The 57,671-nt window shown below is 43.5% G+C and carries 53 protein-coding genes and 1 riboswitch (1 of these 54 running past the window's edge); of the genes, 37 read left to right on the top strand and 16 right to left on the bottom strand.

Annotated elements, in window-relative coordinates:
- Together CAG57_RS11985 and pdxH are read left to right on the top strand one after the other, a co-directional pair.
- On the top strand, positions 1–1,205 hold the 3' portion of the coding sequence (locus CAG57_RS11985) for a DUF342 domain-containing protein (protein ID WP_161433719.1). The gene continues 469 nt to the left of window position 1, outside the view; only the last 1,205 of its 1,674 coding nucleotides appear in the window; its start codon lies beyond the left edge, outside the window; the stop codon is at positions 1,203–1,205.
- Between the two features lie 117 nt (positions 1,206–1,322).
- On the top strand, positions 1,323–1,958 hold the full coding sequence (gene pdxH / locus CAG57_RS11980) for a pyridoxamine 5'-phosphate oxidase (RefSeq protein WP_099610973.1): 636 nt from the start codon (positions 1,323–1,325) through the stop codon (positions 1,956–1,958).
- A gap of 58 nt (positions 1,959–2,016) precedes the next feature.
- On the opposite strand, the gene CAG57_RS11975 is transcribed toward pdxH, so the two are convergent.
- Both CAG57_RS11975 and CAG57_RS11970 read right to left on the bottom strand, forming a co-directional pair.
- A complete protein-coding gene (locus CAG57_RS11975; RefSeq protein WP_161433717.1) occupies positions 2,017–3,834 on the bottom strand; it encodes an SUMF1/EgtB/PvdO family nonheme iron enzyme in 1,818 nt (605 codons plus the stop codon).
- A gap of 156 nt (positions 3,835–3,990) precedes the next feature.
- A complete protein-coding gene (locus CAG57_RS11970) occupies positions 3,991–5,097 on the bottom strand; it encodes a PEGA domain-containing protein (protein WP_099610974.1) in 1,107 nt (368 codons plus the stop codon).
- Positions 5,098–5,517: 420 nt separating this feature from the next.
- Here CAG57_RS11970 and CAG57_RS11965 point away from each other — a divergent pair, with 420 nt between their 5' ends.
- The 6 genes from CAG57_RS11965 to CAG57_RS11940 all read left to right on the top strand — a co-directional run bounded on the left by CAG57_RS11965 (position 5,518) and on the right by CAG57_RS11940 (position 14,829).
- On the top strand, positions 5,518–6,342 hold the full coding sequence (locus CAG57_RS11965) for an AraC family transcriptional regulator (RefSeq protein WP_161427015.1): 825 nt from the start codon (positions 5,518–5,520) through the stop codon (positions 6,340–6,342).
- A gap of 262 nt (positions 6,343–6,604) precedes the next feature.
- On the top strand, positions 6,605–9,721 hold the full coding sequence (gene putA / locus CAG57_RS11960; protein ID WP_161427014.1) for a bifunctional proline dehydrogenase/L-glutamate gamma-semialdehyde dehydrogenase PutA: 3,117 nt from the start codon (positions 6,605–6,607) through the stop codon (positions 9,719–9,721).
- A 21-nt stretch (positions 9,722–9,742) separates the two neighbouring features.
- Positions 9,743–10,441, top strand: a complete 699-nt coding sequence (locus CAG57_RS11955) for a 1-pyrroline-5-carboxylate dehydrogenase (RefSeq protein WP_161427013.1) — start codon at positions 9,743–9,745, stop codon at positions 10,439–10,441.
- 71 nt (positions 10,442–10,512) lie between these two features.
- Complete coding sequence (putP, locus tag CAG57_RS11950) at positions 10,513–12,003, top strand: sodium/proline symporter PutP (protein WP_099610977.1); 1,491 nt, start codon at positions 10,513–10,515, stop codon at positions 12,001–12,003.
- Between the two features lie 494 nt (positions 12,004–12,497).
- A riboswitch (FMN riboswitch) is annotated at positions 12,498–12,638 on the top strand.
- A gap of 198 nt (positions 12,639–12,836) precedes the next feature.
- Positions 12,837–13,493: a 3,4-dihydroxy-2-butanone-4-phosphate synthase gene (ribB, locus tag CAG57_RS11945; protein ID WP_099610980.1), complete on the top strand. Its 657-nt coding sequence runs from the start codon at positions 12,837–12,839 to the stop codon at positions 13,491–13,493.
- Positions 13,494–13,641: 148 nt separating this feature from the next.
- Positions 13,642–14,829 carry a DEAD/DEAH box helicase gene (locus CAG57_RS11940; RefSeq protein ID WP_161427012.1) on the top strand — a complete coding sequence of 396 codons (1,188 nt, stop codon included), beginning with the start codon at positions 13,642–13,644 and terminating at the stop codon, positions 14,827–14,829.
- A 60-nt stretch (positions 14,830–14,889) separates the two neighbouring features.
- Here CAG57_RS11940 and CAG57_RS11935 read toward each other — a convergent pair whose 3' ends face one another.
- On the bottom strand, positions 14,890–15,786 hold the full coding sequence (locus CAG57_RS11935; RefSeq protein ID WP_161427011.1) for a LysR family transcriptional regulator: 897 nt from the start codon (positions 15,784–15,786) through the stop codon (positions 14,890–14,892).
- A gap of 119 nt (positions 15,787–15,905) precedes the next feature.
- Here CAG57_RS11935 and CAG57_RS11930 point away from each other — a divergent pair, with 119 nt between their 5' ends.
- Positions 15,906–16,541, top strand: a complete 636-nt coding sequence (locus tag CAG57_RS11930; RefSeq protein ID WP_099610981.1) for an NAD(P)-dependent oxidoreductase — start codon at positions 15,906–15,908, stop codon at positions 16,539–16,541.
- A gap of 329 nt (positions 16,542–16,870) precedes the next feature.
- Complete coding sequence (locus tag CAG57_RS11925; RefSeq protein WP_161427010.1) at positions 16,871–17,785, top strand: VirK/YbjX family protein; 915 nt, start codon at positions 16,871–16,873, stop codon at positions 17,783–17,785.
- 128 nt (positions 17,786–17,913) lie between these two features.
- Here the strand turns inward: CAG57_RS11925 and CAG57_RS11920 are convergent, their stop codons facing one another.
- Positions 17,914–18,144, bottom strand: a complete 231-nt coding sequence (locus tag CAG57_RS11920) for a VF530 family DNA-binding protein (protein WP_099610982.1) — start codon at positions 18,142–18,144, stop codon at positions 17,914–17,916.
- Positions 18,145–18,367: 223 nt separating this feature from the next.
- Between CAG57_RS11920 and CAG57_RS11915 the strand changes: the two genes are divergently transcribed.
- The gene (locus tag CAG57_RS11915) at positions 18,368–19,384 is read left to right on the top strand and encodes a lipoate--protein ligase (RefSeq protein ID WP_161427009.1); all 1,017 of its coding nucleotides are present in this window, start codon (positions 18,368–18,370) and stop codon (positions 19,382–19,384) included.
- 46 nt (positions 19,385–19,430) lie between these two features.
- Here CAG57_RS11915 and CAG57_RS11910 read toward each other — a convergent pair whose 3' ends face one another.
- The 4 genes from CAG57_RS11910 to CAG57_RS11895 all read right to left on the bottom strand — a co-directional run bounded on the left by CAG57_RS11910 (position 19,431) and on the right by CAG57_RS11895 (position 24,195).
- Positions 19,431–20,177 carry a potassium channel family protein gene (locus CAG57_RS11910; RefSeq protein WP_161427008.1) on the bottom strand — a complete coding sequence of 249 codons (747 nt, stop codon included), beginning with the start codon at positions 20,175–20,177 and terminating at the stop codon, positions 19,431–19,433.
- Between the two features lie 230 nt (positions 20,178–20,407).
- A complete protein-coding gene (locus tag CAG57_RS11905; protein WP_161427007.1) occupies positions 20,408–20,938 on the bottom strand; it encodes an MltR family transcriptional regulator in 531 nt (176 codons plus the stop codon).
- A gap of 60 nt (positions 20,939–20,998) precedes the next feature.
- Positions 20,999–22,147 (bottom strand): mannitol-1-phosphate 5-dehydrogenase, encoded by a 1,149-nt coding sequence (locus tag CAG57_RS11900; RefSeq protein WP_161427006.1) that lies wholly within the window; start codon positions 22,145–22,147, stop codon positions 20,999–21,001.
- A gap of 98 nt (positions 22,148–22,245) precedes the next feature.
- On the bottom strand, positions 22,246–24,195 hold the full coding sequence (locus CAG57_RS11895; RefSeq protein WP_161427005.1) for a PTS mannitol transporter subunit IICBA: 1,950 nt from the start codon (positions 24,193–24,195) through the stop codon (positions 22,246–22,248).
- Between the two features lie 565 nt (positions 24,196–24,760).
- On the opposite strand from CAG57_RS11895, the gene CAG57_RS11890 reads away from it, so the two are divergent.
- Both CAG57_RS11890 and CAG57_RS11885 read left to right on the top strand, forming a co-directional pair.
- A complete protein-coding gene (locus tag CAG57_RS11890; protein WP_161433721.1) occupies positions 24,761–25,708 on the top strand; it encodes a M23 family metallopeptidase in 948 nt (315 codons plus the stop codon).
- A gap of 8 nt (positions 25,709–25,716) precedes the next feature.
- Positions 25,717–26,040, top strand: a complete 324-nt coding sequence (locus CAG57_RS11885; protein WP_237665823.1) for a bactofilin family protein — start codon at positions 25,717–25,719, stop codon at positions 26,038–26,040.
- 12 nt (positions 26,041–26,052) lie between these two features.
- Here the strand turns inward: CAG57_RS11885 and CAG57_RS11880 are convergent, their stop codons facing one another.
- Both CAG57_RS11880 and CAG57_RS11875 read right to left on the bottom strand, forming a co-directional pair.
- Positions 26,053–27,732 carry an RluA family pseudouridine synthase gene (locus CAG57_RS11880; protein ID WP_161427051.1) on the bottom strand — a complete coding sequence of 560 codons (1,680 nt, stop codon included), beginning with the start codon at positions 27,730–27,732 and terminating at the stop codon, positions 26,053–26,055.
- Between the two features lie 113 nt (positions 27,733–27,845).
- Positions 27,846–28,430 (bottom strand): LysE family translocator, encoded by a 585-nt coding sequence (locus CAG57_RS11875; RefSeq protein ID WP_161427050.1) that lies wholly within the window; start codon positions 28,428–28,430, stop codon positions 27,846–27,848.
- 109 nt (positions 28,431–28,539) lie between these two features.
- Between CAG57_RS11875 and CAG57_RS11870 the strand changes: the two genes are divergently transcribed.
- Positions 28,540–28,983, top strand: a complete 444-nt coding sequence (locus CAG57_RS11870; protein WP_161427049.1) for an Lrp/AsnC family transcriptional regulator — start codon at positions 28,540–28,542, stop codon at positions 28,981–28,983.
- Positions 28,984–29,020: 37 nt separating this feature from the next.
- Here the strand turns inward: CAG57_RS11870 and CAG57_RS11865 are convergent, their stop codons facing one another.
- On the bottom strand, positions 29,021–29,284 hold the full coding sequence (locus CAG57_RS11865; RefSeq protein ID WP_099610988.1) for a DUF3012 domain-containing protein: 264 nt from the start codon (positions 29,282–29,284) through the stop codon (positions 29,021–29,023).
- Positions 29,285–29,660: 376 nt separating this feature from the next.
- Here CAG57_RS11865 and rbsD point away from each other — a divergent pair, with 376 nt between their 5' ends.
- The 6 genes from rbsD to CAG57_RS11835 all read left to right on the top strand — a co-directional run bounded on the left by rbsD (position 29,661) and on the right by CAG57_RS11835 (position 35,613).
- Positions 29,661–30,080: a D-ribose pyranase gene (gene rbsD, locus CAG57_RS11860; protein ID WP_161427048.1), complete on the top strand. Its 420-nt coding sequence runs from the start codon at positions 29,661–29,663 to the stop codon at positions 30,078–30,080.
- Between the two features lie 34 nt (positions 30,081–30,114).
- A complete protein-coding gene (gene rbsA / locus CAG57_RS11855; RefSeq protein WP_161427047.1) occupies positions 30,115–31,623 on the top strand; it encodes a ribose ABC transporter ATP-binding protein RbsA in 1,509 nt (502 codons plus the stop codon).
- Positions 31,620–32,603 (top strand): ribose ABC transporter permease, encoded by a 984-nt coding sequence (gene rbsC, locus CAG57_RS11850; RefSeq protein WP_099610991.1) that lies wholly within the window; start codon positions 31,620–31,622, stop codon positions 32,601–32,603. The genes rbsA and rbsC overlap by 4 nt, the downstream gene beginning before the upstream one ends.
- A 62-nt stretch (positions 32,604–32,665) precedes the next feature.
- Positions 32,666–33,544: a ribose ABC transporter substrate-binding protein RbsB gene (rbsB, locus tag CAG57_RS11845; protein WP_161427046.1), complete on the top strand. Its 879-nt coding sequence runs from the start codon at positions 32,666–32,668 to the stop codon at positions 33,542–33,544.
- A 122-nt stretch (positions 33,545–33,666) separates the two neighbouring features.
- The gene (gene rbsK, locus CAG57_RS11840; RefSeq protein ID WP_099610993.1) at positions 33,667–34,587 is read left to right on the top strand and encodes a ribokinase; all 921 of its coding nucleotides are present in this window, start codon (positions 33,667–33,669) and stop codon (positions 34,585–34,587) included.
- Between the two features lie 12 nt (positions 34,588–34,599).
- Positions 34,600–35,613, top strand: coding sequence for a substrate-binding domain-containing protein (locus CAG57_RS11835; RefSeq protein ID WP_099610994.1), 1,014 nt, complete (start codon positions 34,600–34,602; stop codon positions 35,611–35,613).
- Between the two features lie 43 nt (positions 35,614–35,656).
- On the opposite strand, the gene CAG57_RS11830 is transcribed toward CAG57_RS11835, so the two are convergent.
- Positions 35,657–36,625: a KpsF/GutQ family sugar-phosphate isomerase gene (locus CAG57_RS11830; RefSeq protein ID WP_161430519.1), complete on the bottom strand. Its 969-nt coding sequence runs from the start codon at positions 36,623–36,625 to the stop codon at positions 35,657–35,659.
- A gap of 265 nt (positions 36,626–36,890) precedes the next feature.
- On the opposite strand from CAG57_RS11830, the gene srlA (CAG57_RS11825) reads away from it, so the two are divergent.
- The 9 genes from srlA (CAG57_RS11825) to CAG57_RS11785 all read left to right on the top strand — a co-directional run bounded on the left by srlA (CAG57_RS11825) (position 36,891) and on the right by CAG57_RS11785 (position 43,021).
- Complete coding sequence (gene srlA, locus CAG57_RS11825) at positions 36,891–37,439, top strand: PTS glucitol/sorbitol transporter subunit IIC (protein WP_099610996.1); 549 nt, start codon at positions 36,891–36,893, stop codon at positions 37,437–37,439.
- A 12-nt stretch (positions 37,440–37,451) separates the two neighbouring features.
- Positions 37,452–38,438, top strand: coding sequence for a PTS glucitol/sorbitol transporter subunit IIB (srlE, locus tag CAG57_RS11820; RefSeq protein WP_161427045.1), 987 nt, complete (start codon positions 37,452–37,454; stop codon positions 38,436–38,438).
- A gap of 12 nt (positions 38,439–38,450) precedes the next feature.
- Positions 38,451–38,816, top strand: coding sequence for a PTS glucitol/sorbitol transporter subunit IIA (locus CAG57_RS11815; RefSeq protein ID WP_161427044.1), 366 nt, complete (start codon positions 38,451–38,453; stop codon positions 38,814–38,816).
- 62 nt (positions 38,817–38,878) lie between these two features.
- Positions 38,879–39,658 (top strand): sorbitol-6-phosphate dehydrogenase, encoded by a 780-nt coding sequence (gene srlD, locus CAG57_RS11810; RefSeq protein WP_099610999.1) that lies wholly within the window; start codon positions 38,879–38,881, stop codon positions 39,656–39,658.
- Positions 39,659–39,746: 88 nt separating this feature from the next.
- A complete protein-coding gene (locus CAG57_RS11805) occupies positions 39,747–40,100 on the top strand; it encodes a transcriptional regulator GutM (protein ID WP_161427043.1) in 354 nt (117 codons plus the stop codon).
- Between the two features lie 81 nt (positions 40,101–40,181).
- Positions 40,182–40,958 (top strand): glucitol operon DNA-binding transcriptional repressor SrlR, encoded by a 777-nt coding sequence (srlR, locus tag CAG57_RS11800; protein ID WP_099611001.1) that lies wholly within the window; start codon positions 40,182–40,184, stop codon positions 40,956–40,958.
- A gap of 158 nt (positions 40,959–41,116) precedes the next feature.
- Entirely contained in the window at positions 41,117–41,677 is a 561-nt protein-coding gene (srlA, locus tag CAG57_RS11795) for a PTS glucitol/sorbitol transporter subunit IIC (protein WP_099611002.1), read from the top strand.
- Complete coding sequence (srlE, locus tag CAG57_RS11790; protein WP_099611003.1) at positions 41,674–42,654, top strand: PTS glucitol/sorbitol transporter subunit IIB; 981 nt, start codon at positions 41,674–41,676, stop codon at positions 42,652–42,654. The genes srlA (CAG57_RS11795) and srlE (CAG57_RS11790) overlap by 4 nt, the downstream gene beginning before the upstream one ends.
- 7 nt (positions 42,655–42,661) lie before the next feature.
- Positions 42,662–43,021, top strand: a complete 360-nt coding sequence (locus CAG57_RS11785; RefSeq protein ID WP_161431108.1) for a PTS glucitol/sorbitol transporter subunit IIA — start codon at positions 42,662–42,664, stop codon at positions 43,019–43,021.
- Positions 43,022–43,107: 86 nt separating this feature from the next.
- On the opposite strand, the gene glpT is transcribed toward CAG57_RS11785, so the two are convergent.
- Positions 43,108–44,478 carry a glycerol-3-phosphate transporter gene (gene glpT / locus CAG57_RS11780; protein ID WP_161431106.1) on the bottom strand — a complete coding sequence of 457 codons (1,371 nt, stop codon included), beginning with the start codon at positions 44,476–44,478 and terminating at the stop codon, positions 43,108–43,110.
- Between the two features lie 389 nt (positions 44,479–44,867).
- A complete protein-coding gene (locus tag CAG57_RS11775) occupies positions 44,868–45,791 on the bottom strand; it encodes a LysR family transcriptional regulator (protein ID WP_161427828.1) in 924 nt (307 codons plus the stop codon).
- 130 nt (positions 45,792–45,921) lie between these two features.
- Here CAG57_RS11775 and CAG57_RS11770 point away from each other — a divergent pair, with 130 nt between their 5' ends.
- The 3 genes from CAG57_RS11770 to hemB all read left to right on the top strand — a co-directional run bounded on the left by CAG57_RS11770 (position 45,922) and on the right by hemB (position 48,973).
- Positions 45,922–47,181 carry an adenylosuccinate synthetase gene (locus CAG57_RS11770; RefSeq protein WP_099611005.1) on the top strand — a complete coding sequence of 420 codons (1,260 nt, stop codon included), beginning with the start codon at positions 45,922–45,924 and terminating at the stop codon, positions 47,179–47,181.
- Between the two features lie 100 nt (positions 47,182–47,281).
- Complete coding sequence (locus tag CAG57_RS11765; protein ID WP_099611006.1) at positions 47,282–47,497, top strand: DUF3820 family protein; 216 nt, start codon at positions 47,282–47,284, stop codon at positions 47,495–47,497.
- A 495-nt stretch (positions 47,498–47,992) separates the two neighbouring features.
- Positions 47,993–48,973 (top strand): porphobilinogen synthase, encoded by a 981-nt coding sequence (hemB, locus tag CAG57_RS11760; protein WP_202597884.1) that lies wholly within the window; start codon positions 47,993–47,995, stop codon positions 48,971–48,973.
- A gap of 306 nt (positions 48,974–49,279) precedes the next feature.
- Here hemB and CAG57_RS11755 read toward each other — a convergent pair whose 3' ends face one another.
- On the bottom strand, positions 49,280–50,215 hold the full coding sequence (locus CAG57_RS11755) for a LysR family transcriptional regulator (protein WP_161427827.1): 936 nt from the start codon (positions 50,213–50,215) through the stop codon (positions 49,280–49,282).
- A gap of 108 nt (positions 50,216–50,323) precedes the next feature.
- Between CAG57_RS11755 and budA the strand changes: the two genes are divergently transcribed.
- Genes budA through CAG57_RS11740 form a run of 3 tightly spaced genes read left to right on the top strand, consistent with a single transcriptional unit; the run spans position 50,324 to position 53,603 of the window.
- Positions 50,324–51,109: an acetolactate decarboxylase gene (gene budA / locus CAG57_RS11750; protein ID WP_161427829.1), complete on the top strand. Its 786-nt coding sequence runs from the start codon at positions 50,324–50,326 to the stop codon at positions 51,107–51,109.
- Between the two features lie 32 nt (positions 51,110–51,141).
- Positions 51,142–52,848 (top strand): acetolactate synthase AlsS, encoded by a 1,707-nt coding sequence (alsS, locus tag CAG57_RS11745; RefSeq protein ID WP_161427826.1) that lies wholly within the window; start codon positions 51,142–51,144, stop codon positions 52,846–52,848.
- Positions 52,845–53,603 carry an SDR family NAD(P)-dependent oxidoreductase gene (locus CAG57_RS11740; protein ID WP_161427825.1) on the top strand — a complete coding sequence of 253 codons (759 nt, stop codon included), beginning with the start codon at positions 52,845–52,847 and terminating at the stop codon, positions 53,601–53,603. The genes alsS and CAG57_RS11740 overlap by 4 nt, the downstream gene beginning before the upstream one ends.
- Positions 53,604–53,881: 278 nt before the next feature.
- Here CAG57_RS11740 and CAG57_RS11735 read toward each other — a convergent pair whose 3' ends face one another.
- Positions 53,882–55,861 (bottom strand): TonB-dependent siderophore receptor, encoded by a 1,980-nt coding sequence (locus CAG57_RS11735; RefSeq protein ID WP_161427824.1) that lies wholly within the window; start codon positions 55,859–55,861, stop codon positions 53,882–53,884.
- 26 nt (positions 55,862–55,887) lie between these two features.
- On the opposite strand from CAG57_RS11735, the gene CAG57_RS11730 reads away from it, so the two are divergent.
- Together CAG57_RS11730 and cspE are read left to right on the top strand one after the other, a co-directional pair.
- Positions 55,888–56,964 carry a helix-turn-helix transcriptional regulator gene (locus CAG57_RS11730; protein WP_099611011.1) on the top strand — a complete coding sequence of 359 codons (1,077 nt, stop codon included), beginning with the start codon at positions 55,888–55,890 and terminating at the stop codon, positions 56,962–56,964.
- A 386-nt stretch (positions 56,965–57,350) separates the two neighbouring features.
- A complete protein-coding gene (cspE, locus tag CAG57_RS11725) occupies positions 57,351–57,563 on the top strand; it encodes a transcription antiterminator/RNA stability regulator CspE (protein WP_099611012.1) in 213 nt (70 codons plus the stop codon).
- The last annotated feature ends 108 nt before the right edge of the window (positions 57,564–57,671 follow it).

The following is a 57,671-nucleotide window of genomic DNA, read 5'->3' as shown; positions in this document are numbered from 1 at the left end:
GACAAGACGCACAATTTATACCATTGGTTGAAGATGTCACCACTCGCATTTTAGCACCTCAGCCCATCAAAGGTGCTCAAAAGGTCGATATGCGCAATTTGGGGGAAACGGTCACCATTGGTGAAAACTCCCCAGTGATGCGCCGTAAGCCGTCAACTCAAGGAGAACCTGGCTACACCGTATTAGGTAAGGTCATTCCAGCTAAACCGGGGAATGAGGCCGCGTTGGTTGCGGGTAAGGGGACTCATATTTCACCGGACGATCCGAACTTATTGTTGGCGAGCCAGTCGGGGATGCCAATTATTAAAAATAAAACAGTCGATGTAGAAAGTGCTCTTTGTCTGAATCATGTTAGTGTTGCAACTGGACATGTGAAGTTTAAAGGAAGTGTAGTGATTTCTGGTGATGTTGAGCCAGGGATGATTGTTCGTGCAACCGGTTCAATTACCATTGGTGGTTTTGTTGAATCGGCCGATGTACAAGCACAAGGTGATATTGATATTGGTAAAGGGATTATCGGGCATACAGTCTTTGATGATGAACCGAAAACCTGCATTGTTAAATCAGGAGGCAGTATTCGGGCTAACTATGCCCAGTTTTCTGAACTGCAAGCCTCTGAAAATATTGAACTCGCTGTGCATAGTATGAGTAATAGCATTCGTTGTGGTAATGATCTGATTGTATTAGATAAAAATGAAAAGCAAGGCACCTTAAGTGGTGGGACAGCGAAAGTTGGCGGCAAAGTAATCTGCTTAAATTTAGGCGTTGAAGGTGATGCTGCAACAACCGTGGAGGCGTTTGCTCGTTATGGATGGTACAAAGATAGAATAAACAAACATAAAGAGCATTATAAACAAGCGCAAGAAAGAACAATGGATATTATTCGCCGAGAATTAGAATTTAAAAAACGGCCAAAGGCTGAACGAAGCGAAGAAGAATTAAGCGAGATTGATCAACAAAAATATCAAGCCAGTGCGCATATGGAAAAAGTCAAAGAAGCTGTTGAGCTACTTAATGATGAGTTTGAACAGATGTTGGAACTCAATACGATCGAAGCCAAAGGCAAGATTTTTACCCACGTAACACTACAATTCGGTGATGAAAAAGTCACCACGAAACGATCTCATGGCCCATCCATCGTGTCATTTAATCAGTATGAAATTCAACTCTCCTCCAAGTTTGATGAAGAAGATATCGGGATATGATGATATTAGTTAGAGGAACAGGATTCGATAACCAGACTTTATGTGATGGAGTTTCTCCTACCGACTTGAGATCTGCTCTTTAACGGCGCACAATCGGCAGAAAAATAAGGAGTAACAATGGATCTTTCAGATATTCGTCGTGAATACACACGAGGCGGTTTACGGAGAAAAGACTTATTGGTTGATCCGATTGACCAATTTAATCTTTGGCTTGAACAAGCGATTAATGCGCAATTAACCGACCCAACGGCGATGACAGTAGCCACGGTCGACGAAAAAGGGCAGCCATTTCAGCGAATTGTATTGCTGAAAAATGTTGATAAGCAAGGGTTTGTATTTTATACCAATTTAGCCAGTCGTAAGGCATTGCATATTCAGCAGAATAACCAAGTAAGCCTTCATTTTCCTTGGCATCCCATCGAGCGACAAGTCCACATCACTGGCTATGCCGAAAAATTGACAGCATTTGAAAATATGAAATATTTCACCTCTCGGCCAAAGGAAAGTCAACTTGCTGCGATCGCCAGTCGACAGAGTAGTCGTCTTTCTGCTCGAGGCGTATTGGAGGGGAAGTATCTTGAGTTAAAACAAAAGTTTGCGAAAGGAGAAATACCCGTTCCCAGTTTTTGGGGGGGATTTCGTGTCCGCCCTCACAGTATCGAATTTTGGCAGGGGGGAGAGCATCGATTGCATGATCGTTTTCTTTATAGTCAACAGGAGAGCGATTGGTTGATCGAACGGCTGGCACCTTAACCGCTGGCATCTTAACCATAGCCGGCTAGGGTATGGACCCTAGCCGGCTTATGAAAAACTATAATTCGCGAAGTATACGGAAACCTACGTAGTTGGCCGCCGCAGATGGGGCAACAAACAACTGACTATATGCTTTCGCCATATCTGGAGAAAAGCTCCACGCTCCCCCTTTGACGACGCCTCGTGGGTCATTTGTCCATTGCCACACATTGCCTACCATATCGTAGAAACCGAGCGGATTTGCGGCAAAAGCGCGAACGGGGGAGGTACTTTTATTTGACCATGGAGTCCCAGCCCAGCCGGTATTGGCTTGGCCTGCACTAAAGTGATTTCCCCACCAGTAATCCATCTTACTCCCAGCTCTCGCTGCAACTTCCCACTCATCCTCAGTAGGAAGGCGATACTTAAATCCAGTTTGTTGGGATAGCCAGCGAGTATAAGCGTTAGCATCATTCTGACTGACACACACCACTGGAGATTGAGCGGTTTGAGAAAAGCCCGGTTTCTGCCAGTGACTACCAGAAATCGGAGCGACTGCTGTTTCGTTGACGGCTAAGCAAATATTTTGTAATTCCGCATCGGTTTGATAACCAGTTTGCTGAGTGAAGCTTTTGAACTGCTCGACCGTGACAGGAGTAGCACTTAATGCGAAAGCATGATCAAGGTGAATTTGGCGAGCAATATTCTCACCGAGTAAGTATTGCCCTGCGACGAGAGTTATCATTTCTGGCGCTTGTTGATTATTTTTGAGTGTATCTGCAAATTTATCACCCGCTTTTAGTTCATTGGCTTGCTCATGTAACATGGCACGTAACGTATGATCGGATGATATATCGATTTCTTGACGGAATGTGCGGTATCCCTCTTTTTCTATAACCACTAAATGTTTACCCGCAGGTAGCATCACTTCGATAGGCGTGCTTCCGTAGCGAACGCCATCAATGGAGACGTTGTCATGATATTGATTAGAACGTATCACCAAACTGATCCAAGCGACCTCCTGTTGTTGAGTATTTTGTTGATCTTCACCAGCAGCAAAGCAGTATTGATTATGAATATTGAGTAAAGAGCAAGGGGCGGTGGTGGTGGGTCTGGCTTCTAACTGTGCTTCTATCACCGTTTTAAATTTATTACCGCTATAAAAGCCAGACTCTACTATCTTGTGACTTAATAAATGAATATTGAGTGAGATATTGGCAAGATGTTGTTTTACCAATGAAGATTCAGTCGTTTCATTAATTAACCAAGCTTGAAATTGCTTAACGGCCTTCTGCTGAGCCAGTTCTAATGTTTGTTGATTGCACTGCTGAAGTGTCATTGAAGCGCTACAAACATTAGTAAAACTGACTTTCTGTACGCTGGCTCGTTTCAGCTCGGTTCGTAGTCGTTCACTACGAGCCCGTAGTTTATCTTGTTCAAAGTGTTTGATTTTTTGTGCTAGCGCCTCTTGAGAGGTTTGCAGTTGTGTTAACTGTGCTTGCTGTTCTTGTAATGTTTGTTCTGCCGCTAAGCGTTGTTGTTGGTTCTGCTTAACCTCAGCCCATGCTGCCTGATAGGCATTTTGAGAGGGCGTTATATCTAGCTCTGGCTCATCAATCATTTTAAGATAATCATGCTCAAGATGAGCCTTAGCGCTTTGTAGCTGAGTATTCAATTGTTTCGCTATCTCGATTAGGCGATCGAGCTCTGCTTGTTGATTATGAACTTTTATGTGCTGAGCTTGGGTGGCTTTTTGCGCCTCTTGCCATTGTGTTTGGTGGCTAAATAGTGTGTCATCAATGGCCATAACAGAGGGTGATGCGTTTTCAGCCTGAGTTGATGTTGTCACTAAACAAGATGAGAGAGCGAATAACAGAGCGGATAAACCTAATCGCATGTTGCCTACTTCAGTTAAAATTTTGAAAATGGTTGTCTCTATTCTAAACGAAAACGCCGCTTTGTCAGAAGTCATCTTTCAATAACTTAAGATCCAAACGGCGTTTTAACGACAGCTTTGTGAAATCAGACCAGAAAATCACCTCACGTGGGGTAACTACTCATTTTTATTTGGGCGTAATTTTACCCAAATTGTATCGTTTCCATTAATCGTGACCACACGGTTATAAGTTTCAAAGCCATCTTTAGCCACGGTGACTTGATGTCTCCCTGCAGGTAAGACAATTTCAACCGGTGTACTACCGTATTGAATGCCATTAATCGTGACAATGTCATTGTATTGATCCGAGCGTACTTTGACATTAGCCCACTGTTTATTATCCGTTTTGCTATTTTTTGTATCTGCTGAACCTTTTAAACAGTAACGACTAGAGACATTGAGCAGTTTACATGCTGCAACGGCATCAGGTTTGGCTTGTAATTGGGCCTGTAATTGCGTGAAGTATTCATTATTGCCTTCAAAGCCACTACGGATGATTTGGCTTTCTTGGACGTGGATATTGAGTTCTACACCGCGAAGGTTTTGTTTGGCGATGACTGACTCTGTCAACTGGTCGAGTAATTGTTCACGGAAAGTATTAACCGCTTTTTGACGAGTGAGGTGTTGCCCTTGATTGGCACATTCACCTAGCGTCATACTGGTAGAACAGGTGGTACGAAAGCTACTTTCCAACACTTTACTCTCACGTAACTCGGCGCTTAAGCGTTTGACGCGAGCTTCGATTTTACTTTCTTGCAAGTTAGTAAATTCAGTTTTTAACCGAGCATGCTTTTGTTTCATTTGTGAGAGACGCATATCACTTTCAGTGATCGCTTGTTGATTCAACAATTGTTCAGATTGATTTTTTTTCACATCAGCCCAAGCTTGTTGGTAGCGTTGCTGAAAAGAGACTAAATCCGTGTCTGGATCTTCAAGAAGGCGATTATATTGTTTGTCCAAAGCCGATTTGGCACGATTTTGTTTGGCTTGAAGTTCTTCGTTCTCGCGTTGTAAGCGTGCTTGTTCATTTTTTAATTGTTGAAGCTTGGCTCCTTCGGTTTCAAATTCTGAGGCTATCGTCTCAATTTCATTTTGTTTAATGCTTATTTTTCCATCAATGGCCGCCACAGGATCTACCTGTGTAATTTCTTCTGCGGACACTGATGCAGATACCCAAAAAGGGCTTAGCGCAAGCAGTAGCGCTGAGAGGTGATATTTGATCATTAGGTCCCTGCAACAATTCATATAGCCACTGTTTCGTGGCGGAAGACAAACTTTTGACAGCATAGCAACATGCTGACTCATCCTAAAATATCTCAGTTTCAAAGCACAACAGTATACAAAATCAAACAACTAGGTCACTGATTTTGTATATTTTATAACTGTACACACTTCATTTTGAGCAGATTCTCGAAATATGCAAGCTCCGATTTTCGATCTGCTTTAACGTTTTTTAATTGAACACTCATTGACCGTAATTTATGTGCACTTGATCATTGTTCCGAATTCAATTGAGTCGGGGTTTCTTATCTGTAGCACGAAAATTAATCCATAAGATAACGTCAAAGAAGATAATGCGTGTCATTTTGGCTTCGGACTAAACTGTTATATGATGCGAAAAGGTCATTGTATGAGATAACGATCATGAACCTTTCCTCATTGAATTTCTCGTTAGAGTCGGCATCAAGAGCCAAACTTTTGTCGCCTCGTCCTGCCGAATTAATTACCTTACCATCTTATATGGATTGTCACGAACATAGCTATACACAAATCGTGATTGGCTTAAAAGGGTTAGTCGAATTTGAGGTCTCTGGGGTGGCGAATGTGGTTGGTACCGGCCAAGGATGTGTAGTGACCGCAAGTACTGATCATGCTTTTGGAAGTCTGGCGCATCAATCTGATATTTTAGTCTTAAATTTGCCTTATTCGGCAGAAGATGATTCGTTAATACTTCAGAAAATCAATGAGTTATCTAAAATGGATATCTATTTTCAACTTGATAGTTCGATTCAAAAATTGATTGATATGCTGGTACAGGAAATACGATCGAGCCCGAATGATTTATTGTTAAGTCGAGCTTGTAGTGACACGGTGCTGGCTTTATTACTGCACCATATTTCGGCTTTTGATGTCCATCGGAGAGAATCTCGCTTTGATTTAGAGGTGGTTGATCGTTATATCGAACAACACTTAAGCCGACGCATCTCTATTGCTCAGCTTGCGGGCAGCGTTTATCTTGGTGAGAGTCAATTTCATCAGCTATTTAAAGAGCAAGTGGGCGTAACCCCTCATCAATATGTGTTAAAAAAACGAGTGGATCTAGCAAAAACCTTGATTGAACAAGGGCGCTTTAGTCTGGGGCAAGTGGCCGAATTAACGGGGTTCTCTAACCAAAGCACATTCACTCATACCTTTTCTCGCTTACAAGGCGTTTCTCCTTCACAGTACAGAAAACGTTTCTATCGTTAATGTCGTCCGATCAGTCCAAGTTGATGGCATGGGGTTTATGGATAAGTGTTGCAGTCGCATCACGGCAACGGCTCTATTGCTAACCAAACGCTATTTTATATGAGATTATATGATGTGATTGTGTTTCTGCTTTGTTAATTTGGCGAGTTTTTGGTAAAAATTTCGGAGTTTTTGACAAGTATTCCTCATGCACTCAAAATACACTGCTAGCCATTGTAGGAAACTCAGGCATGTTACCTGGGTATGAGATTGAGGAAAACGCATGTTTACAGCAACGGATGTGTTGAATCCGACGTTTGTTGAGCAACCTCTTAATAAACTTTGGATGCAGATCTCGCCACTTTATATGGTGGACGAATCTCAATGGCTAAAGCAGTTACTTCCCCTGGCGATGCCAAGCAATGCTGAACAATCAGCGATGGCTAGCAAAACTACTCATTTGATCGAAGCGATACGGCGAGATAAAAAAGCGTTGCAAATGATCGATGCATTACTACTTGAGTACAGTTTAGATACACAAGAAGGGATTTTATTAATGTGTTTGGCGGAAGCGTTGATGCGAATTCCAGATAAAGACACGGCTGATGCATTTATCAAGGATCGGTTAGGCGTAGCAGATTGGAAGTCACATTTAAAACATTCAGATTCCGTCTTTGTTAATGCGTCAACTTGGGGGTTGATGCTTACGGGAAAAGTGATTGGATTAGCGGATACAGAATGGCGTAGTCCGGTTCAAGCTTTAAATCGATTGGTCACTAAACTGTCTGAACCGGTTATTCGTCAAGCAATGCACCAAGCAATGAAAATTATGGGGCACCAATTTGTTCTTGGCCGAACGATGACTGAAGCACAAAGCAATGGCCAAGCTATGTGTGAACAAGGCTATACCTATTCTTTTGATATGTTGGGAGAAGCTGCACTCACGCAAGACGATGCAAAAAAGTATGCTCAAGATTATCTGCAAGCCATTGAGGCGGTCGGACAAAATAAAGCCAATTGCCAAAGCCCTGCACCATCAATTTCAATTAAGCTTTCAGCCTTACACCCTCGTTATGAGGTGGCTAATTATTCTCGAGTGATGAGTGAGCTTTATCAAATATTATTGCAATTATTGGAACGAGCCGTTGCTTTGGATGTTGCGATCACCATTGATGCTGAAGAAGCTGACCGACTCGAATTATCATTGCAACTATTTGAAAAAGTGTATCGTACTCCATCAGTACGGGGTTGGGGTAAATTTGGATTAGTGGTGCAAGCTTATTCTAAACGGGCATTACCGACTTTAGTTTGGTTAACAGGCCTTGCCAAGCAACAGGGAGATTTAATTCCAGTACGGCTTGTCAAAGGCGCTTATTGGGATAGTGAGATCAAATGGTCCCAGCAAAGCGGTTATGCAAACTACCCAGTTTTTACCCGTAAAGAAGCGACGGATGTTTCTTATTTGGCTTGCGCTCGTTTTCTTCTGAGTGACTCCGTGCGTGGGCATCTGTTTCCTCAGTTTGCCAGCCATAATGCTCAAACGGTTTCTGCTATTGCGGTAATGGCCACCCATAAAGATTTTGAGTTTCAGCGTTTACATGGAATGGGGGAGGCACTTTATAAACAGGTCAAGGCCATCCATCAACAGCCCGTTCGTATTTATGCTCCGGTTGGGAGCCATAAAGATCTTTTACCTTATTTGGTTCGTCGATTACTTGAAAATGGGGCAAACAGCTCCTTTGTGCACCGTTTGGTCGATGCTCGTTGTCCCGTTGAAACCTTAGTCATCCACCCCGTTGAACGGTTACTTGAATGTGTAACGTTACACAATAGCAAAATCCCTCTTCCTCCCGCTATTTTTCCTGAACGAAAGAATGCCAGCGGTATTAATATTGATATTGAAAGTGAGGCACAGCCTTTTGTATTACAAGTTCAGCAGCACCTAAATCAACGTTGGCAAGCAGCTCCTATTCTTAATGGCCATTCACAACTCGAAAGCATGATCAAGGAGGCGATCATGCCTGAAGTGGTGAGCGCGCCGTATGATCGTCAAATTCAAATCGGTCATGTTTTTCATGCAACCCATGATCATGTTTCCATAGCGATGGAGAATGCTCAAGCCGCATTTGCTGAGTGGAATCAAACACCGGTGCATCAACGGAGTGAAAAACTAGACACTTTGGCTGATTTATTAGAAGAGAATCTACCTGAGCTTTGTGCCTTGTGTCATCAAGAAGCGGGGAAAACGATCCATGATGCGATTGATGAGGTGCGCGAGGCCGTTGATTTCTGCCGTTATTATGCCAAACAGATCGCTTCATTATCGCCTACCACCATCGCGGGCTTTGATGGGATCAATCGGCAGATATCACGGCAAGGACGAGGTGTTTTTGTTTGTATCAGTCCTTGGAACTTTCCTCTAGCCATTTTTCTTGGCCAAATAACCGCTGCATTAGTCGCGGGCAATACGGTCGTCGCCAAACCTGCCGAACAAACCAGCCTTATTGCTGCTCGTGCAGTGGAATTAATGCTACAAGCTGGTTTTCCCAATGGTGTTATTCAATTTATCCCAGGTCGCGGTTCACTCATTGGACAAGCTCTGACCTCTCATCCCGCTGTTGCTGGGGTTGCCTTTACCGGCTCGACCGCGACCGCGCAGCAGATCAACCAAACGTTAGCCGAACGGGAGGCTTCTCCAGTCCCGTTGATTGCTGAAACGGGTGGGCAAAATGCGATGATTGTTGATAGTACTGCTTTGCCAGAGCAAGTGGTGCGCGATGTGTTACGGTCAGCCTTTGCATCGGCAGGACAACGCTGCTCAGCACTTCGAGTCCTTTTTGTGCAGCATGATGTTGCTGAGCGCATTATTTCTTTAATCCAAGGGGCGATGCAGGAGTTATCGGTTGGGCTGCCTTATTTACACAGCACAGATGTTGGCCCTGTTATTGATGATAAGGCCAAACAGCAGTTGCAAAAACACATTGAATATATGACAAAAACTCAGAAAAAAATCGCTCAACTTACCTTGAGTGACGCGTGCCAGCAAGGTGATTTTGTTGCTCCAACAGCCTTCGAGATTTCTAGTATCGAGGAGTTAAGCGAAGAGCAGTTTGGTCCAATTTTGCATATTGTTCGCTATCAAGCGAAAGAATTAGCTCAAGTCGTACAGCAAATCAACAACACCGGTTTTGGCTTAACGATGGGCATTCATAGTCGTAATGAAACAACTTATCGTTGGATAGAAAAACACGCACGAGTTGGAAATTGTTATATCAATCGTGATCAAGTCGGTGCTGTCGTTGGGGTTCAACCTTTTGGTGGTCAAGGCTTATCTGGAACCGGCCCCAAAGCGGGTGGCCCCCACTATTTATACCGTTTTACCCAAGTGAAATATCACTAATTGACTGAGCGAGGAATTTTTATGGTACACCAAGTCACCTATTTTACTGATGCTCTTTCAGCCTGGGAAGATTGGAACTTTACACCCTATGATAAAAAGTGTGAACACTTACTTTCACTAAAGTCTCAGTTAGAAAAGGATAAAAAAGACTTAGCCCAAGTCATGGCTTATCATCTTGAACATGCCACTTCGTTACTAGCTCAGCCTCATTGTTTGGTTGGACCGACGGGAGAAAGTAACCAACTCTACACATCAGGACGAGGTGTGGCTTTGATTATCCAGGAAGAACAAAGCCAAGCAGGTCAATGGTCTGTGATGGCTCTGCTCGTTTGTGCGTTAGCGGCAGGTAATAGCGTGGTGGTATGCAGTGACGATAGCACGTTTATTGCCAGACTAGACGCTGCGATTCAAAATGCTTCGTTGCCGCTTAATGTCTTGCAACTAACTTCATTGGATGGCTATTCAACCTTAATCGAGTCAGATATTGGTAGTGTCGGTTATGTTGGCTCTGACGCATGTGAGCGCTTACTGAATCGACAATTAGCCAAACGTTCTGGCGCTATCATTAATCTGGTTTCTGAAACCGATTTTATTCAACTTCCGACCACTCATGATCCGCATCTATCGCTACGTTTTATTACCGAACGTACGCGAACTATAAATATAACTGCTGTGGGAGGGAATGCCACCTTGCTTGAGTTAGGAAGTGAAACTCATTAATCCTTTACTGACTTTCCCCTCGATTATGGAGGGGATGACAGAAAGCGATCTTATAAATAGAGGAAATATCAATGGAAAATAGCTTTGCTATTACAACAACCTTCATCATTTATTTAATTATGATGTTGGCGATTGGCGTGTTTGCCTATCAGCGAACAAAGAACTCAGCAGATTACTTTTTAGGGGGACGTTCTCTCGGCCCATGGCCTGCTGCGCTCTCTGCTGGAGCCTCTGATATGAGTGGTTGGTTATTACTGGGACTACCTGGTTATGCCTATGCTGCTGGAATTGAAGCATTTTGGTTGGCTGGTGGGCTTTTGCTGGGGACATGGGCAAACTGGCTTATTACGGCGAAACGGTTACGGACCTACAGTATTACGACTGACTCATTGACATTACCTGAGTTTTTATCACGTCGATTTAATGATAAATCGAAGCTGATTCAAACGATCTCTGCTTTTTTCATTCTGTTATTTTTCCTTTTCTATACCAGTTCTGGTTTAGTCGCAGGCGGTAAATTGTTTGAAACAGTCTTTGGGCTTGATTACACCACGGCGGTCATTATTGGTACGATTTGTGTGGTGTCCTATACCTTGTTTGGTGGATTTCTCGCGGTCTCTTGGACAGATTTAGTGCAAGGGTTATTAATGTCGGCGGCCTTGTTGATTGTGCCAATTACCGCCATGAATGGCGGATTTAGCCAGCTAGACTCCGATTTAAGCGACATAAATCCACAATTGCTCACATTATGGAATGATGTGAAAGGTCAACCTTTATCTATTATCGCTATTTTATCGTTAGTTGGTTGGGGTTTTGGTTACTTTGGTCAGCCGCATATCTTAGCGCGTTTTAAAGCGGCTCGATCCAATAAAGATCTCACCACTGCGCGTTGGATTGCGGTGATCTGGACGGCGCTTTCAATGTGTGGGGCTATGTTAGTGGGGTTAGTCGGATTAGTCTATGTGACCAACAGCGGTACAATGCAGCTAGATGATGGTGAAAAAATCTTTATGTTGTTGGTTAATGCTATTTTCCATCCGGTGATAGCGGGTATTTTGCTGGCGGCAATTTTAGCTGCGATCATGAGTACCGCTGATTCTCAATTATTGGTCTCTTCCTCGGCTTTGGCTGAAGACTTTTATAAACAGGTATTCAAGCAAGAGGCGAGTTCCGAAGACGTAGTACGCGTTGGCCGTTTAGCGGTTATTTTGATATCAATTGTGGCATTAATACTGGCGATGACGCCAGATAGTTCGGTACTTGGCTTAGTTTCTTATGCATGGGCTGGATTCGGAGCGGCTTTTGGCCCGGTGTTAGTTCTTAGCCTTTATTGGTCGAGAATGAACCGTAATGGCGCGTTGGCGGGAATTTTAGTCGGCGGCCTGACCATCGTGATTTGGAAGCAATTGGCAGGAGGATGGTTTGATGTCTACGAAATTTTACCTGGCATTATTTTTTCTACTGCAGCGATTGTGCTAGTGAGTTTTTTGACTGGTGAACCAGAAGAAACAGTAAAAGCACAACATGTTAGCTTTAAGAAGCAATTGGTTGAGTTAAATTAAGCCTATCATCGAGTCTCATGCCTTAATACCTCATACGATACGATGAGGTATTTTTTTGATTTTCATCACAAATATGTCATTGAGAACCGTATTGATGGAACCAAATGGGCAATATTGCGTCAATTGTCAATAACCTGAATAAGGAGAATAGAATTATGCCCGAAGCTTATTGCAACTGTTGTCACAAAATTACCCCGCACAAAGTTGTAATGAGGCGCTGTCAAACTTCTCCTTGCTCTAGTTGGCAAATTATCCTGCAATTCATGTCATTAGTCATGCATGGCGAGCATTACCATAAGATGAAAAAACAAGCCATTTGCCGACTATGCAATCAACCCTCTTCATTACCATCCACCAACTTTTCGCGTGCTAAAGTCAGTTGAAAGTGGTTATCTGTCAGAGTTCCCCTTTGCAAAAACGCAACAAAGTATTACCATAATCAGCGAAGAATGAGCTCGGTTTTCATTCTTTATACTGAATACGTAATTTTTTTATACAATTCTCAGGGCGGGGTGGAATTCCCCACCGGTGGTATACCCGATTGGGTGAGCCCACGAGCGCTCGATTCGTCGAGGTCAGCAGATCTGGTGAGACGCCAGAGCCGACGGTTATAGTCCGGATGAGAGAGAATGGCAATTATACCTACCAGTATGAAATAACTGCAGCGCGGTGGTGTTTATGCGATGGCGTAAATTCGCAGCTGAGAGCCGTGGTTATTTTCGTGAATTGGGTATACATCAGACATCGTGCAGGTGCATTTTTTGCCTCTTGTGTTTGATGCTTTCCGCTTACCTCATAACCGCCCTGATTCTGGTCATTATTAGGAGTAAACCATGAATCAGTTATCTTTACTTGCCGAATTTGGCGACCCTATTACTCGAGTCGAGCGCGCACTACAAGCCTTACGAGAAGGACGAGGTGTTTTATTATTGGATGATGAAGATCGTGAAAATGAAGGGGACATCATTTATCCTGCCGAAACATTAACTGCAGAGCAAATGGCGCTGATGATCCGAGAATGCAGTGGCATCGTCTGTTTATGCTTGACCGATGAACAAGCGAATAAACTGGATCTCCCTCCTATGGTGCAACACAATAATAGCCAAAATCAAACGGCTTTTACCGTCTCAATTGAAGCGAAGAGTGGGGTAACAACGGGAGTGTCAGCCAAAGATCGAGTGACCACGATAAAAACTGCGATTAACCCTAATGCAAAACCAGAAGATCTTGCTCGTCCTGGGCATGTATTTCCTTTGCGGGCTCGTAAAGGTGGCATTATGACGCGTCGAGGTCATACTGAAGGGACGGTTGATTTAATGCAAATGGCGGGTTTGCTTCCTTCCGGTGTATTGTGTGAACTGACTAACCCAGATGGGACTATGGCGAAAACACCAGAAATTATTGCCTTTGGCCGCTTGCATAATATGCCAGTTCTGACCATTGAAGATATGGTGCAGTATCGTCTTGCTTATGAACAAAAGCTGGCTTGATCAACGCATTGAGTTACTGTTTTATACTCTTTTGATTTGACGTAAAAGGTATGAAAGTGTGATAACGCTCTTCATACCTTTCGCTTCATGTTAGAATTTGCCCTATTCTAGCGTGTTCTTACTCTACTTTATCGATTTGGGCTCAATCATGTCATTTGCACAACTTGGACTTAGCGAGGCTCTGATTCAATCAGTGGCTGAACTGGGTTATCACACACCAACCCCCATTCAACGTAAAGCCATTCCGGTTATTTTACAAGGACAAGATCTGATTGCGGCCGCCCAAACGGGTACCGGAAAAACCGCCAGCTTTGTCTTGCCGATTTTACATCAATTGCAAAATGGAAATATCCAACGGAAAAAGCGGATTCGAGCGTTGATTTTAGTCCCTACCCGGGAGCTTGCGATTCAGGTAGCGAAAAATACAGAGCAATATGCTCAGCATACTCGATTAACGACGTTGGCAATGTACGGTGGGGTAGATGAACAGACACAAAAGCAGCAGTTGATCGATGGCATTGATGTTTTAGTTGCCACGCCAGGGCGTTTGTTGGATATGTATGGTCAACGTGCTGTTCATTTTGATGAAGTTGAGATGGTGGTATTGGATGAAGCTGATCGGATGCTCGATATGGGGTTTATTGAGCCGATTAATAAAATCATTGATCGTCTTCCAAGACAGGCTCAATTTTTGCTCTTTTCTGCCACTTTATCGAACAAGGTTCGAGATTTAGCGAAGACTGCCGTCACCGACCCTTACGAGATTACGATTGCAGCCAACCAAGCCTCTAAAACGAATATTGATCAATGGCTTATTACGGTGGATAAAGATAAAAAATCCGCCCTATTAAGTCACTTAATCAAAGAAAATCATTGGGAGCAGGCGCTGATTTTTATCGAAACTAAACACGGGGCAGCAAAATTAGTCGCTCAGTTAGAAAAGCGAGGTATTTATGCGGAAGCTTTTCATAGTGGCCGTAGTCAAGCGATCCGCGTCCAACTTCTAGAAGATTTCAAAGCCGGTAAAATCAAATACTTGGTAGCAACTGGAGTCGGGGCTCGTGGTATCGATATTCAAGCGTTGGCACGAGTCGTCAATTATGATTTGCCATTTCCTGCTGATGAGTATGTGCACCGTATTGGACGTACAGGACGAGCGGGCGAGAAAGGTGAAGCGATTTCTTTTGTCTCGAAAGATAATTTTAAAAATCTTTGCATGATTGAAAGCCGATTAGGTCACTTAATTGAGCGTAGAGTGGTTGAGGGGTTTGAGCCGAAAAAGCCAGTGCCGATCTCTATTCTTAACTATGTACCAAAACACAAACGCATCCAATAACCAATGAGGCTGATGGATTCATGCTGTCAGCCTCATTCTTATCAATCAGTGGAAGCTGCTTTATTCTGGTACGGTCATATTTAAATTATCCCATTGTGTGCTGACAAAATCGATAAATTGCCGCACGAGTGGCGACTGATAGCTGCGCGATAAATACACCGCCCACAATGCGCTGGTCGCTAAATGGTAGTCGGGTAATATCTGGATTAGAGAGCGATCTTCTAAGTAGCGATTGGCTAAATCACAAGGGAGTAGAGCAACACCTTTACCATGTAATGTTGCCCGGCAGATTAGGCTCATATCGTTCGCTCGAATCGTACCATTGACATTGACACTGTAGGTTTGGTTATCACGAATAAATTCCCATTTATGATGTGAAAGATGGACAAAACAGTTGTGCTTAGCTAGATCACTTGGCTGCGTAATCGGTTGATGTTGAGCAAGATAAGTGGGTGCAGCACAAGCGACCGTATCGACTTGAAAAAGACGTCGAGCAATTAATTGTTCGTCGGGTTGGGGAGTAAAGCGCAGTGCAATATCTACCCGTTCATCAACCAGTTGAGCTAAGCGATCGGAAGCAAGAATATCAATCGTTACTTGTGGGTTCTGGTCAGTAAACGCTTCTACCGCATCAAGCAGGAGATAACGTGCCAAACCAATCGGTACCGAAATTCGAATGCGTCCAGACAGTGACTGCGATTGCTCTAGCGCTCGCATTTCTAATTCTGCTGTTTGATGGAGGATTTTTTCACACTGTCTTAGCGCTTCTTCCCCAGATGCTGTTAGGCTCACTTTGCGTGTGGTTCTATGCAACAAACGCTGTTTTAACCAATCTTCAATTTCTTGGACATGGCGTGAGACTTGTAAGCGACTTAAGTTAAGGTTTTCTGCCGCTTGAGTGAAACTGCCAATGTTGGCGACTTCTACAAAGCTGCGCATCGCGGTTAATTTATCCATGGTCATCTCTTATTAGTATCTTATTTAGATACAATCTACATCCTTTCTGACCATTTATCACTCGTTCAGGGGCGACTACACTAGCATCTGTTGATAAATTAAACATTAAGGTGTTAGAGATGAAAGTTGCTATTGTTGGAGCTTCGGGTTGGATCGGTAGCCATTTAGTGCAAGAAGCCCTGTCTCGTCGGCATGATGTGGTCGCTATGGTGCGTGATCCCGCTAAAATGACCGATGCGAATGTTGAAGTACGTCAGTTTGACCTGCACAATCAAACTAATTTTGCGCAATTATTTGCCGGTATTGATGTCGTCATGGTGTCGATTGGCGGTCGAGCAAACGGGGAACATGGTATTGTGGCTAAGACGGCAGAGCTATTATTAAGCCAATTACCTCAAGTAGGCGTCAAGCGTTTACTTTGGGTTGGGGGAGCCGGTTCGTTAGAAGTTTCACCGGGGGTTGCACTGGTCTCTTTACCGGACTTTCCAAGCGAATATAAACCAGAAGCACTGGCACAAGGTGAAGCCTTGGCCATTTTTAGAAGTAGCGATAGTCTACTGAATTGGACTTTTGTTAGCCCAGCGGCTGAGATTTTCCCTGGTGAGAAGCAAGGAGCTTATCGAATCGGTGGTGATCAGCTACTTGCCGACCAAGATGGGCATAGTCGGATTTCGGTCAGTGATTATGCAGTGGCAATGCTGGATATGTTAGAAACGGCGTCTTTTGCGCAGCAGCGAGTCGGAGTTGCCTACTAACGGATCGTTATCAACGCTGATATTTATCTCCTTCCTACTTGAATCTGCAGGGGTGTTGGCTACGTTCTTCACCCCAATCATATAGCCTATCTATGCTGATGGGGATTATGAAAGCCAGCCTACGGCTGTTCAAATTTGTTCCAGACAAATTTGTCACTCACTTGCCGCCTACCTGCAACGCCAAGTTGTTTAGGTATAGATTGAGTATCCATACAATCCCATACATTAGTCATCGAGTCCAGAGTAATAAAACGCTGTATAATTGCATTCTATGTCTATTTGTTCTGGTGGGTGATTTATCCTACCACTGGCGCAGTGTGAGTTATATTATGTTGACTAATCTCCAAAATGATCTGCCGGCATGGGCGGAAAAAATTTATCCAGAGAGTAAAGGCTGGTCTCGTATACGTAAAAACTGGCGTTTTCGTTTATGGACATTGTTGTACCCCCAAGCTGTGCGGCGGATGTTATCAATGTTTGAGCAGCCTATTCTCGCTAAGGTGCTGAATGACAATCCACAGCTATTAGAAAAACCACTAAAGCCCTACCTCTGTGTTGATTTATCGCTAATGCAAAGGGTGGAGCTCCTTGAGCAGCATTTTTTATTTGTAGCTGAGCGTTTTGGTGAGCATTGTACGGAGATCATGTCCGCCCAAGGTGTGAGCTTATTATGTATCGAAGATAAAAATGGCGAAACCTATGATATTCGTTTAAACCGAGGAGCCAGCCGTGAGGGGGCTATGGGTTTAAGCTTAGTGAATCAAGCGGAGACTATTATTTATTCGATCAGCTTTCATTTTTCTGATCACGGTAAAACGATGTATATCGGAGCCTTGCAAGGCCCAAGTGATAAGATTGAAAACCGTCAGCAAATTATTAAAGATTTAACCCGTACAGTACATGGTTTACGGACGAAAGCATTAATGGTTGAGTTAGCGTTATTAGTGTCTCGTCAGTTGGGTGTTGAGCGCTGTTATGCAATTGCTAATCGTGGCCATATTTATCAAGCATTGCGTTATATTGGCTCTAAGCGTAATAAAGTTAGTTTTGATTATGATGAGCTATGGACAGAATATGAGGCGGAAAAAATCAATCGCTATTTATATTGCATTCCTATGTTACCGGCTCGCAAAGAGATTGAGAGTTTAAACCGTAATAAGCGTCGTTTGTATACCAAACGTTATCAATGGTTAGATGAGTTAGAGCTAGCGATTGGTGATCGACTTAAGCAATTGAGCGGTTAATTATCCAAGTTGTAAAACGATATCCCTTCATAATGTCACGTCGGTAGGAGATAAAGGGCTGCTCAGCCCTTTATTTAATCTATACACTTGCCGCCTACCTGCAACGCCAAGTTGTTTAGGTATATGGTTTAATGAAAGGTCTCAAGATAGATCTTTTCCACCTTATTTCTTGCCCACTCTGTACGCCGTAAAAATTTCAAGGAAGATTTGATTGACGGATCGCTTTTAAAACAGTTGAGATTAATGTGTTGCGCTAATCCTTGCCAGCCATAATGTTCTACCAATCGAGTGAGAATTTTTTCTAAGGTTAAGCCGTGTAAAGGGTTATGTGGCTGCACATGGGGATTGTTTATTGGCATAAAATTGGCGTCAGTAATGATTGAGCTAGTAAGTATAGCGCGCTTAGTTAGAAATGTGCAGTAGGGCCGTTCTTGAAGTAATTGAACATACGCGATGGTGAGATGCTGGATTGGCTGGTTGGTATGCGCTAGGGTTTGTTGACCTTGCGAGCGGAATTTTGCTCGCTATCTTGAGTTATGCTCAGTAGGATAATGGTTTGGTTAATATCAATGTGAACTAGACATGACTCGTACCCGAATTCTAATTTCTGAATCAACCAATCCTTGGTTTAACTTAGCGGTTGAAGATACGATTTTCCGCTCGATGCCCGCTGATCAACGTATTCTGTTTTTGTGGCGCAATGCTGATACGGTCGTCATTGGTCGTGCGCAAAACCCTTGGCGAGAATGTCGAATCGAACGAATGGAGCAAGATAACGTCAAACTGGCCCGTCGACAGACAGGAGGCGGGGCTGTATTCCACGATTTGGGGAATACTAACTTTACTTTTATGGCGGGTAAGCCTGAATATGATAAACAGATATCAACACAAATTGTGTTGACTGGGCTCAGTAAGCTTGGCATTGCAGGAGTGGCTAATGGTCGAAATGATTTAGTGCTGGAAGATGAACAAGGCCTACGCAAATTTTCAGGTTCGGCTTACCGAGAAACTGTGGATCGCGGTTTTCACCACGGTACTTTATTACTCAGTGCGGATATGAGCCGGTTGGCTGATTACCTCAACCCAGATCCGAAAAAGCTGCAAGCAAAAGGGATCACGTCGGTAAAATCTCGAGTCATTAACCTTAATACTGTCAAGGCAGATATTCATCATCAGCAAGTATGTGAAGCTATCATGCAAGCTTATCTTGAGCATTACCAACAAACGGTGACACCAGAATGGATTTCTCCAGAGCATTTTGCTGACTTGCCGGATTTTGAGGAAAAATTTGCTAAACAGCGTAGTTGGCAGTGGAACTTTGGGCAGACTCCGCCTTTTACGCATCGTATGGATGAACGTTTTTCTTGGGGCGGTGTTGATGTGTATTTAAAGGTTGAACAAGGAACAATCCAATACGCGACACTATTTAGTGATATGTTAGAGCCTTATCCAATGGAGAAAATAGCACAACAATTGAAGGGGGTGACTTATAACAAACAGGCAATCACTCAGAGCCTAGCACCACTATGTGAAAAAATGCCTCAATTCGCGTTAGAATTACAGGCATTTTCTCAATGGTTTATTCAGCAGATAGATTAATGTTGTTATTAACCGAACTGTAAGTCTGAGTTCAAGCTCGCGAAGTTTATTTGCGTTTGTGTCGGCGGCGCTGCTTTTCTTTGAGTTGATACTGAAAACGGGCCAGATGAAAAGTGCGACGAGGAATGGAAGAGCTATCCGGTTGTTTTTCATGCTGCCGACTTTGTTGATTATCATCGACAAAAAAAGAGGCCACACTGGCGGTAAGTAAACCAAAAAGAGTGATTCCGGTTAACATTAAAAAAACAGCGACCCCTCGGCCAAAGGAGGTCACCGGATACATATCACCATATCCAACGGTAGTAATGGTGGTCATTGCCCACCATAGTGCATCACCGTAACTTTCTATCGGGCTTGAGCTGCCTCTTTCGACCAAATAAACAAAAGCAGAACTTAAGATGACCGTTAGTAAACTGGTTAAACCAATAAAGCTAAACGTTTTTTGACGTAATACGGCTTTGGTTTGACGCCATGTCTTAGGCAAAATAAAAAGGATACGTAAAAAGCGTAATGGTCTAAGAAAAGGCATAGCAACAATCAAGACATCTTGCCAATGTTGAATCAAATAGTTCCAGCGGTGGGTGCTTAGTAATACTTTGATGCCCAGCTCCGTGGCAAAAACGCCCCACACTAGCCAGATCAATTGGTTAATAAAGTGATGTTCTTGTTCATCCAATTGAGCAAGATCTGGGACTAAAGCTAAGAGGACATAAATCAATGAAAGGATGAGCATAGGTACTTCGGTTTTATGCTCAAAGGCGTTCAGTAATTGACTTCGTTGTTGATGGTTCATATGACAATTTGATCATGTTAGAAAAGGGGCTGCCGATCACTATACCCTGCTCGTATATGATCCGCCATGGTAGCGATAACCATCTGCAATCGATATCTAATCATCGCCTGAAAGTCTTGACTGGCTTATCTCGACGTTTAATTGTTGCATGCTAATCACATCGATAGTTTTTGGGTTCGAAACTGTTCAGGCTATCACTATTGATATTAAATCAATCAGGAAAAAGAGACTTAAAATGGACTCTCTTTATTTAACTCATTGCAAATTTCAATAATAGCAAGGGATAGCCCGGAGCGAATCACTTGTTGTTGTCGCTGGAGGTGTAAATGATAAAATTCTAGGTCGATGTCCTCATCAGGCTCCGGGGGATTGAGCTGCAATAGGCCCATGTTTTGTACAAGATGAAGTGCTTCAATTGCAGCAAGGATTTTGCTATCCGTAAAAAGATACTCAGCTCCATCACTATTGAGTTGATTGCGCAATTTAATGATGGTTTCAATATCGTGATAAACATCATCAGCAATAACCCCTAAACCATACAATAATTTTAAACGAACGGACAAATTGCCTAGCGGGCCGGTATCGTCTAGTAGTGGCCCAACGACCGATTGGACGGCAAAATTATCTTTGCGAAAAATACGTTGTATCAGTGTATCAATGGCTTGAGCTAACACCTCGACAGTGGTGATAAAAAAACCGCGTACAGAAGGGGCCTCGTTTAGTCGTTCTAAGATATCGATTTCGTTAATTTTTTCTGCCATATACTGATCTAATTTAAGTTGATGATGGGAAGAGCATGCTCTTCCCATCGAAGTGTCATATTAAAGCTGATGATAAATCGCTTCGATTTGTTGTACTTCGACACTGTTTGCATCTAAGCCGGAATAATGCGCTAGCGTTTGAGCAATACCTTGTTTCCGTAGCGAGTTTTGCAGTTCAACCGCTTGTGGATCACTGATATTGGTATATTTCAGCGCGGCAGCAATCCCTTTGAGTAAGGTTTTATTTTCTAAGCCGTATTCTATTGTACCGAGTAATGGTTTGATCAATCTATCATTTACACCTAATTTTCGCAGAGGTTGCCTGCCAACGCGATCCACTTCATCGACTAAATAGGGGTTAGCAAAGCGAGACAAGATCTTTTCAATGTAGGCGTAGTGCAGTTTTCGATCAAAACCATATCGACGAATTAACACTTCGCCACTTTCTTGCATTGCTTGTTTAACTTCAGCATGAATAAGTGGATCTTGGATTGCCTGTCGGATCGTTTGGTGTCCTTTCAAGCAGCCTAAATAAGCGGTGATACAGTGTCCGGTATTGAGGGTAAAGAGTTTACGCTCAACGAAAGCCATCAGATTATCTGTTTTTTCCATGCCGTTAATTGAAGGAATGTCCCCTTTAAATTGTTGTTCATCGACAATCCATTCACTGAAGCTTTCCACGGTCACTTCAAGTGGATCATCGTTTGCCGCTTCCGTAGGCGGGACGATTCTATCGACCGCTGAGTCAACAAAACCGACCCATTGTTCTGCTTTTACTTGTGACTCAGAACTTAAATACTTAAAAATTTCACTTTTTAAGTGACTGGTTCCGCGAACCATGTTTTCACAAGCAATGATATTGAGTGGCTGTTCATTGCCGCTAGCAAAGCGCGCTTCAAGTCCCTTAGCTATCGTTTTGGCGATAATATCCAACACAGTGGGGCCAACGGCAGTTGTCACTAAATCGGTATTCATGATGCGTTCAATGACATCATCACTGGCTGAATTTACTGCGGTAACATGGTTGACCGTTTCTATCCGGCATTCACTACCGACGACTTTAACCTGATACTGTTGCTGGTGACTGAGTTGATCGACTAAAGGTTCATTTACATCGGCAAAGGTGACTTGAATATCAGCATCTGCCAGAAGTTTGCCGATAAAACCACGGCCAATATTACCCGCACCAAAATGTACTGCATTTTTCATAATTGATTACCTATTAAAAAGTGACTAACGAGATTAGGGTGAGGTCAGCGTGGTAAATAAGGGGGAGCTGACCTCGTTTTGCCTCAGGAGCAAAGCTATTATGCAGCTTGGGTTTTCGATAAAATGGCCAAGATGTCTTTAATGTCTTTAGTTGAGGTTAATGTCTTGATGGCCTCTGGCTCATCAAGGGCGTTAGTAATGGCAGTAATCACTTGAATATGCTCATCATTTTTTGCAGCAATCCCGATCACGAGTTTAGCAATATCTTCTTTTTCGTCAGTAAATTGAACCCCTGATGGATACTGGCAAATAACAATACCGGTTTTAATGACACGATCTTTAGCTTCTATCGTTCCATGAGGTACCGCGATTGATTCACCTAAGTAGGTTGGAACTAATTTTTCTCGCTCAAACATGGCATCCACATATTCAGGTTCAACATAACCTAGTTCAACCAGTTGATTACCCGCAAAGCGTATCGCTTCTTCTTTATTGCGAGCCGTTAAACCAAGATGAATATTTTTTTCTTGTAGGCTAAAAATGGAAGGTTGTTGGGGCTCAAAATAGTCATCATTGGCAGCGACAACAGACATTTTAATTAAATGCCCATCGTTCGCCGCTTGTGGATATTTCACCGCCAGTAATTGCGTCACCAATTGATTATACATTTGGTTGTCGAGAAAATTATTGAGTGAAAGATGTTGCGCATTCGGAGCATGTTTACGTGCTCGGTCGGTTAAGTCTTTATGGGTAATTACAATATCGACATCTTTCGGTAAATTATTGATAGCAAGGTTGGTTACGTTGATGTTTAGGCCTGCATCTTGTATTTTCTTACGTAGTAAACTGGCACCCATGGCACTAGACCCCATCCCAGCATCACAAGCCACAATGATGTTTTTGACTTGACTAAGGTTGATGTCACGATCGCTACTTGAAGATGTTGGCTGCCCTTTAGCGGTAGATTTCAATTCTTGCATTTGAGCGGTCGCTTTCTCTAGCGCTTCTTCATTATCTTCCTCATCGGTAGAGTGTTGTGCTTTCATTAAAATTGCAGCAACGGTGAAAGAAACACCAGCCGCCGCGAAAATGGAGCAAAGAACGCCCAGCATCGAGGCTTTGTTGGTCATGAGTAATATAGCAAAAATAGACCCCGGAGAGGCAGGGGAAACAATGCCGGCATTGAATAAAGTTAAAGTAAATACTCCAGTCATACCGCCTGCAATAGCGGCGAGGATGAGGCGCGGATTCATTAAAATGTAGGGAAAATAAATTTCATGGATGCCGCCAAAGAAATGAATAATGGTTGCGCCGCCAGCCGTTTGACGAGCTGTTCCTTTCCCAAAAAACATATAGGCCAGTAAGATTCCTAAACCAGGCCCTGGGTTGGCTTCAATTAGGAAGAAAATTGACTGGCCCATTTCATTGGCTTGTTGAATGCCGAGAGGAGAGAAAATACCGTGGTTAATCGCATTGTTGAGGAAAAGAATTTTTGCAGGTTCAACAAAAATAGAAGTTAAAGGCAGAAGATGAGCCGCGACTAAAAAGTTGACGCCAGCAGCAAGAAGCTCTGAAAGTATTTTTACGAAAGGCCCGATAAGGTAGAAGGCGATGATGGCGCATATCATACCAATAATGCCAGCGGAGAAGTTATTAACCAACATCTCAAAACCGCTTTTTATTTTACCTTCAACCCGTTGGTCGAAATATTTAATAGCCCAGCCACCCATAGGGCCAACGATCATTGCACCCATAAACATAGGGATATCGGTTCCGACAATAACCCCCATGGTAGTAATAGCACCAACAACCGCTCCTCGTTCACCACCGACCAGTTTGCCGCCGGTATAGCCGATCAGCAGCGGAAGTAAATAGGTGATCATTGGGCCAACTAAAGAGGCTAGTGTCTCATTGGGTAACCAGCCGGTTGGAATGAAAAGTGCGGTAATAAAGCCCCAAGCGATGAATGCGCCAATATTGGGCATAACCATGTTTGATAAGAAACGACCAAAATTTTGTATCTTGATCTTAGCATCTGGTGATAACATATCTGTTCCCCGTTCGATGTTCTATAGAAATGATGTGGTAACGGTTCGCCTAAAAACCGTTGGTTGCTTAGTACACAATCAATTTATCACACAATTTTACTTTAGAGCTGACAACGGGTTTTTTGTGATCTCATCCCAGATAAAATTCTTTCTCTTATTATTTTTATATGTCTTATGTCACATTTCTGTATTGTAATTTAATTACATTCCTTATGTTTTTTATTTGTCAATTAATTCTAAATGATTTACGTCTCATTCTAACAATAATTTTCTCGGATAGTAATGATATTTAGATCACGTTTTGTGTCTTTTGTTCTTATTTTGTTCGGTTAAATGTGATTTCGATCGATAGTTTTGTTTGGTTTTATTGCGAAAAAGAAATTAAGGGGAAATTAACGGTGGGTTTTGTAATAAAAATACGATTAAACGTGACGGGATCGATCGGCAAAGTATGATTTAATTCACTGTTATGTGTGGCTTTGTTCTGAATCAGTGAAGCAAAACATTTAGTCGAAATTCGTTACCTGTTAGAATGCCCTCCATTCGTTTTAACATGCGTAATTCTATGAAAGAACAGGTCATCGTTTCTGTTTCCTCTATCCATGGAACTCGGCATTTTCATATTGGAAAATGGTATCGGCATCTATTAAAAGGCTTTGGCTATGTATTGTTTGCCGGAGTCATTACCATCGGTGGGGTGATTTATTATTTATCTAATGAAGTGGATTTTGCGAAACTTAAGCAGCAAGAATTAGAAAATCAATCTTCGTCATTGCTTGGTGAATTGTCGGCACTGAAGGATCTTAAGGATAACTTAGAAAGTGATCTGAATGAGCGAGAAGAAAAAATACAGATTGTTTCTGATCGGCTCGGCGATCTGGAAAAAGTATTAGGTGTGGGAGAAAGCCATGCCGAATTAGAGTCTCGACTCGATACTGCTGCCATTACCTCTTCAGTTAGAATGGTGATGTTGAGCCAAATTCCAAGTGGTTCTCCTGTTCAGGACGCGCGTATTTCGTCAGGATATGGTAAACGTACTCATCCTATTACGGGAGAAGTGAAGTTTCATCGTGGACAAGATTTTGCGGTCAACATAGGCACACCGATTTATGCTCCTGCGGATGGTGTTGTTGAAGTGATTCGAGCGAGTAATCAAGGGTCTGGTAATTTTTTGCGTTTACAACATTCTTATGGTTTCTCGAGTTCTTACTCTCACATGCAAAAGTTCGCGGTAAAAAGTGGTGATTTTGTACAGAAAGGCGATTTAATTGGTTATTCCGGTAACACTGGCCTTTCTTCTGGCCCTCATTTGCACTATGAAATTCGATTTGTGGGTCGACCGTTGGATCCTCGGCCGTTTGTGGATTGGGGAGTCAATGATTTTGATAGTTTATTTAGTAAAGTAAGAGGTATTCGATGGGAATCTTTAGTAAACAAAGTCGAGCTAAGAGTCAGCGCTCAGTTACAACTCTCATCGCAAAAGGCTGTGCAGTTAGTGGACAACTCAGGTTAGAAAGCAATATGCAAGTAGATGGTTTGATCGATGGGCAACTTCATGTCGAAAAAACCTTGGTGATCAGTGAAAGCGGTATCGTGAGTGGTGAAATTTTTGCACAGCATGTGATTGTGAACGGACAGTTTGAAGGAACCTGTCATGCAGATAAAATCGAAATTCTGACAAAAGGGCAGGTGAAAGGCTCGCTTTACAGTGATGATCTCAGCATTGAACAAGGTGGACGTTTTAATGGCGTCACTTATCCAGCTGCTGAGAAAAATGTGGCGCAGCTTGCCGAGATCACTGAGTTAAAAGAAGTGAAAGAATCGAAAAATATTGCCAAAGGCTAGAAGCATCTGAAACTAAAAAGGAACGGGCGTTTCGAAAACCATTCTTTTTTTGTGGTAAGGGTGAACAAAACTTAGTTTTTGAGCGTGTAAGCAAAGTCGAGCGCCTTTTTCTCCATAAAGATCGTCACCCACTATCGGCATCGCTAACCCATCATGATGTGCGCAATGGACGCGCAGCTGGTGGGTGCGCCCCGTTAAAGGGTAGAGGTTGACCCGAGTTTGACCATTTTCGATGGCCACTTTTTCCCACCGCGTGTGCGCCGCTTTGCCCTGTTTTTCACAGACTTTCTGTCTTGGTCTATCTTCTAAATCAGCACATAAAGGAAGCGTAATATCGCCTTGTTGTTGTAAGAGTTCTCCGGCTAATAAAGCGACATACTGCTTTTCTACTTGGCGAGTAATAAACTGTTTTTGGAGCGATTTATTGGCCCGTCGAGTTAAAGCAAAGACTAAAAGCCCAGAAGTGGACATATCTAAACGATGGAGAACAAATGGCCCCTCAACATCGGGGAAGGTTTGCTCTAAACGTGTTTGTACTGAGTCTTTAATATTGACGCCGGGTACAGAGAGAAACTCTGCGGGTTTGTTAACAACAACAATCGCTTCATCTTGGTAAATGATCGTTATCTCTTTTCCTTCGGCGGGGTTCTGAAGTAGAGGATTATCGTCCATTGGCAGCCCTTTGAGCATATGGGTGAGAATCGGCTGACATTTACTTTGGCAGGCAGGATAAAACTGCCCATGCTGGCGAATTTCAGATTTAGGCGAACACCCCCACCAAAATTCAGCCATGGCAATTGGGGTTAAATGATGCAGGAACGCATACTGTAATAGTTTCGGGGCAGCACATTCACCGGCACCCGCTGGCGGAATAGGGGTCATTGCACCGGCAAAAATATCGTTTAAGTTTTTCTCTTCACCGGATTGGTTAAGGAATCGGTAGTGAGCAAAGAGTTTGTGCTGTAATTGCGCAGAGCGCTGTTTACGTTGTTGCTTGAGCGCTTCGATTGTTTGATCTAGTTGATGTAATTGGCTGCTGAGTTCGTTAATACGTTTTTGCCAATCGAGTTTCAGTTGTTTAAGTTGCCATTTCTCATACACACTTTGTTGAGCCAGTTGTGCCAATAAGGCTGGCCGTTGCTCCTCTGGCAAGGTTTCTACTTGTTTTCGTTGATGTTTTCTCTGGGCGCGATGGTTCGTCATCTGCTGCTGTTGTCGTACAATTGCATGTTTGGCGGTTTGCTGAGCCTCATCAAGCTTGTGGATTAATTGTTTGCGTAATGTTGCTTCGGTTAATTCAATAATTTGTCGATTCATATCAGAAATTTGTTCGGCTTCATGACAAAAAAAGCTTGAGTCAGTAAAACGATCAAACACCGGAGGGACAAAACCGGGTAGATGATCTTGCCCAGCGAGTTGACCGGAAAATGCTGATAAGTAACCCAATGTACCGAGCGGATGCCTTACAACCAGTACACCAAACATTTTCCCATGTGAATGCTGTGTTTGCTCATTCAGTCCAAAAGGGTGTGTCCAATGTGTTTGAGTCGTCAGGTGCAGTTGTAGCTCTTGGGCTGCAATCACCGATAATGGGTGGGGGTCATAGCAAAATGGGTAAGTAAAACGCAAGGGAGGCGTGAGGGTAGCAATATCGTTTTTAAATGGGGTAAAACAGTCAGGATAAGTGGGCATAGTCGCGATCGGTTGTCTACATACCTAGCAATTTTACTGTGCTTAACAAGAAAAGTCAGTATTTCTCCCTCAGCATGTCGTATAAACGATGTGCTGAGGAAGAAAATGTAATGCTAGAGCATTGGCAGAACAGAAAGCAGCAATAGCCCTCCCATGATGCCGTTAAACCAGCGCACGTAGCGAGAGTTATTCATCCAATAGCTGAGTTGCTTGCCTGCGGCAGCCCATACGCTGACTGATGGGATATTGACCACGATAAACACCAGCGCAATCACCATAAGCTGTAACCAACTGGCACTTGGATTAAAGACACTAACCGCGGTAAGAGCCATCGACCAACCTTTTGGGTTAACCCACTGAAAAAGTACCGCACTTGAAAAGCTCATCGGTTGATAGTCTTGTTTGGCTTGTGTGGGGGAGCTAAAGGCAATTTTAAACGCTAAATAGATTAAATAACCACTACAGGCAATGTGTAATCCATGCTGCATCCATGGGTAGCGTTGAAATAAATCCGTTAGGCCAATACCCACCAGTAATACCATAATGCTAAAGCCTAAAGTGACACCAAGCATATGCGGGATCGTGCGGATAAAGCCGACATTTGCCCCTGAGGTCATCAACATAATATTGTTTGGCCCTGGGGAAAAGGTCGAAACAAAAGCAAAGGCGATCAACGGTCCCCACTGTGTGTAGTCCATACTCTCTTCTTTTTTCGGTCATAGAATAGGAAAAATAGTAATAGCATTGATGGACAATATTGTGTTTATATTTGTTATAAATGAATGAATCAAACAATAAAAATTAACTATGGACAAATTTGACGAAAGAATATTGCATGAGCTACAGGCAAACGGGCGAATTGCCAATGTTGAGCTGGCCGAACGGGTCGGGTTATCACCGTCCGCGACGCTCCGACGTGTGCAAGAGCTTGAACGTAAGCGAGTAATCAAAGGTTATCGAGCGGTATTAGATAAAACACAGCTAAATATCGGTTTTATTGCTTATGTGGCAATTGGATTAAATAGCCATACCAAGAAGGCTCAACTCAGTTTTGAAGAGCATGTTCAGTTTGCGAAAGAAGTTGTTGAATGCCATAACATCACGGGGATGAATGAATATTTATTACGCGTTGAGACTAAAGATCTGAGTGCTTATAAACGCTTTCATGCCGATGTATTAGGGGAATGTCTTACGGTAAAATCCATCAGTACCATGGTGGTGATGGATTCCCCGAAAGATGAGCGGCAATAAAGAGCGCTGGTTGTATATTGCTTTGGTGCCTTTTAGACTAAAAGATACAGTGCTTCGCGTAAGAGGTCGCTTCATTTGCCGTCCAGTCTCCTTTCGGCTTGAGTTGCATATCTTCACACCAGGCTTGGCTGCCGATTTCTGACTGTAATAGGCAGTGTTTGGTAAAATCCAGCGCACCTTGAGCGCTCCATTCGCTTTTCGGTTTATCACGCATGTCTTGGCACCAAGAAGCGGTGCCCACTTCATTTTCACAGGCACTTAATGCCAATGTACTCAGTAAAATCAATACTTGTTTTTTCATTGCTCAGGATCCGCTACGAGTAGAAGTTGAAATCATAGCCGAAGTGAACCGTTGAGTGCTACTGATGTGCTGATTATTTTAGGGGCGGTTGCTTAGTTTACCTTGAATTAACCGAAACTCTGTTTTGGTGAAATAGCAAAAAATCCTCGTGACTACTGATAAAACTCTCAGTGATCATTCTCACTATTTGCTGAATTTTATATCGGCATTTACTGATCCAACTCACACTCTGCTTTCAATCTTAGTGCAATGCATAATTCTCACGTTAATATCACATCGAAACGTTTCGATGTGTATTTTTTCTACAATTTGTCCTCTGGTTTGGCAGCAAACTGAATGATAAAACTGCAAGCGTGAATAAATATAAGGCAGAACAATGAAAAAAAGTACCCTACTGAATGCTGAACTCTCTTACCTTGTGGCGACATTAGGCCATACGGATGAAGTCACGATTTGTGATGCTGGTTTACCGATTGATGGATCGGTGCAACGGATTGATTTAGCGCTGACACATGGCATTCCAAGCTTTATAGAGACCGTTAAGGTGATATTGAGCGAAATGCAAGTGCAAGCCGTGGTGCTGGCGCAGGAGTTTGCCCAAGTGAGCCCAGATTTATATGCGGCACTGATGAGTGAACTCAAAGAAGAAGAGACACGCTGCGGCCATACCATCACCATGACCTATCTTCCTCATGAAGCGTTTAAAATTCGCACTGGTGATAGCCGAGCGGTGATTAGAACGGGGGAATGTACGCCGTATGCCAATATTATTTTCCAAGCCGGTGTCGTGTTTTAACGCCCAGATAGTAATCCAGATCTAAGGAGGAGTGATGACTCAACCGATTTTGGCTCTCCGTGACATTGATAAAGCCTTCCCTGGTGTGAAGGCGCTTGATCAAGCTTGTCTGAATGTCTATCCGGGACGGGTAATGGCACTGATGGGAGAGAATGGCGCAGGGAAATCGACCTTAATGAAAGTGTTAACGGGAATTTATAGTAAAGATGCAGGCAGCATCGAGTATCAAGGTCAACCTGTCAATTTTAAAGGGCCACGAGATTCACAGCAAGCCGGGATCAGCATTATTCACCAAGAATTGAACCTAATTCCTCAATTGACCATTGCTGAAAATATTTTCCTAGGCCGAGAAAAAACTGGAGTCTTTGGCCATATTTTATGGAAAGAAATGTACGCCGAAGCGGATCAACTGCTGGCGCGTTTAAATGTGAAGCACAGTGCGAAGACCTTATTGGGGGAACTGAGCTTAGGTGAACAACAGATGGTGGAAATCGCCAAAGCGCTGTCGTTTGAGTCCAAAGTCATCATTATGGATGAGCCGACGGATGCATTAACCGATACCGAAACCGATTCACTGTTTAAAGTAATTAATGAATTGCGTGATCAAGGTTGTGGCATTGTTTATATCTCGCATCGATTAAAAGAGATTTTCCAGATCTGTGATGACATTACCGTTCTGCGTGATGGCAAATTTATTGGTCAATGTCGAGTGGATGACACCAATGAAGATGGCCTTATTGAAATGATGGTTGGGCGTAAATTGGAAGAGCAATACCCCCGTATTGATGTTCAACCAGAAAATAGCGTGTGTTTAGAGGTGATTGGCTTGACCGGATCGGGGGTTCATGATGTGAGCTTTACCCTTAAACGGGGCGAAATTTTAGGCATTTCAGGCTTGATGGGCGCAGGGCGCAGTGAGCTGATGAAAGTGATCTACGGCGCTCTGCCTTCCGAGCATGGGGTGATTAATCTTGATGGACGCACCATTAATCCTGTCAGTCCGCAAGATGGACTAGCCAATGGGATCGCATATATCTCTGAAGATCGCAAAGGCGATGGGTTAGTACTGGGCTTATCAGTGAAAGAAAACATGTCGCTGTGTGCTTTAGATAAATTAACCAAAGGTATTCAGATCCAACATAGTGAAGAAGCAATCGCAGTCGAGGATTTTATTCAGCTCTTTAACATCAAAACGCCTTCTCGTCATCAAATTATTGGCAACCTCTCTGGTGGAAACCAACAGAAAGTCGCCATTGCAAAAGGGCTGATGACAAAACCGAAAGTGTTGATTTTAGACGAGCCGACCCGAGGTGTGGATGTGGGGGCGAAAAAAGAGATCTATCAGTTGATCAACAAATTTAAAGCACAAGGGATGAGCATTATTTTGGTGTCCTCAGAAATGCCGGAAGTGTTGGGAATGAGTGACCGTATTTTAGTGATGCATGAAGGCCGCATTAGTGGTGAATTCGATGCAAAACAAGCGAACCAAGAAAATTTATTAGCCTGTGCCGTTGGCAAAACCGTGAATGAGGATGCAGCATGAGTAGTAAAACCATGAGTAATCCAACCCCAGACGGCGGACAAAAATTGTTTAGCAAAGCGTGGTTGATTGAACAAAAATCGTTGATCGCATTGCTATTTCTAGTGGTTGTGGTGTCATTTTTAAACCCAAACTTTTTTACGGTTGATAACATTTTAAATATTCTGCGCCAAACCTCGGTCAATGCCATTATTGCGGTTGGGATGACTTTAGTCATTTTAACGGCAGGAATTGATTTAAGCGTGGGTTCTGTTTTAGCGTTGTGTGGCGCGTTTGCTGCCAGCCTAATTGCGCTTGAAGTGCCCGTATTGGTTGCGGTGCCCACCGCTTTATTAGCGGGAGCCGTGTTGGGGGGCATTAGTGGCATTATTATCGCTAAAGGCAAAGTACAAGCCTTTATTGCTACCTTAGTGACCATGACCTTGCTACGTGGCGTCACTATGGTTTACACCGATGGCCGCCCGATTTCCACTGGCTTTACCGATACCGCCGATGCTTTTGCTTGGTTTGGGACTGGCTATGCACTTGGGATTCCCGTTCCGGTCTGGATGATGGTGATTGTTTTTGCTGCGGCATGGTATCTACTCAATCACACCCGTTTTGGTCGCTATGTTTATGCTATGGGGGGTAACGAGTCAGCGGCGCGTTTATCCGGCATCAATGTTGATCGCGTTAAAATCGGCGTCTATGCCATTTGTGGTTTATTGTCGGCTTTGGCGGGCATCATTGTCACGTCTCGCCTCTCTTCCGCACAGCCAACCGCAGGTATGGGCTATGAGTTGGATGCCATTGCCGCGGTCGTACTTGGCGGAACCAGCTTAATGGGTGGCAAAGGACGAATCATGGGAACCTTGATTGGGGCACTAATCATCGGTTTCCTCAATAACGCATTGAACTTACTCGATGTAACCTCTTACTACCAGATGATAGCAAAAGCAGTGGTTATTTTGCTTGCGGTACTGGTGGACAATAAAAACAAGTAAATCGTGAACCCGCCACACGGAAATGGTTACTGTGTGGCCCCCTACAAAAAAGGACGATAAACATGAAAAAACTGGCAACTTTAATTTCTGCTGCGCTGCTGTCTGCTTCTGTTTCGGTATCCGCTTATGCAAGCGACAACATTGCGATTGTGGTTTCAACACTTAATAACCCATTTTTTGTCACCATGAAAGATGGGGCAGAAGCGAAAGCGAAAGAGTTGGGTTACAACTTGATTGTTCTGGATTCACAAAATGATCCCAGTAAAGAACTTTCTAATGTGGAAGATTTAACCGTACGCGGTGTAAAAGCCATTTTGATTAACCCGACCGATTCCGATGCCGTATCCAATGCAATTCGCATGGCGAACCGTGCTAAAGTGCCAGTGCTGACATTAGACCGAGGCGCAAGCCGCGGTGAGGTCGTGAGCCATATTGCGTCCGATAACGTTGTTGGGGGTGAAATGGCGGGGCATTTTATTGTCGAAAAAGTCGGTGAAAAAGCCAAAGTTATTCAATTGGAGGGCATTGCCGGAACATCCGCTGCGCGTGAACGTGGGGAAGGATTTATGAATGCGGTCAAAGGCAGTGGTATGCAGCTGTTAGCCAGTCAACCCGCTGATTTTGACCGAAACAAAGGGCTAAACGTAATGGAAAACCTGCTTGCGGCGAATCCAGACGTTCAAGCGGTGTTTGCACAAAACGATGAAATGGCATTAGGAGCGTTGCGAGCGGTACAAGCTTCCGGCAAAAATGTGTTAATTGTTGGTTTTGATGGTACCGATGATGGGATTGCGGCAGTTCATCGTGGCCAATTGGCAGCAACGGTAGCACAGCAACCGGATCTTATTGGTGCGCTAGGTGTGGAAACCGCTGATCGCGTACTGAAAGGGGAAAATGTTGATGCTTACATTCCCGTTCCTCTGAAAATTATTGGTCAATAAAAACTTAACCCCTACCGTATAAGGTGGGGGTTCCTTATCCAAATAGAGTGCTATAGCGCTTGTGAAAGCGCTTAGTTAGGCGTTAAAGCTCTCTATTTCTAATCAAACTGAGGATAATCCTTATGAACAAATTGGTAGTATTAGGCAGTGTCAATGCTGACCATGTTCTTCAAGTGCCTTCTTTTCCTCGTCCTGGCGAGACGCTCCATGGCCGTAATTACCAAGTGATTCCCGGTGGTAAAGGTGCAAATCAAGCGGTTGCCGCCGCTCGGCTTGGGGCCGATATTGGTTTTATCGCTTGTGTTGGAGATGATGCTTTTGGCATTAATATTCGAGAAAGTTTTAAGTTGGATGGAATCGATATCTCAGGCATAAAAATGCAGCCCAATTGCCCAACCGGGATAGCGATGATCCAAGTCTCTGATCGTGGTGAAAACAGTATTTGCTTGTCAGCAGAAGCCAATGCAAAGTTAAGCGCTCAAGCGATAGAAGCCGATTTAGCACGTATTCGTGCTGCCAAGTACTTGTTGATGCAGTTAGAAACACCCATTGATGGGATTGTTAAAGCGGCGCAGGAAGCGAAACAGGCCAAAACTAATGTGGTGCTTAATCCAGCGCCAGCTCAAACGCTGCCGGACGAATTGTTGCGATGTATTGATGTGATAACCCCGAATGAAACAGAAGCGGAGGTATTAACTGGCATCACTGTGCTAGACGAAGTGACGGCTCAACAAGCTGCGAATGTGCTGCACCAAAAAGGCATTGAAATTGTCATGATCACTTTAGGTGCTAAAGGAGTTTGGTTGAGTGAAAATGGCCGTGGAAAATGCATTGCTGGTTTTCGTGTTTCAGCGGTCGATACCACGGCGGCGGGGGATACCTTTAATGGTGCGTTTGTTACTGGTTTATTAGAAGAAATGCCTTTAGAATCAGCCATTAAATTTGCTCATGCTGCGGCTGCTATTTCGGTAACCCGATTTGGCGCACAAACCTCAATTCCAACTCGACATGAAGTGAACCAATTTTTAGCTCAGCACCAATAAGGAGAAGATCACATGGCGACCATGAAAGACATCGCACGCATTGCCGGTGTTTCCACATCAACCGTGAGTCATGTGATCAATAAAACGCGTTATGTCAGTGATGAGATTGCCGAACGGGTGAACAAAGTCGCCCAAGAGCTGAATTATGCCCCTTCTGCTTTAGCTCGAAGTCTAAAAATGAACCGTACCCATACCATTGGTATGCTGGTCACGACATCCACCAACCCCTTTTTTGGTGAAGTGGTAAAAGGGGTCGAACGCAGTTGTTATCAACAAGGATATAATCTTATTCTTTGCAATACGGAAGGTGATAATCAACGTATGAAATCATCCATCAATGCTTTGTTACAAAAGCGGGTCGATGGTTTGATTTTAATGTGTTCAACCTTAGAAGGGGAACGTATTGAGGTCTTTGATCGCTATCCCGATATCCCAGTCGTGGTGATGGATTGGGGACCAATGTTGTTTGCTAGTGATAAAATTCAAGACAACTCATTGCGTGGCGGATACATGGCAACTCAGTATTTGATTGAATGTGGACATCAGTCAATCGGTTGTATTACTGGCCCGCTGATCCGCCATCAAGCACAAATGCGTTATGAAGGCTATAAACGTGCACTACTCGACGCTGGGTTAGAGATTAACCCCCATTGGATTGTTGAGTCTAATTTTGAATGTGAAGGCGGCTTAGAGGCACTGACCCGAATGCAAAAAAGGGGGCCTCTTCCGAGTGCTCTTTTTGTCTGTAATGACATGATGGCCATGGGGGTGATTCATGCAGCAAATAGAGCCGGGGTTGCTATTCCAGCACAGTTATCAGTAATGGGTTACGATGATATCCATATTGCTCAGTTTATGCTTCCCGCCTTAACCACCATTCATCAGCCCAAGTATCGTTTAGGTCAAGCAGCGGTAGAGACCCTACTGAGTAAACTGGAAAATCTCAGCCGCGAGCCTCAGGTGGTGCAATTAGAACCGACCCTAGTGGTTCGTGACAGTGTGAAGCGGATCAATCGGTCGCGGTAGCGATCTAACCCCTAGCTAAACATTTTCAGTTAATCATGTGAGCTTAGATGATACCCGCTCTTTGAATTGATTGCTGATTGATCACCCCTAGATAATGCTGTTTTTCGTTGATAATAGGCAGTGCGGTAATTCCATTCTTACGCATGATAGTAAGGGCATGGTGGCATAGCGCGGAGTGACGGATAACAATCGGTTGATGGGTCATTAATTGAGCAATCGTTATCGTCATGTCAATGTTATTATTCAACGCCCTACGAAGATCACCGTCAGTAAAAACACCTTGTAATTGTTTTCCTTCGACAATGGCAATTAATCCTAATCCAGTATTACACATGATCTCAATAACCTCAGTTAAGCTTGTTTTTGGCGAACAATAGGCCGCGGTATGTACATCTGTCATCAGTTGATGGACTTGGGTTAATAGTCGAGCGCCCAGAGCACCTGCCGGGTGAGAAAAAGCAAACTCTTCAGCGGTAAACTTCTTTTCAGACATGACGGTTAACGCAAGTGCATCTCCTATTAACAGGGTATTGGTGGTGCTCGAGGTTGGAGCTAGCCCAAGCGGACAGGCTTCTTTTTCGACATTAATATTTAAAAGGTAGTGGCTATGTTTGGCTAGGTAACTGTTGCGTTGCCCTGTAATCGCAATGATGGGAATACGTTTGCTCAATAATAACGGCACAATCGTTTTAAATTCACTCGCTTCGCCCGAGTAAGAGATCAAAATCGCTAAATCGTGCTCAGTGATCATCCCTAGATCCCCATGTAAAGCTTCTGCTGGGTGAATAAAAAATGCCGGCGATCCCGTTGAGGCGAAAGTCGCTGCAATTTTTTTCCCAATATGACCGGATTTACCGATACCAAACAGAATAATTTTGCCTTTGCATTGCTGTATCGCCATACAACTGTTAGCAAATGCGATATCCAGCCGATTTTTAAGCCGAGCTCCTTGCTCTAACTCCTGTTGAATAACGTGCTTACCACATTCAATCATACGTTCGATTATCGTCATCTTCTCACCTACCGGTTTTTTCTGTTTTCATTTTTCAACCTTTTCTTTCAAGTAAAAGTCGAGAAAAGCATGGCTATTTATTTTTATTGATTATTTCAAAGTTAATCATCCCATGAAAGATTTTCCTTACTTTATTTTTACTTTGAAAGCCTATTTTTGTGATCGCTTTCAATTAAGTGAAAATATGAGCTTTTAATCTGAAAGTTAAAGTGAAAGTATATTGGTGTGGTAAGACACACGGTCACAATTAAATGAGGGTCTAAAGATGGAATGGATAATTCACGGTGCGGAATGGTTTATTGGGCTGTTCCAAAAAGGGGGCGATGTCTTCGTTAGCATGGTAACAGGAATACTGCCATTGCTGATTGCGTTGCTCGTGGCAATGAACGCATTAATTCAATTTATAGGGCAAGAGCGTGTTGAACGTTTGGCGCAGCGCAGTGCAGGAAACCCGATATCTCGTTATTTCGTGTTACCTGTTATCGGTACATTTATTTTTTGTAATCCGATGACACTGAGTCTTGGGCGATTTTTACCTGAACGTTACAAACCTTCCTATTATGCAGCGGCATCATACAGTTGCCACTCGATGAATGGGCTCTTCCCACATATTAATCCAGGCGAATTGTTTGTTTATTTAGGCATTGCGAGTGGGTTAACGACATTGGGTTTACCGCTTGGTCCTTTGGCGGTGAGCTATTTACTGGTTGGGATGATCACGAATTTTTTCCGCGGATGGGTTACTGATTTCACCACCATGATGGTTGAACGGCAACAAGGTGTTCAACTTGAAAGTGAAGTTCATTTCAAATAGAGGAATAAGATAATGAATTACATTCAAATTGAAAAAGGTAATGGTGGTTGGGGTGGCCCTTTACGTTTACCGATTGAACCCAATAAAAAAATTATTTATATCACCGGTGGCACACGTCCCAGCATTGTCGATAAGCTAGCCGAGCTAACTGGATGGGAAGCGGTCGATGGTTTTAAAACCACCATTAGTGATGATGAAATTGGTGTGGCCGTGATCGATTGCGGTGGAACCTTACGTTGTGGGTTATATCCTAAAAAACGTATTCCTACCATCAACATTCATTCCACTGGTCAAAGTGGCCCTTTGGCACAATTCATTACTGAAGATATTTACGTCTCTGGTGTTAGAGATAAAAATATCTTTTTATATCAAGGCGATGATGTAAGTGCTTCGACGGTCACTCACGACCTTAGTCAACCAGAAGCAACTCAGAATAAATTTGATACCAGTAAAAAGCTGACGCAACAAAGTGATGGATTACTGGCCAAAATTGGTATTGGGATGGGGTCAGTTATGGCGGTCTTTTTCCAAGCGGGTCGAGAAACGATTGATACCGTTTTAAAAACCATTTTGCCTTTTATGGCCTTTGTTTCGATGCTCATTGGAGTGATTATGGCGTCAGGGCTTGGCGATCTTATCGCTCATGCGTTGACTCCCTTGGCTCAGAACCCACTCGGATTGATCACCTTAGCGCTGATTTGTTCCTTTCCTTTACTGTCTCCCTTTTTGGGCCCGGGTGCGGTGATTGCCCAAGTCATCGGTGTATTAGTGGGTACCCAAATCGGGTTAGGTAATATTCCACCGCAATTAGCGTTACCTGCGTTATTCGCAATCAATGCGCAAGCGGCCTGTGACTTTATTCCTGTGGGCTTAGGTTTGGCTGAAGCGAAACCGAAAACGGTTGAAATTGGTGTGCCTTCTGTTTTGTATTCCCGTTTTCTGACAGGGGCTCCCACCGTCATGCTCGCTTGGTTTGTTTCAATGTTTATTTATCAATAAGGAGACGAAGTGATGTCTGCCCTTTATCAAGTACAAGTTGAACGAATTGGTGCTTTTGCTTATGAAGCTTTAGAAGATGACATGATGATTATCTTTAGCCAAATCGCACCACAAGATGCTGCCGATTACTGTTTTATTCATAGTCACGATACGTTGAAAGCGCCGATTGAAGCTGGCTACACCTTAATGATTGGTCAGCAACGTTATCCCATTACCTCGGTTGGTGAGGTGGTGAACCAAAACTTAGCTGAACTAGGGCACATCACGATTCGTTTTGATGCGCTAGCGCAAGCTGAGTATCCCGGTTGTCTTCATGTAGATGGGCAGAAACCAACACAAATCATTTGCGGAGAACAGATCACCTTTTTTAAGTCGTAACGTTTTGTTAGTTAAAGTTTTTATATCGTAAGTAAGATGTCAAATAAAAGTTGGAGTGAATCATGGATAAAGTAGCATTGGTGGTAGGTGGTGGCCAAACTTTGGGTGAGTTTCTATCTCGAGGGTTAGCCGCTGAAGGCTATACCGTTGCCGTCGCTGATCTGAATGAGTCGAATGCATGCTCGGTTGCTGAGCAGATTTGTCAGCAATATGGTGACAATAAAGCGATGGGCATTGCCGTAGACGCCACTCAAGAAGCGAGTGTTTGCCATATGGTTCATCAAGTTGATGAGGCGTTTGGACGAGTTGATCTTCTGGTCTATAACGCGGGAACCGCAACCGCGGCTAAGATTGATCAATTTCCCCTCGATGCATGGCAGCTTTCGATTAATGTGAACCTGACCGGCTATTTCTTATGTGCTCGAGAAGTCGCTAAAGTGATGATTAGAGAAGGGCGAGGCGGTCGGATTATTCAAATCAATTCGAAGTCTGGTAAAGTGGGTTCAAAACATAACAGTGGTTATTCTGCGGCGAAATTTGGTGGGGTAGGGCTAACGCAATCATTGGCGTTAGATCTTGCTGAACATCAAATTACCGTACATTCTTTGATGCTGGGGAATTTATTAAAAAGCCCGATGTTTCAGTCTTTGATTCCTCAGTATGCCAAGAAATTGGGAGTGGCAGAGTCTGAAGTGGAACAAATTTATATTGATAAAGTGCCATTAAAAGCGGGTTGTGATTATCAAGATGTACTGAATGTCTTGACCTTTTATGCCAGCGATAGTGCGGCTTATTGCACTGGACAATCAATCAATATTACCGGTGGACAAGTGATGTTTTAATCCTTCCCCCAGGATTTTAGCGTCAATATGCTTCTGAAGTCATTGGGCAGGCTTTGCTTGCCCCTTTTTTTAAATGAGGGCAACGAATATGGATGAGACAACATGGTTAATCGTATTAGCTTTATGTGCTTGGGGTGGCCAGATTGCGCTGGGTTTTTTGCAAATTAGAGCATTCAATAGGATGCTGCAATCTCTTGCAAAGCGAGGACAAGTGAAAATAGGTAAAACTCGCAGTCGCTGGAAACCTAGAACCATTGTGGTCTTCGTTGAAGATGAAAGTCACCGCATTATTGACGCCAAAGTGATGCGGGGAGTCACAATTTTTGCCAGACCCAAATCGCTGCCTGATTTAATAGGTTTAAGCTCACCGATTAACCATGAGCAAGTGATGCACTTAGATAAACCGTTACAAGAAGCGATAAACGTCGCATTTTCAAACTAATCGGCAACACTGTGGGCTTATCTCTTTCAATGTGAAAATTTAATGTTAAACTAATCACAGTATAACCGTTAAGTGAATGATATGAATCTAGATAATAGAAGAGAACAGTTACTGCAGTTTTTGCGTCGTCATGGCAAGACATCGGTCAATGAGTTGGCGAAAATTTTCAAAACATCAGGAGCAACCATTCGTAGTGATTTACGATCATTAGAAGAAGAAGCTTTGGTCATTCGTCGTTATGGGGCTGCTGAAGCTTGTCAAACGCCCTTTATTCATGGTGAAGATCGTTCCATGGATGAGAAGCAGACGGTGAATTTGGAAATGAAATGCCAAATTGCTCAAATGGCGGCTAGCTTGGTTCATGAAGGCGAGTCAATCATTTTAGACTGTGGCAGTACAACCTTACAAATGGTGCCACACTTTGAGCGGTTAACGTCGTTGACCCTGATGACGAACAGTATGCATATTGTTAATGCGATGGCAGATTTAGATACCGAACATACTGTACTTATGCCCGGGGGCACTTATCGACGTAAATCCGCTTCCTTTCATGGTCAAGTGGCCGAACGCGCGTTTCAACATTTTTCCTTTGATAAGCTTTTTATTGGTGCTGATGGTTTTGATTTAACACAAGGAACGACTACATATAATGAAGCTTATCAGGTTAGCCAAGCCATGTGCCAGGCTGCTAGCCAGATCATTGTCGTGACTGATTCTAGTAAATTTGGCCGTCGCAGCCCGAATGTTGTGGTGCCTTTAGAAAAAATAGACATACTCATTACCGATCATAGGATTTCGATAGAAGATGTCCACTCACTTGAAAAACAAGGAATTAAAGTGATTTGTGTCGGTGAGTAGTGGCCTATGAAACGATAGTCGATTTTAGTGATTTTTCACTGTTCGTTTTTTGAAATGAAAATTTGTGGTGATGAAATTCACGATTTTCTCTTTTACCTCTTTTTTAAATGATCAATAAGAGAAACACTCTGTATTCGGTCATTTGATGGGTGTGGTAAATGGATTGGATTCTTATCGGTGCAGATTGGTTTATTGGCTTATTTAAAAGAGGAGGAGAAGTGTTCACCGATATGGTGACCAATATACTTCCCTTACTGGTTTGCTTGCTTGTTGCAATGAACGCGTTCACTCGCTTTTTGGGGCAAGACAAAATTGAACGACTGGCGCAAAGAAGTGCTTCAAATCCTCTTTCTAGATATTTGCTGTTGCCGACGATTGGCACTTTTGTGTTTTGTAATCCGATGGTATTAAGTTTAGGACGTTTTCTTCCAGAAAAATATAAACCCTCCTTTTATGCTTCCGCTTCCTACAGTTGCCATACAATGAATGGCATGTTTCCTCATGTTAACCCGGGTGAGCTATTTATTTTTCTTGGCGTCGCTGCCGGTGTGACCCAACAGGGATTGTCGTTGGGCCCATTAGCCATTGCTTATCTACTCGTTGGCGTAGTGACCAATTTTTTCCGAGGTTGGGTGACCGATTTTACCACTGCTTGGGTGGCTAAGCAGCAAGGAGTGGAATTAAGTGATCAGGTGAATATCAGTGAGAAGCCAGAATGACAATACTTGAGGTAACCTCTGGAAAAGGAGGATGGGGTGGCCCACTCTATATTCCGGTTGAAACACATAAAAAAATTGTTTACATCACCGCAGGTGTCAAACCGGCATTCATTGAGGAAATCGTCACTTTAACAGGCATGGAAGCCATCGACGGGTTTCAACATTATGTTGAAGAGCGTGATATTGCCTGTGTGGTGATTGACTGTGGTGGCACGCTACGTTGTGGTTTATACCCTAAAAAAAATATTCCAACCTTAAATATTCATGCGACGGGTAAGAGTGGCCCATTGGCCCAATATATTAACGAACAAATTTATGTATCTTCTGTCACGTCCGGGTGCTTTAGATTAGTGGATCAGGCTGCATCATGGTTCGTTGAAAAGCAAAATGAGCAGAACGTTTCTACTCATCATAACTTCGATACTGACCGTAAGTTATCAGAGCAGAGTGATGGTTTAATCGCTAAAATCGGTATGGGCATGGGGTCGGTCATGGCGACCTTTAATCAGGCCGGACGAGAAACGATAGACACCGTCTTAAAAACATTACTCCCTTTTATGGCTTTTGTGTCCATGCTTATTGGGGTCATTCTCGCCTCTGGCTTAGGTGACCTGATTGCGCATGGTTTAGCACCATTAGCCAGTCATCCGTTGGGGTTAATTACCTTAGCATTAATTTGCTCTTTTCCGTTGCTTTCGCCATTTTTAGGGCCAGGAGCTGTGATTGCTCAAGTTATTGGGGTGTTAATCGGCACGCAAATTGGAATGGGGACTATCCCTGCTCACCTCGCATTACCCGCCCTTTTTGCTATTAATGCTCAGGCGGCCTGTGATTTTATCCCTGTCGGCCTTGGCCTTGCCGAAGCTAAACCGGAAACAGTACGAGTAGGGGTGCCTTCTGTGCTCTATTCTCGCTTTTTGACTGGGGCTCCTACCGTATTATTGGCTTGGGGCTTCTCCTATTTCATTTATCAGTGAGGTAGTTATGTATCAATTTATTGCGAGTATCGCGGGTGTGGGTGAGCACGCTTATGACGCGCTGGATGATGATATGATGATTCTATTTGGCATAGAAGCACCGCAAGAAGTGCAAGACTACTGTTTTTTGATTCGTCGTCATAGCTTATTAGCGGCAAATATCGATCGGCAGAGTACCCTGATGATTGGAGAGCGAGCCTATATTGTGACATCAGTAGGAGAGTTGGCGAATCACAACTTAGCGATGTTAGGACATGTCACATTAAAATTTGATGGTCAGCCTACCCCTGAATTACCGGGTACCATTCATCTGTTAGGGCCGAAATTATCTCAAGTTAGACCCGGGGAGACGCTTATTTTTGGTTGATGAGGTGATCGTTGAGCACTCGATAAGTCAACAGAGAAAACAAAGGTCGCTGACAGAATAAAGCGACCTTTGCGTATACAGCTAGCCTAAAGGGTCGCTGTTTTTATCTCGTTTTCCTCTTTTTGTTTGTGGTAGGCGCGTTCACCAATGAAAGCGTAAAGCAAACAGAGAATAGAAACGATGCATGAGCCGGTTAGGATAAAAAATCCTCCGTCCCAACCAAAGTGGTCTACGGTATAACCTAAGATAGCATTAGCTGCAACCGCGCCACCTAAATAACCAAATAAACCGGTTAGGCCTGCGGCGGTTCCTGCGGCTTTTTTAGGCGCTAATTCTAACGCATATAGACCAATAAGCATGACCGGACCATAAATTAAGAACCCAATAGCAATCAGTGCAATCATATCAACCATAGGGTTACCCGGTGGGTTAAACCAGTAAACCAATACGGCTAAAGTAACCAGTGCCATAAAAAGAATGCCGGCAGGTGCTCGGCGACCTTTAAACACTTTATCGGAAACCCAACCACACAGAAGTGTGCCGGGGATGCCTGCCCATTCGTAGAGAAAATAAGCCCATGAAGATTTATTGACCGTGAACGCTTTGGCCTCTTGTAAATAAACAGGAGCCCAATCTAAAACACCATAACGGATGAGATAAACAAACGCATTCGCAATGGCAATCGCCCACAACAGTTTGTTATTTAAAACATATTTTAAGAAAATCTCTTTTGCCGTCATCTCATTCTCATGAGATTGATCATAATTTTCAGGATAGTCGTTTTTATACTCTTCAATCGATGGTAAACCGCACGACTGAGGAGTATCACGCATGGTTAACCAAACAAATATTGCGACTAATACGGCGAAAAAAGCAGGTACGTAAAATGCTGTGCGCCAGTCATCATGAAATAGCCACAAGCCCAAAATAAAAATAGGGCCAATTAATCCGCCACCAACGTTATGTGCAACGTTCCAAACAGAAACCAGTTCTCCCCGTTCTTTGCGAGACCACCAGTGAACCATGGTTCGTCCACAGGCGGGCCAGCCCATTCCTTGGAACCAACCATTTAAAAAGAGTAAGATGAACATGGCAGTGATGCTGCCCGTCGCCCATGGCATAAAGCCAAAACAGAACATGACGAGCGCGGAGAGTAATAAGCCTGCACTTAAAAAATAGCGTGGATTGGAGCGATCAGAAACACTGCCCATCAAAAACTTTGATAGCCCATAAGCGATTGATACAGCAGCCAAAGCAATACCAAGCTCACCGCGACTAAAGCCTTGTTCAATCAGGTAAGGCATAGCAAGGCTAAAGTTTTTACGTACTAAATAATACCCCGCATAGCCGACGAAAATTCCGATAAATAGCTGCCAACGTAGCCGTGAATAGGTGCTATCTATCCGCTCTTTTGATAGTCGCTCAATATGAGCTTGTGGTTTAAAGATCCCAAACATAGTCGCCTCGTATAGTCATTAAATTGCTGGGAGAACACTTACGCAACTGAAAATACGCTTCCTTTTCGTACCATCCATCCGTGGTTTTTAATCAGCTAAAATTGTTGAACGAAATATAAAATGCTTCGTTCGAAACTTTGTGGTAATTCTATTTTTGTGAGGAGTTATTTCTGTGACCGCTGAGAGGTTAAATTTATTTTACGAAGTAAATAAATAACTATTTCAGTATATTGTGACTTAAATGAGGTGGCGTATATCTTTTTATTCCATTAAATACAGCAGTGGAACTGCACCCGCATAACACGATAGTGTGTGTTCAAACGAATTTTAATGTGATGGTGAAATCATCATTTTTGATTAATATCGAACAAAAATTCAACAGCGTGAGTTTAGCGAGTCAACGGTTGCGATTTTTGAATTTCTTCATCCACCCACACTAATAACTGTTTAATGGCACGAGATAATCGCTGATTTTGTCGCACGATATAGCCCAAGCTGGTGGTGGAAAAATCAGGAAGAGGTGTAATGGTGGTCTTTAGTTGGCGTTTGGGATTGACAGAGAACGTTGGAATAATCGCTACGCCAAATCCAGCTTCAGCCCAATCAATTTGTGCATCAACACTGCCCACCTCCATGATTCGATAGTTAGGCAAATGCAGTTGTGGAAGTGCGACATCAATCAGCTCTCGGGTTCGAGTATCATGACCCAATAGAATCAAGGTTGGTTCATCGGTGGTTCGCTCTTGATGTTGATCGTCTTTGTGAAGTAATGGGGAATTGGCAATTGCTTGCCATTTTTGTAAACCATTTCCTAACGCACACCATTCAACCTGACGCAGTTTGGTAAAGTGAATGGGAGATTCTTCTTTTTGTGCGATCACGAATCCTAAATCGGCTTTAGCACTTTTGACCAGTTCAGCCGCTTGAGAAGACGTGGTGTTAAATAAAGAGAGATCGATACCTGGGTAGTGTTGACGAAACTTCTGGAAAGGGCCGATCAACAATAACCGGGAAATAATGTCACTGGCAGCTATCGTCAGCGTTCCTTGATGCAGATCATTAATCGCATTGAGATCAGCCTGACAAACTTGTAGCTCCAGTAGTGTTTTTTCTGCACTGATCAGTAAGCGCTCGCCTGCTTGAGTTAAGCGAAAGGGATTTCGTTCAACTAGTTTAACTCGGGTTACCTGTTCTAACTGTTTAAGATGCAGGCTGACATTGGGTTGAGTCATATGTAGCGCTACTGCTGTTTTGCCAAAGTGCTGATATTTAGCCAAGGTTACGAAAGTATTTAACCAGTTGAAATCAAGCATGATGGCTCCGTGCATTTTACTTAGGGTTATATCGATATGATTTTCTTATTGGCATTATAATAATAATTAATTTTTCTTATTTCAATATTGAGCATAGGATGAGCTTTATTGCTTTTAAGGAGAGTAAATTATGTCGTCTATTGTTGTCGTTGGTGCGAACTGGGGTGATGAAGGTAAAGGTCGTATTGTTGATTATTTAGCAGATCAAGCCTCAGCCAGTGTTCGCTTTCAAGGCGGAAATAACGCCGGTCACACCGTAGTGAATGAATTTGGTACGTTTAAATTGCACCAACTACCGAGCGGCGTATTTAACCCAGATTGTTTAGCGGTACTTGGCCCAGGCATGGTAATTAGCCCTGAGCTATTAGCACAAGAAATGGCAGAAGTTGAGCAGTCTGGTGTGCCATTGCGTTTAGCCATTTCAGACCGAGCTACGCTATGTTTACCTCTACATGCCCTAGAAGACTCACTAGAAGAAGCTCGATTAGCTGATCGCGCCTACGGTTCAACTCGTCAAGGTATTGCACCGGCTTATGGTGATCGAGTGATGAAAAAAGGCATTTTAGTCGGTTGGTTAAAACAACCAGACGTGCTACAAGAGCGTATTCAATTTTGGTTAGATTGGAAATTACCGCAGCTTAAAGCGCTTTATCCAAGCTTTGAATTTAGTCAAAGTGCCGCTGAGATGACCCAATGGTTACTTGACGTGTCAAAACCTTGGTTGGATGCCGTCTGCAATGTCACCGTACCGCTTAAAGCGATCCAAGCACAAGGGGGGCACTTACTGTTTGAAGCGCAACTAGGGGCAGGTCGTGACTTAGTTTATGGGGAATACCCTTGGACTACCTCTTCGAATGTGACTTCCGCTTATGCTGGTCTCGGCGGCGGTTTACCAGCGTTACGTCCTGAACGTGTGGTTGCGGTTGCGAAAGCTTTCAGTTCATCTGTGGGTACCGGCACCTTAATCACTGCGATGGAAGAGCAAGATGCCTTCCGTGAAAAAGCCAATGAATTTGGTGCAACAACCGGTCGCCCACGTGATATGGGTTATTTTGATGCGGTAGCAACGCGTAATGGGGTCGAGCTACAAGCGGCGACCGAAGTGGCACTGACTAAAATTGATTGTTTAACTGGGTTGGCCGATCTAAAAATTTGTGTCGGTTATGAAGGTAACCACAGCGAAAACCCAATTTGGCCACAAACCGCACAATTAGCCCCTATTTATGAGCAAATGGAGAGCTGGCAAGAAGATATTACCGGTTGCCGCACATTTGAGAGTTTACCGATTGCTGCACAAAAATATGTACAGCGTATTGAAGCGCTGCTGGGTGTTCCCGTCTCCATGATTTCTGTGGGGCCTGAGCGTGAGCAAATGATCTTACGCGGTTAATCGGGATCTTTTAAGCAACTAAGTCTCCCGCAGAGCTTGCTTTGCCTGGGAGACTTTTTGTATTCTAATTTTTCTGTGCGTTACCGAGCTTGGTTCATCGATGTTAGAAAAAGAAAATCTCATCAAATTGGCCAGAATGCCGATGCCTTTTGGTAAATATGCTGGAAGAGCGCTGATTGATTTACCTGAAGAGTACTTATTATGGTTCGCTAATAAAGGCTTTCCGGAAGGGGAATTAGGTCAGTTATTGCAGCTTTGCCTGGCATTAAAAATCGAAGGGTTGGACAGTGTGGTTAAACCCTTACAACGAATGTGATTGATGGGAGCAACCGTAAATTTTTAGCTCTTCAATTTACTAACAGTATCCGGGTGACTGAAAGAAGAGCGAACGGTAATTCCTAATCCAGCATTAATTGCACTTCATCATTGACTCAAACTTCGGCCAACACAGGTAATTTTCCCCGGAATTCTGTCTCGATCAAATGCTGCTATGGCTTGTTGTCTGATAACGTAAGATCCATCAAGCATAATTAATAGTACAGGTTTTGCGGTATCAAGGTATTTCAATGGTGGCTTTTCTTCGAAGTGAAGGCGTTAGCGGACTGTGTGACCAGTTTGGTCGATCGAAGGTTAGGTTTATAGAGGGCGAACCAACGACACCGAATCCAGTATGTTCTCATGCGTGTATAAATCATCAGGTTTGCTAGAAGGCGGATATCCACAGTCTAAACGTTACCTCTTGGGAAACGGTGAGCGTCAACCGGAGCTAACGAACCCTTGCATCAATTAACTTAAATGAGGATATGATATTTTGAATACTGCCCCAACACGACGACTGAGACGTCTCCGCAGTTCCGAAGCTATGCGAGATTTATTACGAGAAACTCATGTGCAGCTAGGCGATTTAATTCACCCTATATTTGTCGAAGAGCATATAGAGCAAGCAGTGCCAATTTCTACTCTACCTGGGATAAGCAGAATCCCTGAATGTCATTTAGCGGATGAGGTTCGAGAACTTCATGCGTTAGGTATACGTTATGTGATGCCTTTTGGAATATCTCACACTAAAGATGCGCAAGGAAGCGATACATGGAATGAGCATGGTCTACTTGCACGTATGATTAAAATAATAAAGTCTGCTGTGCCAGATATGATGGTCATCCCGGATATTTGTTTCTGTGAATATACAGATCATGGGCATTGCGGAGTCATAAAAAATAGTAAAGTGTGTAACGACCTTACGGTTGAGAACTTAGTCAAGCAATCTTTAACCGCAGCCCAAGCGGGTGCTGACATGTTAGCACCATCAGCAATGATGGATGGTCAAGTAAAAGCGATTCGTCTCGGTCTTGATGCCGCTGGTTATCATGATGTGGCAATTTTGGCCCATTCAGCAAAGTTTGCTTCTTCGTTTTACGGGCCATTTAGAGCGGCAGTAGATTGTGAACTCAATGGTGATAGGAAAGGCTATCAACTTGACTATGCCAATGGTCGACAAGCTTTACTCGAAGCTTCTCTTGATGAAGCTGAAGGCGCTGATATTCTTATGGTTAAACCGGGCACACCTTATTTAGACGTTCTCTCCCGCTTAAGACAAGAGACTCATTTACCGCTAGCGGCTTATCAAGTAGGTGGTGAGTATGCGAGTATTAAATTTGCGGCTCTGGCCGGCGCTCTCGATGAAAAACGAGTAGTGAACGAAACTTTTATTGGGCTAAAACGAGCGGGAGCTGATTTCATTGTCAGCTACTACACCAAGCAGTATGCGACATGGTTAAGTGAAGAAGATTAGCTGAGTATTTTGCTATAATTTCAATAAGTTACATAATTTCTCTGCTGTACTAAGACTGTGGGTTAAGGGAATGATCTTCGTCCACAATTATTTCATTTGCAGAGTTTATTTCATTTGCAGAGTCGGTAAATTCGCATTCAAGCGTTTAAAGCCTTAAGGTACTTTTTCTAATTTAATCGGATTGAGTTAGTCCAATAGCACTCACGGATTTTGAAGCTGCAGGGGTGCTGGCTACGTTCAATCACATCGCCTGCCTATGCTCATGGGGATGGTGAGAGCCATCCGTGGCTCTCACCAAAGGCCAGCCTACGGCTGTTCAAATTTTTCACTCACTTGCTGCCGACCTGCAACTCCACGTTGTTTAGGGATAGAACTGTTCATACATCGAATACTGTGACTAATTAAGGGATGATGGCTATTCCATACTAATGCGACCTGACTGACAAAAGGCATGTCGTTAAGATGTTGTATAACGACGGATTGATCGAGATGCTCAGTTAAAGATAACGGTACAATGGCGATACCAAAACCGGCTTGTGCCATGGTAATCGCGGTGCGTAGTTGTGGTGTGGCGTAAGGCCGAGCAATATGTACCTCAGCATTGTGTAACGCTGCCTCAATACGGTCGTATAACGCAGGACCTGTATCACGAGGAAACATCAACACATTTTCATGATGTAACTGAGCTAAATAAATGGTTGAGTGAACGGCTAAATGATGACTGATTGGGGTAACAGCGACAAAAGGATCATCAAATAAGATCAGTTGTTTGAGTGACTCACTGGCATAGCAAGGTAAACGCAGAAAAGCCAGCTCTAGACGCTGTTGTTTAAGTAACGTAACCAGCTCGGGCATTGAGTGTTCAACGGCAATTAAATGGAGAGTTGGGCACTGTTCATGCAATTGGCGGATATTCTCTAAAACGCTACGACTGCTCGCTGTTGAGGAGGCAAACCCGATGCGTAACTCTTGTTTTTCACCGCGCGCAATTTGTTCTAACTTTCGCTGACAGCACTCAACCTCTTGCAAAATGTGCTGCGCATCATGATAAAACTCTTCCCCAGCGGCAGTAAGTTCAACTCCGCGAGATAAACGTTTAAATAAGGCAATGCCTAACTCATCTTCTAATTTTTTGATCTGTTGACTCAGCGGTGGTTGGGCTATGCCCAACTGTTCAGCCGCGCGGGTAAAATGCTTAGCTTTAGCAACCGCGACAAAATATTTCATATAGCGAAATTCCATGGTTCATCCATATTTTTTTTATATCAAAATAAATCTTTTTTATATTGGATTTGTTGTGCGCATGAAGTCAATCTAAATATACGCTTTGGTTCATATTAGGGTTGAATGATGCAACGTTTTATCTCTGCGGTCTGTTCTTGTCCTCAGCAGATTGCACAACAATTTTCTCACTATCAGCAAGGCTCAGGAGAAGGAGAAATTTATCAAACTTCGCTGATGAGCGGCTTAATTTCCGGTGTTTATGAAGGTTCAACAACCATTGCCGAACTGCTTAAACACGGAGACTTCGGATTAGGGACATTTAATCAATTGGATGGCGAATTGATCGCTTTTGATCGTCAGGTTTTCCAACTGCACGCCAATGGTTCCGCGCATCCTGCTCAACTTGATCAAAAAACGCCGTTTGCGGTGTTTACTTTCTTTAAACCAGACATTGAATTACCCATTAATGACACGTTAACCCGTCAGGAAGTGCATCAGCTTATCGATCGCTTGGTGCCTAGTGACAATGTATTTTGCGCGATTCGGCTTGAAGGGGATTTTCCATTCGTCCAAACCCGCACCGTTCCTAAACAGCAGCGCCCTTATCGGCCGATGCTCGAAGCAATCAAACAGCAGCCCATGTTTCATTTTGAACATCAATCGGGGGTGATGGCGGGGTTTCGTAGCCCACGATATACCACGGGGATTAATGTCCCCGGTTACCATGAGCACTTTATTGATCAAGCGAGAACAGGGGGCGGTCATGTTCAAGATTATGTCGTTGCGTCGGGTTTTTTACAAATCGGTCGTGTGTCGCGCTTAGTGATTGATATGCCGGTATCAAGTGAGTTTCTTGGTGCTGATTTGATGCCAAAAGATCTTCATTCCGCCATCGAAGCGGCTGAAAAATAATCCACCATTCTGTCAGTCAAAAAGGAAAGGTTATGTCATCTCATCATGCCTTGCGCAATGGGGCGCAGTTAATTGCACAACAGTTAGAAACCTTAGGTGTTCGTTATGTGTTTGGTATACCCGGCGCGAAAATTGATCGGTTATTTGACGCATTTGAAGATACCCACATTCAACTGATCCCGGTCAGACATGAAGCCAATGGCGCGTTTATGGCGGGTATCATGGGCCGTTTAACCGGTAAAGCGGGAGTCACCTTGGCGACCTCAGGGCCGGGCTGTGGAAATTTAGTGACTGGTGTTGCAACGGCCAATGCCGAGGGCGATCCGATGTTGGCTATTGGTGGTGCGGTAAAACGAACTTACCAGCAAAAACAGACTCACCAGAGTATGGATACCGTGAGCATTTTTCGCTCGGTAACCAAATACAGCGCAGAGATCCAACATGTTGATGCGGCGAGTGAAATCATGGCTAATGCGTTTCGAATTGCCGAGTCTGGTCGTCAAGGGGCATGTTTTATAAGTGTTCCGCAAGATGTGTTAAGTGATCAAACGGAGACCGATTTAGTCATCCCTCCCAGCTATCGCCCAACGGGCTATGCTGATTTAACGGCGGTTGAAGAGGTTGCCAATCGGATCAGTAAAGCACAGCGTTGTGTGGTGCTGCTTGGCCTACATGCAAGCGATCAAATGACCGCCTCTATGATCAGTCGATTTTTACAAAAAATGCAGTTACCGGTAGTGGGGACTTATCAAGCGGCAGGCGCGGTAGATATTAACTATTATCACCATTTTGCTGGCCGCGTCGGATTGTTCAATAACCAACCAGGAGATGTGTTACTGCAAGAAGCGGATTTAATCATCACTATTGGCTTTAACCCCATCGAATACGACCCAGAACTGTGGAATACGCGTCGTTGTCCGATTATCCATATTGATATTGAACCAGCACAGTACCAACAACACTACCAACCTTGTATTGAAATGATTGGTCATATTGGAGCAACGTTACAAGCCCTTTGTGCACAGATGACGGAATTTGTCCGTTTATCGCCTACGGCATTATCGATTTTAGAAGAAGTGACGCAGCAAAGGCATATTATCAAAAGCTATCCGATTAAACAGCGGGCGGCAGGTTTTCACCCTTTAAGCTTGATTAAAACCATGCAGGCGATCATTACCCCCGATACGACCTTGTGCCTTGATATGGGGAGTTTTCATATTTGGATTGCGCGCTATTTAAGCTGCTTTCGAGCTCGGCAGATGTTAGTTTCGAATGGTCAGCAAACCATGGGCGTTGCGCTACCTTGGGCGATTGCCGCGAGCCTATTAAAACCGGGACATAAAGTGGTTTCAGTTTCTGGTGATGGTGGCTTTATGCAGTCGAGCATGGAGTTAGAAACCGCAGTACGTTTAAGATGCAATATTGTGCATATTATCTGGGTTGATCATGCTTACAACATGGTCGAAATGCAGGAACAACAAAAATATCAACGCAGCTCAGGGGTAAAATTTGGCCCAATTGATTTTCAAGCTTACGCGCAATCGTTTGGTGCGCATGGATTTGCTGTGACCCAAGCGGATCAATTAATGCCTATCCTTCGCCAAGCCATGGAAGTCGAAGGGCCAGCAGTTGTCGCGATTCCAGTGGACTATTCAGATAACTACAAGTTAATGCAGGCTCGTAGTGAGCAGCATCAAGATCCTATTTTTCAAATCAATCATGAAGGAGTTTTGCTATGAAAGGGTTAACCAATAAAGTCGCGATCATCACCGGTTCCGCTAATGGCATTGGTTTAGCGATTGCACAGCGTTTGTATGATGAAGGCGCTCAGTTGATGCTAGCTGACTGGGATCAAGAGCAATTGCTGAATGCTTTAGAGCATTTTGATAAGGCTCGTGTTGCCGCGCAGAAAGTAGATGTATCCGATGCCCAGCAAGTGGCCGCCTTAGTTCAAGCCTGCGTTGAGCGCTTTGGTCAACTGGATATTTTAATTAACAACGCGGGGATTCATATTCCCGGAACGGTACTGGAATGTAGCGCAGAAGACTGGCAGAAAATTTCGGCAGTCAATATCGATGGGGTGGTTTACTGCGCTAAATTTGCCTTACCAGAGTTATTGAAAACCCGTGGCTGCATTGTTAACACCGCGTCAGTTTCTGGTTTAGGCGGTGATTGGGGCGCTGCATTCTATTGTGCGACGAAAGGCGCTGTCGTCAATTTAACGCGTGCGATGGCACTAGATCATGGTTTAGACGGTGTTCGTGTTAATGCGGTATGCCCAAGCTTAGTGAAAACCAATATGACCAATGCTTGGTCGGATTCAGTGCGAGATAAATTTAATGAACGTATCCCACTAGGGCGAGCCGCTGACCCCAAAGAGATAGCAGCGGTAGTGGCATTTTTAGCCAGTGATGATGCTTCATTTATCAATGGTGTGAATTTACCGGTTGATGGTGGCGCGACGGCTTCAGATGGACAACCGAAAATCGTGTAACGTGTTAGTGGCGGTTGAGGACTATGTTGATATATCGGTGTATCTGCAACAAAGACGGATTTCATTATCAACGCGGCCTTGAATTTGTCTCATATTATCGGCACGTTACACGCAAAATGGCGACATAACACCATGAAGTATTTTGCTATGTGTCCAGAATGTTGATTGATCAGATATGGTTAAACTCCTCGCATAAAAAGCCCGCCCGTGCCGGTTTCTTGATCTAGAAATGTGATCAAGAGACCGGCACGGTACGGGCTTTTATGGTGCCTCAAAAATTAGAATTGATAAGCGGCGGATAATTTATAACTACGGCCTGGTTCTTTATCATCCAAGGTGAAACCTCGTGCTGCACCAAGACGTGATGCGTGAGAGGTATAAGTTTCATCGAATACGTTGTCGATACCGAAGGTCAGCACTAAGTTTGGTACCGTGTATGGCGTCCATTGCGCATAAAGGTTGTGCACATCGTAACCTTCCTTTTTCGCGCTACCTTGAACCACGTTATCTTCATCTAAGACGATAATAGAGTTCCAGCCAAATAGCGTATCAATTGAATCAGCTTGGTAGCTCAGTGTTAGCGCTATGCTGTCACCCATATCGGCACTGGTGTCATCCGCATTGAGTAATGGCCCGCCATTGGTTAAATCTTTGGTATCTGATCGAGCGTACGCAAGCTTTGTGCTCAAGGTTTGATAAGTGTAGGTGGTGCTAAGTTCAAAACCTTTCACTTCCACATCACCGACATTGCTGATGAGGTAATTATTGTCTGTACGAATATGGTCATTAATTTTGGTTTTAAATAGGGTAAGGTTTGTACCGATGAAGTGTTCGCCAAACTGTTTGTCAAAGCGTACACCTCCTTGCGTATTGAGACCAGTTTCTGCTTTGATGTTATCCGCTAGATAAGTAATATCTTGATAGCGAACAAAAGTCTCTAGTAGTTCTGGGCCTTTAAATAGTGAACGGGCATTGGCAAATAGAGTCCAATTGCTATTCACATCCCATTCTGTACCGAGTGACCAAGTTAACCGGTCAAAGTCTTTTTTACCGGTAACGGCCTTGCGTTGAAAGTCATCGAAGCGTAGGCCGCCAGTGAGTGACCAAGCCTCAGTGGCGTATAATTTATTTTCTGCAAATGCTGCGGTAGAAATCGTTGATTCTTTCATAAAGGATGTATTGCCATAGCTGGCTTTACTGGTTTGATCGATGTAGTCCATCCCGTAGGTAATTTGGTTACGAAGATTGGCCAGTTGATAATCCGACTGAAAGAGAGCATTAATACCCACATTGCGATTTGTGGCGGTATTGCGCGATACGCGGTTACTTGGCCAAGCGCCAGCCATCACGCTTTCATCACGATCGATTTTGGTTTGGCTACTGTAGAGCGTCACTTTACCTTGGTGTTGTGCTGTCTTCAGTTCATATGATCCAGTAATGGTATCGCGATCATAATGGGTTGGAATTAAACGATTTTGACTCAAACCTTCATTCGCGCTGCCCGCCATATCAGCTCGTGGCCGGTAATCACCTTCATCACGATACGCGTCATAAGCAAGCTGGAAACGGTGTCCATCGCTTGGCTCAAAACCGATTTTAGCAAGAACATTATAGGTATCCCCTTCAACACCAAAGGTTTTTTGACCATCACCCTCTTTGAAATCACCGCGGGAGATGCCTTGAACATATATCAGTGCATCGATAGTCTGATTCAATTGACCATAAACAGTCACGGAGCCTTGTCGGCTATTATTAGAAGAATAACCACCAAACACGCGAGTACCGAACGTTTCACTTCCTACCAACAAATCTTTGGCATTTTTGGTTTCAAAATAGACTGCGCCGCCAAGACCACTTTGAGTGACGGAGTTATTACCGACCTGAACGTTGGCAGATTTTAAAATATCAGGGTTCAAGGTTAAGTTACCGACATGGTGGAACATATTGGCATGTTGAGAAGCGCCATCGAGACGAATATCTAGATCGGTTTCACCCAAGCCACGAATATTGATTCGTTGATTCACTGAGTGTGTTCCTCCGACGTCGACACCTGGAATATCACGTAGCAAATCTGACATATGATCTGCTTGTTTGAGTGATAAATCATCGGTCGTCAGCGATTCTGAGCTGCTTGATACTTTGGTTCCCCAAACGACAATATTGTTCTGATCTGGTGCGGTTTCTTGTTGAGCAAGGGCGTGGGTTGATATTGCTGCGGTGATGGCAAGCCATAACGCTGACTTATTGCAAATATCCATACTGACTTTAGTCCTCAAAAATACAAATGATAATAATTCGCATGTATGTTAAATTGAGAGCCATCGAGAAAAAAGTTGAACAGATTATGCAAAATCGCACATCAGTTATGGAAAACAAGCACAGGCCTGCTCAGCAAGTAATACGACAAACGATTACTTTAGCGCGTCATGTCATCACCGATCAGGATGAGGTCATCATTGCTCAGCAATCCAATCAGCCCGTAATAGCGCGAGGTCGATTTATTGAATACACCAGCCCAAGTGGGTTTACCTTGCATGGCGGTTGTAGTCATGAACTGATTGATTGTGATGTGGTGACGACCAGTGCACCGGCCTTGGTGATAATCCTTTTAATGGAAGGAACGTTAAGTTTTGCTTATGACGATCTTAAGTTTAATTTGTCGGCTAATGTTGAGCCTCAAGCGTTGATGGTGAATGTATTGCAGCCTTGTATTTTCCATCGTCGCCTACATCAAGATATGCAAGTACGTAAACTCACCATCACCTTACCGCAGGACAAATTACAACCATTTGCAGTCCAAGAGTGCCCGCTGCATCATTTTATTCAACAAGATAAAGTATTCACGCATTTGATGCTGGCTACCGATAGCTGGCAAACTGTAGCGAACTTGCTTAATAAGCCTGAGTCGCAAACGCTCAGTTGGCATATTACCCGAGAGGCGATGAGTTGGCGATTGATCCAAGACGTCATGCTACAGTGCTCGCTAGCGACGGTTGATCATCGTTCAGCGTTACCTCGCGATGAGCCAACAGAAAGTGTCATTGACGATGTCCTACATTACATTGATCAGCATCTCTACGATGAGCTTAGCTTGGCTAAGCTTGCAGACCAACATGCGATGAGCGTCTCTACTTTGCAGCGAAAGTTTAAATATCGCCTTAATATGACGATGGCACACTACATCCGCCATCGTCGTCTGCAATTCGCGCGTCAGAAACTAGAACGCGGTTTAGTGACGATTACCGAGGCGGCTTATGAAGCAGGTTATTTACACCCATCCAACTTTACGGCAGCTTTTAAAAAAGCGTTTGGTTCTTCCCCTCAGGTTTTTCTTGAACAAACCCCATTTAGTACAAGGTGAGCGTAAGGCGTTCAACTTAATAAAACCGGTGCTCATGGGGATGATGAGAGCCATCTGTGGCTCTCATCAAAGGCCAGCCTACGGCTAAATTGTGCCAGACAAATTTTGTCACTCACTTGCCGCCGACCTGCAACTCCACGTTGTTTGGGGATAGCAATAAAGCATTTAAATAATGCTTTACATCATAGATTATTTGATTAATAATAGCTTCGCTCTGTTGTTCAGAGTTATTAATGAAAAATAAAGTGTAGTAAAACCCTCGGAATATCTTCGTCACCGTTGCAATCCTCAGTGTTTCCCTTAGCTTCATCGTTACATTCAATAATTCAAGCTCAGTGCATCGCATTTTGCGGTATATTTTATGAATTTTAAATTAAGGGACACATATGTCTAATAAAACAACTGGTTTAGTAAAATGGTTTAACGAAGAGAAAGGCTTTGGCTTTTTAACTCAAGATAATGGCAATGCTGACGTATTCGTTCATTTCCGTGCTATTGCTTCTGAAGGTTTTAAAACCTTGACTGAAGGTCAAAAAGTTTCTTTTGATGTAGAGCAAGGCCAGAAAGGTCTTCAAGCTGCGAACGTTGTTGCTCTATAATCGTATTGTAGGGTGTTAATAAAGTAATTTTATTGGCACCCATATTGACTGCTATAATTTTATTTATACACACACCATAAAAATATTAAACATTTCTTACATCTACCT

The organism is Vibrio sp. V30_P3S12P165 (assembly GCF_009904905.1).
Taxonomy (GTDB): Bacteria; Pseudomonadota; Gammaproteobacteria; order Enterobacterales; family Vibrionaceae; genus Vibrio; species Vibrio fujianensis.
Note: the sequence above shows the minus strand (reverse complement) of the source record. Positions and strands in the feature narration are given on the sequence as shown.

What these genes read in the sequence shown, in the direction of transcription:
- CAG57_RS11915 (WP_161427009.1), top strand. Translation starts at nt 18,368, where the DNA reads ATGACTCGTACCCGAATTCTAATTTCTGAATCAACCAATCCTTGGTTT.
- CAG57_RS11830 (WP_161430519.1), bottom strand. Translation starts at nt 36,625, where the DNA reads ATGACGATAATCGAACGTATGATTGAATGTGGTAAGCACGTTATTCAA.
- CAG57_RS11900 (WP_161427006.1), bottom strand. Translation starts at nt 22,147, where the DNA reads ATGAAAAATGCAGTACATTTTGGTGCGGGTAATATTGGCCGTGGTTTT.
- CAG57_RS11920 (WP_099610982.1), bottom strand. Translation starts at nt 18,144, where the DNA reads ATGCCAATAAACAATCCCCATGTGCAGCCACATAACCCTTTACACGGC.
- CAG57_RS11735 (WP_161427824.1), bottom strand. Translation starts at nt 55,861, where the DNA reads ATGGATATTTGCAATAAGTCAGCGTTATGGCTTGCCATCACCGCAGCA.
- alsS (WP_161427826.1), top strand. Translation starts at nt 51,142, where the DNA reads ATGTCATCTCATCATGCCTTGCGCAATGGGGCGCAGTTAATTGCACAA.
- putP (WP_099610977.1), top strand. Translation starts at nt 10,513, where the DNA reads ATGGAAAATAGCTTTGCTATTACAACAACCTTCATCATTTATTTAATT.
- pdxH (WP_099610973.1), top strand. Translation starts at nt 1,323, where the DNA reads ATGGATCTTTCAGATATTCGTCGTGAATACACACGAGGCGGTTTACGG.
- CAG57_RS11925 (WP_161427010.1), top strand. Translation starts at nt 16,871, where the DNA reads ATGTTGACTAATCTCCAAAATGATCTGCCGGCATGGGCGGAAAAAATT.
- ribB (WP_099610980.1), top strand. Translation starts at nt 12,837, where the DNA reads ATGAATCAGTTATCTTTACTTGCCGAATTTGGCGACCCTATTACTCGA.
- CAG57_RS11930 (WP_099610981.1), top strand. Translation starts at nt 15,906, where the DNA reads ATGAAAGTTGCTATTGTTGGAGCTTCGGGTTGGATCGGTAGCCATTTA.
- glpT (WP_161431106.1), bottom strand. Translation starts at nt 44,478, where the DNA reads ATGTTTGGGATCTTTAAACCACAAGCTCATATTGAGCGACTATCAAAA.
- CAG57_RS11905 (WP_161427007.1), bottom strand. Translation starts at nt 20,938, where the DNA reads ATGGCAGAAAAAATTAACGAAATCGATATCTTAGAACGACTAAACGAG.
- CAG57_RS11835 (WP_099610994.1), top strand. Translation starts at nt 34,600, where the DNA reads ATGGCGACCATGAAAGACATCGCACGCATTGCCGGTGTTTCCACATCA.
- CAG57_RS11870 (WP_161427049.1), top strand. Translation starts at nt 28,540, where the DNA reads ATGGACAAATTTGACGAAAGAATATTGCATGAGCTACAGGCAAACGGG.
- CAG57_RS11890 (WP_161433721.1), top strand. Translation starts at nt 24,761, where the DNA reads ATGAAAGAACAGGTCATCGTTTCTGTTTCCTCTATCCATGGAACTCGG.
- CAG57_RS11940 (WP_161427012.1), top strand. Translation starts at nt 13,642, where the DNA reads ATGTCATTTGCACAACTTGGACTTAGCGAGGCTCTGATTCAATCAGTG.
- srlE (WP_099611003.1), top strand. Translation starts at nt 41,674, where the DNA reads ATGACAATACTTGAGGTAACCTCTGGAAAAGGAGGATGGGGTGGCCCA.
- rbsD (WP_161427048.1), top strand. Translation starts at nt 29,661, where the DNA reads ATGAAAAAAAGTACCCTACTGAATGCTGAACTCTCTTACCTTGTGGCG.
- CAG57_RS11955 (WP_161427013.1), top strand. Translation starts at nt 9,743, where the DNA reads ATGGTACACCAAGTCACCTATTTTACTGATGCTCTTTCAGCCTGGGAA.
- srlD (WP_099610999.1), top strand. Translation starts at nt 38,879, where the DNA reads ATGGATAAAGTAGCATTGGTGGTAGGTGGTGGCCAAACTTTGGGTGAG.
- CAG57_RS11740 (WP_161427825.1), top strand. Translation starts at nt 52,845, where the DNA reads ATGAAAGGGTTAACCAATAAAGTCGCGATCATCACCGGTTCCGCTAAT.
- CAG57_RS11755 (WP_161427827.1), bottom strand. Translation starts at nt 50,215, where the DNA reads ATGGAATTTCGCTATATGAAATATTTTGTCGCGGTTGCTAAAGCTAAG.
- CAG57_RS11815 (WP_161427044.1), top strand. Translation starts at nt 38,451, where the DNA reads ATGTCTGCCCTTTATCAAGTACAAGTTGAACGAATTGGTGCTTTTGCT.
- CAG57_RS11975 (WP_161433717.1), bottom strand. Translation starts at nt 3,834, where the DNA reads ATGCGATTAGGTTTATCCGCTCTGTTATTCGCTCTCTCATCTTGTTTA.
- cspE (WP_099611012.1), top strand. Translation starts at nt 57,351, where the DNA reads ATGTCTAATAAAACAACTGGTTTAGTAAAATGGTTTAACGAAGAGAAA.
- rbsA (WP_161427047.1), top strand. Translation starts at nt 30,115, where the DNA reads ATGACTCAACCGATTTTGGCTCTCCGTGACATTGATAAAGCCTTCCCT.
- rbsK (WP_099610993.1), top strand. Translation starts at nt 33,667, where the DNA reads ATGAACAAATTGGTAGTATTAGGCAGTGTCAATGCTGACCATGTTCTT.
- CAG57_RS11935 (WP_161427011.1), bottom strand. Translation starts at nt 15,786, where the DNA reads ATGGATAAATTAACCGCGATGCGCAGCTTTGTAGAAGTCGCCAACATT.
- CAG57_RS11880 (WP_161427051.1), bottom strand. Translation starts at nt 27,732, where the DNA reads ATGCCCACTTATCCTGACTGTTTTACCCCATTTAAAAACGATATTGCT.
- CAG57_RS11875 (WP_161427050.1), bottom strand. Translation starts at nt 28,430, where the DNA reads ATGGACTACACACAGTGGGGACCGTTGATCGCCTTTGCTTTTGTTTCG.
- CAG57_RS11785 (WP_161431108.1), top strand. Translation starts at nt 42,662, where the DNA reads ATGTATCAATTTATTGCGAGTATCGCGGGTGTGGGTGAGCACGCTTAT.
- CAG57_RS11730 (WP_099611011.1), top strand. Translation starts at nt 55,888, where the DNA reads ATGATAATAATTCGCATGTATGTTAAATTGAGAGCCATCGAGAAAAAA.
- CAG57_RS11965 (WP_161427015.1), top strand. Translation starts at nt 5,518, where the DNA reads ATGAACCTTTCCTCATTGAATTTCTCGTTAGAGTCGGCATCAAGAGCC.
- CAG57_RS11805 (WP_161427043.1), top strand. Translation starts at nt 39,747, where the DNA reads ATGGATGAGACAACATGGTTAATCGTATTAGCTTTATGTGCTTGGGGT.
- srlA (WP_099611002.1), top strand. Translation starts at nt 41,117, where the DNA reads ATGGATTGGATTCTTATCGGTGCAGATTGGTTTATTGGCTTATTTAAA.
- CAG57_RS11865 (WP_099610988.1), bottom strand. Translation starts at nt 29,284, where the DNA reads ATGAAAAAACAAGTATTGATTTTACTGAGTACATTGGCATTAAGTGCC.
- putA (WP_161427014.1), top strand. Translation starts at nt 6,605, where the DNA reads ATGTTTACAGCAACGGATGTGTTGAATCCGACGTTTGTTGAGCAACCT.
- CAG57_RS11895 (WP_161427005.1), bottom strand. Translation starts at nt 24,195, where the DNA reads ATGTTATCACCAGATGCTAAGATCAAGATACAAAATTTTGGTCGTTTC.
- srlE (WP_161427045.1), top strand. Translation starts at nt 37,452, where the DNA reads ATGAATTACATTCAAATTGAAAAAGGTAATGGTGGTTGGGGTGGCCCT.
- CAG57_RS11885 (WP_237665823.1), top strand. Translation starts at nt 25,717, where the DNA reads ATGCAAGTAGATGGTTTGATCGATGGGCAACTTCATGTCGAAAAAACC.
- CAG57_RS11765 (WP_099611006.1), top strand. Translation starts at nt 47,282, where the DNA reads ATGTTAGAAAAAGAAAATCTCATCAAATTGGCCAGAATGCCGATGCCT.
- CAG57_RS11910 (WP_161427008.1), bottom strand. Translation starts at nt 20,177, where the DNA reads ATGAACCATCAACAACGAAGTCAATTACTGAACGCCTTTGAGCATAAA.
- CAG57_RS11770 (WP_099611005.1), top strand. Translation starts at nt 45,922, where the DNA reads ATGTCGTCTATTGTTGTCGTTGGTGCGAACTGGGGTGATGAAGGTAAA.
- budA (WP_161427829.1), top strand. Translation starts at nt 50,324, where the DNA reads ATGCAACGTTTTATCTCTGCGGTCTGTTCTTGTCCTCAGCAGATTGCA.
- rbsB (WP_161427046.1), top strand. Translation starts at nt 32,666, where the DNA reads ATGAAAAAACTGGCAACTTTAATTTCTGCTGCGCTGCTGTCTGCTTCT.
- CAG57_RS11970 (WP_099610974.1), bottom strand. Translation starts at nt 5,097, where the DNA reads ATGATCAAATATCACCTCTCAGCGCTACTGCTTGCGCTAAGCCCTTTT.
- srlR (WP_099611001.1), top strand. Translation starts at nt 40,182, where the DNA reads ATGAATCTAGATAATAGAAGAGAACAGTTACTGCAGTTTTTGCGTCGT.
- CAG57_RS11775 (WP_161427828.1), bottom strand. Translation starts at nt 45,791, where the DNA reads ATGCTTGATTTCAACTGGTTAAATACTTTCGTAACCTTGGCTAAATAT.
- rbsC (WP_099610991.1), top strand. Translation starts at nt 31,620, where the DNA reads ATGAGTAGTAAAACCATGAGTAATCCAACCCCAGACGGCGGACAAAAA.
- srlA (WP_099610996.1), top strand. Translation starts at nt 36,891, where the DNA reads ATGGAATGGATAATTCACGGTGCGGAATGGTTTATTGGGCTGTTCCAA.